This is a genomic window from Solidesulfovibrio alcoholivorans DSM 5433 (assembly GCF_000702665.1).
Lineage (GTDB): Bacteria > Desulfobacterota > Desulfovibrionia > Desulfovibrionales > Desulfovibrionaceae > Solidesulfovibrio > Solidesulfovibrio alcoholivorans.
The window spans coordinates 1-57,671 of the sequence record NZ_JNJA01000015.1; the positions used below are offsets into that span (position 1 = coordinate 1).

General features: G+C 65.0%; 46 protein-coding genes and 2 pseudogenes (1 of these 48 running past the window's edge). 31 read left to right on the plus strand and 17 right to left on the minus strand.

What is annotated here, in order from left to right; genetic code table 11:
• The first annotated feature begins 946 nt into the window (after window positions 1–946).
• From Q368_RS0118670 to Q368_RS27115, 3 genes and pseudogenes are all read left to right on the plus strand, one after another.
• A complete protein-coding gene (locus tag Q368_RS0118670; protein ID WP_052360291.1) occupies window positions 947–3,874 on the plus strand; it encodes a nuclease-related domain-containing protein in 2,928 nt (975 codons plus the stop codon).
• A gap of 7 nt (window positions 3,875–3,881) precedes the next feature.
• Window positions 3,882–5,906 (plus strand): DUF7017 domain-containing protein, encoded by a 2,025-nt coding sequence (locus Q368_RS25935; protein WP_156955790.1) that lies wholly within the window; start codon window positions 3,882–3,884, stop codon window positions 5,904–5,906.
• 606 nt (window positions 5,907–6,512) lie between these two features.
• A pseudogene (locus Q368_RS27115) lies at window positions 6,513–7,646 on the plus strand (recombinase family protein); the annotation flags it as partial.
• Between the two features lie 463 nt (window positions 7,647–8,109).
• On the opposite strand, the pseudogene Q368_RS27120 reads toward Q368_RS27115, so the two are convergent.
• Window positions 8,110–9,177 (minus strand): annotated as a pseudogene (locus Q368_RS27120) (YifB family Mg chelatase-like AAA ATPase); the annotation flags it as partial.
• A gap of 172 nt (window positions 9,178–9,349) precedes the next feature.
• Here Q368_RS27120 and Q368_RS0118685 point away from each other — a divergent pair.
• Complete coding sequence (locus tag Q368_RS0118685; protein WP_029460570.1) at window positions 9,350–11,290, plus strand: ATP-binding protein; 1,941 nt, start codon at window positions 9,350–9,352, stop codon at window positions 11,288–11,290.
• A 37-nt stretch (window positions 11,291–11,327) separates the two neighbouring features.
• Here Q368_RS0118685 and Q368_RS0118690 read toward each other — a convergent pair whose 3' ends face one another.
• Window positions 11,328–12,275, minus strand: coding sequence for a LysR family transcriptional regulator (locus Q368_RS0118690; protein WP_084158897.1), 948 nt, complete (start codon window positions 12,273–12,275; stop codon window positions 11,328–11,330).
• A 125-nt stretch (window positions 12,276–12,400) separates the two neighbouring features.
• Here Q368_RS0118690 and Q368_RS0118695 point away from each other — a divergent pair, with 125 nt between their 5' ends.
• From Q368_RS0118695 to Q368_RS0118705, 3 genes are all read left to right on the plus strand, one after another.
• The gene (locus tag Q368_RS0118695) at window positions 12,401–13,147 is read left to right on the plus strand and encodes a sulfite exporter TauE/SafE family protein (protein WP_029460572.1); all 747 of its coding nucleotides are present in this window, start codon (window positions 12,401–12,403) and stop codon (window positions 13,145–13,147) included.
• 104 nt (window positions 13,148–13,251) lie between these two features.
• Complete coding sequence (locus tag Q368_RS0118700; protein WP_029460573.1) at window positions 13,252–14,619, plus strand: aldehyde dehydrogenase family protein; 1,368 nt, start codon at window positions 13,252–13,254, stop codon at window positions 14,617–14,619.
• Window positions 14,616–14,861 carry a hypothetical protein gene (locus tag Q368_RS0118705; protein ID WP_029460574.1) on the plus strand — a complete coding sequence of 82 codons (246 nt, stop codon included), beginning with the start codon at window positions 14,616–14,618 and terminating at the stop codon, window positions 14,859–14,861. The genes Q368_RS0118700 and Q368_RS0118705 overlap by 4 nt, the downstream gene beginning before the upstream one ends.
• Window positions 14,862–15,895: 1,034 nt before the next feature.
• On the opposite strand, the gene Q368_RS0118715 is transcribed toward Q368_RS0118705, so the two are convergent.
• Window positions 15,896–16,210 (minus strand): hypothetical protein, encoded by a 315-nt coding sequence (locus Q368_RS0118715; protein ID WP_029460575.1) that lies wholly within the window; start codon window positions 16,208–16,210, stop codon window positions 15,896–15,898.
• A 95-nt stretch (window positions 16,211–16,305) separates the two neighbouring features.
• Window positions 16,306–17,484, minus strand: coding sequence for a tetratricopeptide repeat protein (locus Q368_RS0118720; protein ID WP_029460576.1), 1,179 nt, complete (start codon window positions 17,482–17,484; stop codon window positions 16,306–16,308).
• Between the two features lie 126 nt (window positions 17,485–17,610).
• Between Q368_RS0118720 and Q368_RS0118725 the strand changes: the two genes are divergently transcribed.
• The 5 genes from Q368_RS0118725 (at window position 17,611) to Q368_RS0118745 (ending at window position 22,906) form a co-directional block, all read left to right on the plus strand.
• On the plus strand, window positions 17,611–18,111 hold the full coding sequence (locus Q368_RS0118725) for an EF-hand domain-containing protein (protein ID WP_245611400.1): 501 nt from the start codon (window positions 17,611–17,613) through the stop codon (window positions 18,109–18,111).
• Window positions 18,112–18,175: 64 nt separating this feature from the next.
• Window positions 18,176–19,375 (plus strand): bifunctional glutamate N-acetyltransferase/amino-acid acetyltransferase ArgJ, encoded by a 1,200-nt coding sequence (argJ, locus tag Q368_RS0118730; RefSeq protein ID WP_029460578.1) that lies wholly within the window; start codon window positions 18,176–18,178, stop codon window positions 19,373–19,375.
• Between the two features lie 75 nt (window positions 19,376–19,450).
• Window positions 19,451–20,104: an HD domain-containing protein gene (locus tag Q368_RS0118735; protein ID WP_029460579.1), complete on the plus strand. Its 654-nt coding sequence runs from the start codon at window positions 19,451–19,453 to the stop codon at window positions 20,102–20,104.
• A 5-nt stretch (window positions 20,105–20,109) separates the two neighbouring features.
• A complete protein-coding gene (locus tag Q368_RS0118740; protein ID WP_029460580.1) occupies window positions 20,110–20,586 on the plus strand; it encodes a metallophosphoesterase family protein in 477 nt (158 codons plus the stop codon).
• Window positions 20,587–20,785: 199 nt separating this feature from the next.
• Window positions 20,786–22,906, plus strand: a complete 2,121-nt coding sequence (locus Q368_RS0118745; protein ID WP_029460581.1) for a methyl-accepting chemotaxis protein — start codon at window positions 20,786–20,788, stop codon at window positions 22,904–22,906.
• A 125-nt stretch (window positions 22,907–23,031) separates the two neighbouring features.
• Here Q368_RS0118745 and Q368_RS0118755 read toward each other — a convergent pair whose 3' ends face one another.
• From Q368_RS0118755 to Q368_RS0118765, 3 genes are all read right to left on the minus strand, one after another.
• A complete protein-coding gene (locus Q368_RS0118755) occupies window positions 23,032–25,083 on the minus strand; it encodes a cache domain-containing protein (protein ID WP_029460582.1) in 2,052 nt (683 codons plus the stop codon).
• Window positions 25,084–25,649: 566 nt separating this feature from the next.
• Window positions 25,650–27,596, minus strand: a complete 1,947-nt coding sequence (locus Q368_RS0118760; RefSeq protein ID WP_029460583.1) for a SurA N-terminal domain-containing protein — start codon at window positions 27,594–27,596, stop codon at window positions 25,650–25,652.
• Window positions 27,597–27,624: 28 nt separating this feature from the next.
• Window positions 27,625–29,547 (minus strand): aconitate hydratase, encoded by a 1,923-nt coding sequence (locus Q368_RS0118765; RefSeq protein WP_029460584.1) that lies wholly within the window; start codon window positions 29,545–29,547, stop codon window positions 27,625–27,627.
• Window positions 29,548–29,724: 177 nt separating this feature from the next.
• Here Q368_RS0118765 and Q368_RS0118770 point away from each other — a divergent pair, with 177 nt between their 5' ends.
• The 4 genes from Q368_RS0118770 (at window position 29,725) to Q368_RS0118785 (ending at window position 32,535) form a co-directional block, all read left to right on the plus strand.
• Window positions 29,725–30,360 (plus strand): nitroreductase family protein, encoded by a 636-nt coding sequence (locus Q368_RS0118770; protein WP_029460585.1) that lies wholly within the window; start codon window positions 29,725–29,727, stop codon window positions 30,358–30,360.
• 17 nt (window positions 30,361–30,377) lie between these two features.
• Window positions 30,378–31,046 (plus strand): YceI family protein, encoded by a 669-nt coding sequence (locus Q368_RS0118775; protein ID WP_029460586.1) that lies wholly within the window; start codon window positions 30,378–30,380, stop codon window positions 31,044–31,046.
• A gap of 669 nt (window positions 31,047–31,715) precedes the next feature.
• A complete protein-coding gene (locus Q368_RS0118780; RefSeq protein WP_156955792.1) occupies window positions 31,716–32,129 on the plus strand; it encodes a hypothetical protein in 414 nt (137 codons plus the stop codon).
• Between the two features lie 112 nt (window positions 32,130–32,241).
• Window positions 32,242–32,535, plus strand: coding sequence for a hypothetical protein (locus Q368_RS0118785; protein ID WP_029460588.1), 294 nt, complete (start codon window positions 32,242–32,244; stop codon window positions 32,533–32,535).
• 46 nt (window positions 32,536–32,581) lie between these two features.
• Here the strand turns inward: Q368_RS0118785 and Q368_RS0118790 are convergent, their stop codons facing one another.
• The 8 genes from Q368_RS0118790 to Q368_RS0118825 all read right to left on the minus strand — a co-directional run bounded on the left by Q368_RS0118790 (window position 32,582) and on the right by Q368_RS0118825 (window position 41,071).
• Entirely contained in the window at window positions 32,582–34,702 is a 2,121-nt protein-coding gene (locus Q368_RS0118790; RefSeq protein WP_052360297.1) for a molybdopterin-containing oxidoreductase family protein, read from the minus strand.
• A gap of 137 nt (window positions 34,703–34,839) precedes the next feature.
• Window positions 34,840–35,268: a DUF1772 domain-containing protein gene (locus Q368_RS0118795; RefSeq protein ID WP_029460590.1), complete on the minus strand. Its 429-nt coding sequence runs from the start codon at window positions 35,266–35,268 to the stop codon at window positions 34,840–34,842.
• Between the two features lie 14 nt (window positions 35,269–35,282).
• Entirely contained in the window at window positions 35,283–36,398 is a 1,116-nt protein-coding gene (locus Q368_RS0118800) for a DegT/DnrJ/EryC1/StrS family aminotransferase (RefSeq protein ID WP_029460591.1), read from the minus strand.
• A gap of 44 nt (window positions 36,399–36,442) precedes the next feature.
• A complete protein-coding gene (locus Q368_RS0118805) occupies window positions 36,443–37,477 on the minus strand; it encodes a Gfo/Idh/MocA family protein (RefSeq protein WP_052360293.1) in 1,035 nt (344 codons plus the stop codon).
• Window positions 37,474–38,895 (minus strand): NDP-hexose 2,3-dehydratase family protein, encoded by a 1,422-nt coding sequence (locus tag Q368_RS0118810; protein WP_029460593.1) that lies wholly within the window; start codon window positions 38,893–38,895, stop codon window positions 37,474–37,476. Before Q368_RS0118810 ends, Q368_RS0118805 begins: the two co-directional genes overlap by 4 nt.
• Window positions 38,892–39,305, minus strand: coding sequence for a sugar 3,4-ketoisomerase (locus Q368_RS0118815; protein ID WP_029460594.1), 414 nt, complete (start codon window positions 39,303–39,305; stop codon window positions 38,892–38,894). Before Q368_RS0118815 ends, Q368_RS0118810 begins: the two co-directional genes overlap by 4 nt.
• On the minus strand, window positions 39,299–40,273 hold the full coding sequence (locus Q368_RS0118820) for a glycosyltransferase family 2 protein (RefSeq protein ID WP_029460595.1): 975 nt from the start codon (window positions 40,271–40,273) through the stop codon (window positions 39,299–39,301). The genes Q368_RS0118815 and Q368_RS0118820 overlap by 7 nt, the downstream gene beginning before the upstream one ends.
• A gap of 6 nt (window positions 40,274–40,279) precedes the next feature.
• On the minus strand, window positions 40,280–41,071 hold the full coding sequence (locus Q368_RS0118825; protein WP_029460596.1) for a class I SAM-dependent methyltransferase: 792 nt from the start codon (window positions 41,069–41,071) through the stop codon (window positions 40,280–40,282).
• A gap of 145 nt (window positions 41,072–41,216) precedes the next feature.
• Here Q368_RS0118825 and Q368_RS0118830 point away from each other — a divergent pair, with 145 nt between their 5' ends.
• From Q368_RS0118830 to Q368_RS0118890, 12 genes are all read left to right on the plus strand, one after another.
• The gene (locus Q368_RS0118830) at window positions 41,217–41,960 is read left to right on the plus strand and encodes a TIGR04283 family arsenosugar biosynthesis glycosyltransferase (RefSeq protein WP_043786447.1); all 744 of its coding nucleotides are present in this window, start codon (window positions 41,217–41,219) and stop codon (window positions 41,958–41,960) included.
• Window positions 41,957–42,667 carry a TIGR04282 family arsenosugar biosynthesis glycosyltransferase gene (locus tag Q368_RS0118835; RefSeq protein WP_245611402.1) on the plus strand — a complete coding sequence of 237 codons (711 nt, stop codon included), beginning with the start codon at window positions 41,957–41,959 and terminating at the stop codon, window positions 42,665–42,667. The genes Q368_RS0118830 and Q368_RS0118835 overlap by 4 nt, the downstream gene beginning before the upstream one ends.
• An 81-nt stretch (window positions 42,668–42,748) precedes the next feature.
• Window positions 42,749–43,495, plus strand: a complete 747-nt coding sequence (locus Q368_RS0118845; RefSeq protein WP_029460599.1) for a PTS system mannose/fructose/sorbose family transporter subunit IID — start codon at window positions 42,749–42,751, stop codon at window positions 43,493–43,495.
• Window positions 43,496–43,549: 54 nt separating this feature from the next.
• Complete coding sequence (locus tag Q368_RS0118850) at window positions 43,550–43,873, plus strand: HPr family phosphocarrier protein (RefSeq protein ID WP_029460600.1); 324 nt, start codon at window positions 43,550–43,552, stop codon at window positions 43,871–43,873.
• A 109-nt stretch (window positions 43,874–43,982) separates the two neighbouring features.
• Window positions 43,983–45,764, plus strand: coding sequence for a phosphoenolpyruvate--protein phosphotransferase (gene ptsP / locus Q368_RS0118855; protein WP_029460601.1), 1,782 nt, complete (start codon window positions 43,983–43,985; stop codon window positions 45,762–45,764).
• A 79-nt stretch (window positions 45,765–45,843) separates the two neighbouring features.
• On the plus strand, window positions 45,844–46,308 hold the full coding sequence (gene smpB / locus Q368_RS0118860; RefSeq protein ID WP_029460602.1) for an SsrA-binding protein SmpB: 465 nt from the start codon (window positions 45,844–45,846) through the stop codon (window positions 46,306–46,308).
• Between the two features lie 25 nt (window positions 46,309–46,333).
• The gene (locus tag Q368_RS0118865; RefSeq protein WP_029460603.1) at window positions 46,334–46,852 is read left to right on the plus strand and encodes a hypothetical protein; all 519 of its coding nucleotides are present in this window, start codon (window positions 46,334–46,336) and stop codon (window positions 46,850–46,852) included.
• 6 nt (window positions 46,853–46,858) lie between these two features.
• Complete coding sequence (locus Q368_RS0118870) at window positions 46,859–48,247, plus strand: FAD-binding oxidoreductase (RefSeq protein ID WP_029460604.1); 1,389 nt, start codon at window positions 46,859–46,861, stop codon at window positions 48,245–48,247.
• Between the two features lie 2 nt (window positions 48,248–48,249).
• A complete protein-coding gene (locus Q368_RS0118875; RefSeq protein ID WP_029460605.1) occupies window positions 48,250–49,437 on the plus strand; it encodes a (Fe-S)-binding protein in 1,188 nt (395 codons plus the stop codon).
• A 92-nt stretch (window positions 49,438–49,529) separates the two neighbouring features.
• Complete coding sequence (secA, locus tag Q368_RS0118880; protein WP_029460606.1) at window positions 49,530–52,043, plus strand: preprotein translocase subunit SecA; 2,514 nt, start codon at window positions 49,530–49,532, stop codon at window positions 52,041–52,043.
• Between the two features lie 399 nt (window positions 52,044–52,442).
• Window positions 52,443–53,297 carry a flagellar motor stator protein MotA gene (gene motA, locus Q368_RS0118885; RefSeq protein WP_029460607.1) on the plus strand — a complete coding sequence of 285 codons (855 nt, stop codon included), beginning with the start codon at window positions 52,443–52,445 and terminating at the stop codon, window positions 53,295–53,297.
• Window positions 53,284–54,078, plus strand: a complete 795-nt coding sequence (locus tag Q368_RS0118890; RefSeq protein ID WP_029460608.1) for an OmpA/MotB family protein — start codon at window positions 53,284–53,286, stop codon at window positions 54,076–54,078. The genes motA and Q368_RS0118890 overlap by 14 nt, the downstream gene beginning before the upstream one ends.
• 48 nt (window positions 54,079–54,126) lie before the next feature.
• On the opposite strand, the gene Q368_RS0118895 is transcribed toward Q368_RS0118890, so the two are convergent.
• Entirely contained in the window at window positions 54,127–55,428 is a 1,302-nt protein-coding gene (locus tag Q368_RS0118895; RefSeq protein WP_029460609.1) for an O-acetylhomoserine aminocarboxypropyltransferase/cysteine synthase family protein, read from the minus strand.
• 192 nt (window positions 55,429–55,620) lie between these two features.
• On the opposite strand from Q368_RS0118895, the gene Q368_RS0118900 reads away from it, so the two are divergent.
• The 3 genes from Q368_RS0118900 (at window position 55,621) to Q368_RS0118910 (ending at window position 57,554) form a co-directional block, all read left to right on the plus strand.
• Entirely contained in the window at window positions 55,621–56,313 is a 693-nt protein-coding gene (locus Q368_RS0118900) for a type 1 glutamine amidotransferase (RefSeq protein ID WP_029460610.1), read from the plus strand.
• Window positions 56,314–56,418: 105 nt separating this feature from the next.
• A complete protein-coding gene (locus Q368_RS0118905; protein WP_029460611.1) occupies window positions 56,419–56,892 on the plus strand; it encodes a pyridoxamine 5'-phosphate oxidase family protein in 474 nt (157 codons plus the stop codon).
• Window positions 56,893–56,960: 68 nt separating this feature from the next.
• Entirely contained in the window at window positions 56,961–57,554 is a 594-nt protein-coding gene (locus Q368_RS0118910; protein WP_029460612.1) for a GDSL-type esterase/lipase family protein, read from the plus strand.
• Between the two features lie 54 nt (window positions 57,555–57,608).
• Here the strand turns inward: Q368_RS0118910 and rlmD are convergent, their stop codons facing one another.
• Window positions 57,609–57,671, minus strand: the final stretch of a protein-coding gene (gene rlmD, locus Q368_RS0118915) for a 23S rRNA (uracil(1939)-C(5))-methyltransferase RlmD (RefSeq protein WP_029460613.1). The gene runs 1,287 nt beyond the window's last position; 63 of the gene's 1,350 nt are visible here — the last part of the coding sequence; the start codon falls outside the window, past its right edge; its stop codon occupies window positions 57,609–57,611.

Genomic DNA, 57,671 nt, shown 5'->3' on the forward strand with positions numbered 1-57,671 from the left:
TTTACGACGTCCATCACCATCGCTGCAATCCTGATGGCCTCACCGAACTTGATGCCACGGATTTGGCCGCTGGCACTTGGGCAACCGTGGAACGCGAACAGTACTGTCATGTTTCCTCGCCCAAAAATGGTTGGGGCCAGGGAGATCCAAAGCCTCATGCCGATTTCATCGACCCGAAGGACTTTCCGGTGTGCTGGCTGGGGCGTGAGATGACCGTGGACGTTGAAGCCAAGGCCAAGGAGCTGGCGGTGGTCCAGTTAATGGGCGCACAGGGGCGGGGGCTTGGGCCGAGACAAGGGCGGAATGGATCTGAGACATGGGGCGGGCCAATCCCCACAAGGACGACTTTGATCACGCGACCAGCAACCTCCTTCTTTTCAAGATGTTGGGGCCTTATCAACTTGACATAACCAGCGCGGTAATCGATATCGTTAACATCGTTCAGTGCAAGCATTTCGCACCACTGGCTCTGGTGAAGCGAATAAAGAGAAACACCAACCGATACCGTCCTCGGTTTTTCCGGGTGGAGGGGCGTATATCGGCGACCTTGTCCGGTAGGAGTTCTACCATTATTCTCAACATAAAAAAGTCGAGTTGAGGTTTCCAAGAGAACATCTAGAACGGTTTACCAAGCATAGGATCGCCCTGAAATGTTCTTCAAAACCTGAACTTGGAAAATGACAGCTAAAAAAGGGTCGATTCTCGAGAGCAGGCGAGTTCCTTTTCATCGTTTGATTAGCCTTTTGCCCCTGAGGGGCTGTTTCAAGAAATGAAGATAGAAAGGATGTTCGTTAGTTATATAAGTTGGAGAAATACGAAAGTCACTCGCGCCGCGTAAAAAATGGCACCCCCAACGGGGGCATCTTTGAAGCTAACCCGCTGGCAATATTACGCGTCATTACCATCTCTAAACCCGGAAGGACCGTAAAGGTGAGGTCAAAGCTACATGTTGGAGCTGCGCAAAGGAAAATCATTCAGGTCATACGAGAATGACTTCTTCAGGATTCTCGCCGCTGGTCTTACCGCAGAATTTGATAAACGAGGATGGGACGGCCTGCTTATCGGCATGCCTGAGTCTCTGGAGTTGGAGAGCCTTCAAATAGACTGCTTGTTGGTGACGAATGACCGGATTGTGCTGATAGACTTTAAAGATTACAGTGGCGATTTAGAGTTGCCTGAGCAGGATATGTTCGATGTCGGCGCGTGGAAGATAGACGAAATACCAGTTAGGGGTGGTAGCTCTGTAAACCCATATCGCCAGTTGGGGAAGCAGCGAGCAAAATTAAATAAGCAACTAGGGTGGAAGATGCGTGGTTTCGATCGCAAGTCGGTTTATACCTTAGTTTGTTTTCATGGTCAGATCAATATTATAGGGAGAGTGCCGAGACGAATCATCGGATTCGATATCGTGGACTCGACAACCGTATTCAACAAGATTGTTGATATCGTCGATGTCCAATCAGATAATCAGAATTACCTGACACCCGCCAATAGAAGCCTGTTTACTGACAAGCTATTCTCGGCACCAGAGTATTTTGTTTCAATTACAACGGAAACCGCGTCTAAACCTGAAGAAAAGGATGAGGTCAAGCCGATTGGTCGTGGTGTCGCTGATGCAGTCATCACTGAGACTGCTTTGCCTAATCTGGAAGCTCTGTATATGATAAGTATTGCCGAATTCCTGTCATCCCAAGACAGAGTCCTCATTATCTCTGGCAACACAAAGAGCGGTAAAACAAGGTTTATTCCTAAAATCAGAGACATGGCATTTGACAACGCGTATATTGAAGTGCCTGTGTTTGCTTACTCAAACAGACTAAAGAAGAGGATGCATGATAGTCACCCTGAAATCCAAGAAGTCGAATCTTTGTATGGCGCAATTTACGACTTTTGGAATGAAGAAGTGGATGAGAACTATAAAAAAACCATCCCAGTAAAAACTATTACTGAAACGGTTGAAGAGGACCTTCAGGGCAAGGTTCTTTATATAATTGATGATAGTCAGCTGATATCAAATTCGAGCTTGGATTCAGAGATACTTCGGTTCGGAACAGGGTGCTTGCTAGATGATTTTTTTACGTACTTGCAGTTGGACAAGTACCCCAATAGAAAAATTATTTTCATCGGTGATACTAGCCGCATCAGCTATGGCTCTAAAGTTGAGAACCCTATGAACCCAGAATACCTTGGTGCGTTTTTGGAGAGCAAGGGAGTCAAGAGTGACATAAGAAGTCTCGTTTTGCCCCCAAACAACAGCGATTCGGAGATTGTCAAAGTCTGCAATAAACTGGCTAGCAATATCGATAACAAAATTTTCAATTCTTTGCTCATAACGAACACGGGCAATGTCTGTATCGTGAGCACAAAGAATCAGACTTCGATTCTGAAGGCAGCATACGAAAGCCCAATGCACAACAAGATACTGGTCTACACAAATGAACAGGCCAATCAAATCAATTTCTGGATAAAGAAAAAACTTGCTCACAATGGGGCGGAGATAGGTCCCGGCGATACAATCGTCTTTAATTCGACAACCAGTGCCTATGCTCCAGATCGCATCGTTAATGACGACGTCCCTTTCAGCACTGACGAGCAGCCATTCAATTTCGATGAACCAAAGAGAATCGACAACGGGAACTTAGCTACTGTGATTTCGGTCGACTGGGAAACTGCCTTCGATATTTCAAGAGATATCAAAGGAGAAACAGTAAGGCTCTTATTTATCCCATGTCAGGTGAAATTGCAAGATTCGAGCCTTCTTCAAATTTATGTGTTAGACAATTACTTGAAGGCAAATAAGGCAGAACTGGAGACTGGCGAGAATATTGCGTATCAAGCTATTCTGTGGAGTTGCTTAAATGAGTATTTCTCTAAAAACAAATTTGAAGACAGTAAAGAGTACAAAGAAATGGAGGCTCATGGGGACTCGTACTATGAGGAAACTGAGAAAGGATTGAGGCTTGCACGAGACTTAAGAAAACTGACTCCAGAAGAAAAGGGGTTTCGCAAACGGATGGAATCCCGCCTGCTGCACGACCAGACTTCAAAGTATTTCAAAGTTTACCATGCGGCACGAGTTAAATACGCTTGGGCGATGACTGTCAACAAAGCTATGGCGTTCACGTTCGACAGGGTGTTCTTTAACACAAGTCAAGGCGATAGTCACGGTAGAACAAACAAAGACTATTACAAGTGGCTTTACACGGGCTTCGCTATCGCAAGCAACAGCGTTGAACTTATTAATTGGAAGACAATCTCTCCATTTATGAAGACGGACTTCAATTCAATGCCGAGCAACACAGCGCCAAAGGTAAAGCAATTCATCTTTAGTTTCTCCAACGATAGCAAAACAAAGGGCGCTGAGTTTGAGGATTTTCTCGCAAGCAGTTTATTGCTTTCAGGGTGGCAAGTTTTAGATGTCTTGCACCGGCCATACTTGGAAATAGTAAAACTCCGAAAGGACGAGGCCGTGCTGGAACTGCTCTTTGACTATAACGGCAAGGGCGAAATGAAGCCTCCGCGTCTTAAGTCTGGTGACACTCAATACCGTGATGAAGTGCTTCGCCTTTTGATGAATAGCAATGTTTCTAAAACCACGCTTGCTTCTGGTCCTACTAATCAATGCGGAGACATGACAAGTTTCTTCGAAGAACTGATTGCACTAATTAGCAGTCGAGGTATTGCGTCACGAATAGTGAAGACGCAGGAATGGATGGCGATATTTGAGTTTGCAAAAGGAAATACCAACGCGAGTGTACAGTGCTGGTACGATTCTCATGGCATGATCTCGAAATTCAACCTCATAAATGGGAGTGAGAGCTTATATTCCGAGATTGTTGCGTTTATTAATGATACATACTCTCTTGAAGAATAGAGGCTGAATGTATACACAAAAACAATTCAATGACGACTTGTACCGACTCACGCAATCACCCTACTATGTCAAGTTTCAGCTACTAAAAAACTATGCTGAAGGGCGTATTAATCAGCAAGACTTCATCAATCAACTGGCAGAAAAGAAAGCCGAAGATGAGATAGGCAAAGTATTGAACGCCGTGAATATAGTGCTGCAAAAATTGCAGCAGAATTGCGGCAAGTTTGATGAAGACCCAATTGATGCTGCTAAAGGATTTAGGAAGGAGGGAAAACTAAAAGAGGCATTTCAACGGATAGTTCCCTATCTTCGGCAAAACCAGGAAAATGAAGACGCAAAACTTTCTTTCGGATGGATCATGTATGACTATCTAAAGCAATCAGAGGACAACTTCGATTTATACTGCAGAAGCTTAAGAACACTGAATGACCATGCTCGCTTCGACTTCAACGCAAGGAATAGTAAATATGTAAGGACTTTACTTGCCTCGGTCTTGTGGTCGATTAGGCGAGTGGCAAGTAAAGGTGAGATGCCAGCAAACAAAGTGTTTGTAGAGTTTATGAGATTTGTCGGACACTCTGCATCATTCATAGAACGGCGTGGCTTGAACTGTAGTCTTGGGGCCGACGATGTTTCTTCATCACGACCGCTATTAAAAGAACTACAAAGCAAACTTAATGAGAGAAACTACTTTGTCCTGATGGACATGATTGGTTTTGATTGGTTTGACTTCTCCGATTATGCAAAATCAAGTTTTACCGGGAGCGATGGCAGAACTGTTGAGATGCGACCGCTCGCTGAAACTGCTCTAAATTCTCATGCCAAGAAGCTAATTAAGTCTGATGAACATCTCGCCACTCGTGAAAGAATCAGTGCCTTCCTTCCAACGTTGACCCGTGCTATCGCTAGTCACCCAGATTACGAATGGCTCCCATATTATAAGATTAAACTCTTGATAAAACTCGGTGATTCTAAGCAAGCATTCTCCGAGGTAACAGAATTTGCTCGTAGTAAGAGCAGAGACTTTTGGGTGTGGGATTTTATCAGTGATTTGACGGATGGAGAGGAAAAATTCAACTGCTTATGTGCTGGTCTATTGTGCAATTCAAAGGCAGAAATGATAGTTGGACTTCAAGAGAAATCAATACCCCGCTTGGTCGATAAGGGACTGCACTCTGAGGCAAAACATGTGTTGGACAAGTTGGTTGATACGCGCATGCGAAACGGTTGGAAAATACCAAATCAACTATTAACAGAGAAAGAACGTGATTGGTATAAGAATTGCGAGCCTTCCTCTGATCTTGATGCTTTGCATATCTATGCTATTAAGGCGAAGCTGATACTGTATCGTGAACTTCAATTTTCTGATGTTTTCGTAACATATATTAATTCTGAGAAGGGTGCAGTCAGCTTCTTGTACATTGACAGCGGTACTACGAGAGAAGGTTTCTTCTACAAGGACTCAGTTGGAAAGCCATATGCCTGGAAGGCCAACACTGCGGTCCGATTGAAAATGATTGAGGATAAGAAGCGTGGCAACCTATTTAATGTTTTTGATGTCGAAGACGGGGACGAGAGCTTTGCCGCCAATTTTGTGAAGAGATTCTCCGGAACTTTCGAAAAAATAAAAGATTTTGGGTTCATTAGGGATGGAAGAGTTGAGATATTTATTAACCATGTTCTTGTGAATGATTACAAACTGCTTCCTTTTTCAACAGTATCAGGAACTATTTTCAAGAAGTTCGATAAAAAGAAGGGGCGATGGGGATGGCAAATCATTTCTATTGATAAGGTTGAAGAACCTGTTCTCTCAGACTTTGAGAAAGATGTTTCTGGGGTGATTGCAATCACAATGAAAGGCTTCGGTTTCCTTGATGAATGCTATGTCCCCGCAGAGTTAATTCAAAGCAGCAACGCTGGAGATGGTGACTATATTAAGGCTAAAGCGCAAAAATCCTGGGACAGAAGCAAGGATCACTGGTCTTGGAAGATAGTTGAAATCATTGCTGTCCGGCTAAGCCGCAAAGTCTAACAGGCTATGGCAAAAAGGATTTTAGTTTTTTGACGCTCGTTGATTCAGTAGCTCATCCTAGGGGCGGGTTCCAAGCAGGTTGATGGGCGCAGCAGACAGGCGCTAGGTACCTCGGCGGCATCGCCCATTGTCGGGGCGGCGCTATTTAACCGCCTCTGGCGGTACCCGCTCACACCCTCGAGACCGACCATTTATGACCTTGAAGGTCACAGGCTACTCACGTTTTAGTTGCCGTTATAAAAGCTGTAGATGATTGTCAGGGTAGGCCGCCGTTCTGTTCATAACTTCGTCCGGAGGAGGTAAACCTAGTCGGAATCCGTCGTATTTGCCTGGACCTGGCTGGACTTAACATGATGAAAACATAGGTGAAGTACGCATCATGAAAGTCCTTTCACAACCTGAAATGCATTAGTTGCCCGCATATTGCTTGAATGCTGCAACTCATCCCGTTGTAGGATTCGCTGTTTTTTGTATATCCCCACGTTCGACAATTCATATCAGCCCAAAATTTTTGATTATTTTTTTGTCTCCACATAATTTGCTGTTTTTGTTGACCTGCCAGTGTCAGCGATCTAGTTTTGCATAAAAGCCAACAAGGTGATTGCTATGACGCCCCTGAGCCATTCGCAAGCAGGAATATATGTTCGTGTATCGACTGCAAATCAAATTGATAGAGATTCATTAGCTACCCAAGAAGAACGACTTCGTGCCTACTGCGTTGCCAACCAAATTCATGTCTATAAACTTTACAAAGATGCAGGCTTTAGTGCCAAGGATACAAATCGACCGGCATTGAAGGAATTGCTTCATGATGTTGAGGCTGGTTTGGTGTCATCTGTTTTTGTTACAAAGCTTGACAGAATAACTAGATCTACAAAGGATTTATTGTACCTTACGGAATTTTTTGAGAGCACAAACATTAGATTTGCCAGTATTTCGGAAAATATAGATACAACTTCTGCCCACGGCAGATTGTTACGACAATTGATCGGCGTTTTGTCTCAATTTGAGCGAGAATTAGTCGCTGAACGTGTGTCTGTTGATATGTCTCATCGTGCTAAGCAAGGAAAATGGAATGGAGGAGTTGTGCCTTTTGGCTATACCACTCAAGAGCTATGTCATAAAAGATTAGTAAACACTGGACTTAATGACATTGAAGCGGCTTCACAAAGTACTTCTTTGTATCCAGAACAAAAAAAACTATATATTGAGCCTAAAGAGGCCACTATAGTTGATTGTATATTCAACACTTTCCTTAACCACAATAGCGTTCGTAAAACGGCACATGCACTTAACGAACAAGGATATCGAACGCGGAACGGGGGGCATTGGGGAACCGTTTCGATTCATCGGATACTCACTAGCCCAACGTACATTGGAAAGACTTGGTACGGGAAAAGAAAGAGTGACCCTGTAACTGGAAAACTTATTTCTCAGGATAAGCAAGATTGGATTGTATGCGAAGGGCAACATCCATCTATCGTGAAAGATGAAATATATGAAAGAGTTCAGCTTATGCTAAAATCAATTTCAACAAAACCAACAAATAGCAAAAGAAATTATCTTCTCTCTGGCATATTAAAATGTGGATTATGCGGTGGCGCTATGGCAGGCAATACAACTTTTAAAAAAAATTCTGATAAGACTTATGGGTACTACAAATGTGTAAATCGTATGCAAAAAGGTGTTGAAGCTTGTAGCGGGTTAAACATACCTTCTATCGAAATAGAGAAGTATGTAGTTGATAGTGTGCTGTCTCTTTCGGAGAATAAAGAATTCTTGTTAGATAAACAAAAAATTTTAGATTTATTTTTACAAAACAGCCAAGAGGAAAATCGTGCCCAAGATCTATTTCAACTAGAGGAAAACATACAAAATCTGCAAACACGACTTGATAACTTATTAAACGCACTTGAGTGTGGAAGAATTGATGGCAAAGATTTCGATAGAAGATATAGTGCTCTTAAAAATGAAATTGAAGAGGTAACGAGTGCGAGAGATCGGCTTTTTGATTTAATAAATGAAACGGACTCAACTAAATCTTTCTTACAAACATCTTTTGAAAATCTTTGTTCGTTCTCTACGAATTGGGAATTTTTAGACGATACAGGGAAGGCGTTACGACTCAAATCCATCGTTAAGGAAGTTCGCGTTTCAACTCAACTAGTTGAAATAGATATATTTATTGATGTTGGAGAAATGTTCCACACGGACAGGGATTCATCGCCGCGACCAGCATCACGTCCGCGGGATAGGAAAGCGACACCGCCGCCCGGGCGATGGTCACCCTGCCGTCCTCGAGGGGCTGGCGCAGCACCTCCAGGACGGACTTCTTGAATTCCGGCAGCTCGTCCAGGAAAAGCACCCCCCGGTGGGCCATGGACACCTCGCCCGGGCGCGGATAGGAGCCGCCGCCGATGAGTCCGGCGTCGGAAATGGTGTGGTGCGGGCTGCGGAAGGGGCGCTGCGTGAGCAGGCCCGCGCCGTCCAGGCGGCCGGACACCGAATAGACGGTCGTGACCTCGAGGGCCTCCTCGAAGGACAGCGGCGGCAGCACCGTGGGGATGCGCTTGGCGAGCATGGTCTTGCCGGAACCCGGCGGGCCGATGAAAAGCAGGTTGTGCGAGCCGGCCGCCGCGATCTCCACCGCGCGCTTGGCATGGGCCTGTCCCTTGACCTCGGCGAAGTCCTCGGCAAAGGCGGTCGCGTCGCCGGCGGCGGCGAACGGCGGGGCAGGGCACGGCGCAAGGCCTTCCTCGCCGGAAAAAAAGCGCAGCACCTGGCCCAGGTCGTCGGCGGCGTAGACCGCGAGCCCGGCCACGGCCGCGGCCTCGTCGGCGTTGGCGCGGGGGACGACAAGCCCTTTCGCCCCTTCGCGCCGGGCCCGCGCCGCCAGGGGCAGCACGCCCGGCACGGGCTTGAGCTCGCCGGAAAGGGAGAGTTCACCGCAGAGAAAGAATCCGTCCGCGGCCCCGGGGGGCACCGCCTCCACGGCCGCGAGCAGCGCGAGCGCCAGGGGCAGGTCGTAGCCCGAGCCCTCCTTGCGCATGTCGGCCGGCGCGAGGTTGACGGTGATGCGCGCCGGCGGCAGGCGCAGACCGGCGTTTCTCAGCGCCGCGAACACCCGCTCCTTGCTCTCGCGCACCGCGCCCTCGGCAAGGCCGACCATGGTGAACGACGGCATGCCCTGGCGGGACAGGTCGACTTCCAGGGTGACGGGATGGGCCTCGATGCCGAGCAGCGCGCCGGTGGTTATTCTGGAAAGACTCATGATCTTTCAAGGATCGATATCCCGGGGATGAAGCGGGCGCAAGGTTTTTGCCCGCCGCGGGCTTTCCATCCGCCCCCGCCGATGGTAGCGTCCGATTGTCGGAGACGTCCGGGATGCGGGATTTGCGGACGACCCGGCCTAGCGGCCCACCCTCCACCGGGAACCGGAAGGCATGCTCCTGCCCCGTTTTTCTCTGACGCGTTCCGTCGGCGGCGCTGTCGTCGTGACGCTCGTGTGCGTCAACACGCTGCTGTTGACCGCCTTCGGCGCGCTCGACTACGTCGGCGAGAAACGGCGGCTCGAAACCGAACTGCGGGTCGGGGCGAGCCTCGCCGCCTCCCAGCTCGCCGAAAATCTCGCCCAGCCGCTGTGGTTCCTGGAAAAGGACTATATCACCCAACTGCTCGACGGAATCATGCAAAACGAGCGCGTGGCCGCGGCCGTTGTCACGGAGCGCGATTCCGGCAAGCCCTTCGTGGGGCTGGTCCGGGACCGCGGCTGGCGGCCCGCGCCCCTTTCGAGCCAGCCGGCCCTTGACGGCGTCCTGTCCGAGACGCGGGAGATACGCTTTGAGGGCAGGCCCGTGGGCACGGTGGAGATCCAGCTGACCAGGCGTTACATGGACCGCGAGCTCGAGGCCTCCCTGACCGGTCTCGTCCTGCGCGTGCTGTGCCTCAACGCCGCACTCGGGCTGGTCGCGGCGCTGGTCGTGCGCTGGCGCATCATCCTGCCCCTGGCCCGGCTCGAACGCTACGCCGCGCGGGTCCGCCTGGGCGACGCCGCGCTGGGCCAGGAAGGCGTCGACATGCCCGGGGGGCTGCGCGGGGAACTGGCGAGCCTCGGCCGGACCATGCGCGAAGCCGTGCTGCGCCTCACCGCCACGGAGCGCAAATACCGCGACATCTTCGAGCACGCCACCGAAGGCATCTTCCAGACCACCCTCGACGGTCGCATGCTCTCGGCCAATGTCGCCCTGGCCCGCATGCTCGGCTACGATTCGGTCCCGGAGCTCATGGAGAGCGCCGTGGACGTGTCCATGAACCTCTACCACGACAAGGACGAACGCGGCCGCATCATGGAGCGCCTGCGCGACGTCGGCAGCGTCCCCGGCCTGCAGGTGCGCTTCAAGCGCCGCGACGGCCAGACCATGTGGGTGCTGCTCAACATCCGCCTGGTGCGCGACGCCGAGGGCAACGCGCTCTACACCGAGGGCACCCTGTCCGACGTCACGGCGCGGGTGCGGGCCGAGCACCGCCTGGAGGTCCTCAACCGCCACCTGCGCGACGCCGTGCGGGAGCGCACGCGCCGGCTGGCCGAAAAGGCCGAGGAGCTGGAGGCGGCCAATGCCCGGCTTCAGGAACTCGACCGGCTCAAGTCGGGTTTCCTGGCCACCGTGTCCCACGATCTGCGCACGCCGCTGACCTCGATCATGGGCTTCGCCAAGCTCATCAACCGGGATTTCGGCAAGTTTTTCGCCCCGTTCTCCGCAGGTCACGAACGCCTGACCGCCCAGGCCGCGCGCATCACCTCAAACCTCGCCATCATCGAGCACGAGGGCGAACGGCTCACGCGCCTGGTCAACGACTTCCTCGACCTGTCCAAGATCGAGTCCGGCCGGGCGCAATGGCGCGACGCCGTGGTGGACGCCTCCGAGGTCATCGCCGGGGCCGTGGACGCCGTCAACGCCGATTTCGCGGCCAAGCCCGACGTGCGTTTTTCCATGGAACTGGAGGAACACCTGCCGCCGCTTTTTATCGATCCCGACCGGCTGACCCAGGTGCTGGTCAACCTGCTCGGCAACGCGGCCAAGTTCACCGACGAGGGACATGTGCGTTTGCGGGCGTTCGTCGCCGGCGACGTGCTGCGGGTGGAGGTCGCGGACAGCGGTCAGGGCGTGCCGCACGAATCCCTGGAAAAGATCTTCGACAAGTTCCACCAGGCCCAGCTCGGCGACACCGTGAGCGAAGGCCAGCGCCGTAAGGGCACGGGGCTGGGGCTCGCCATCTGCCGCCAGATCGTCGGGCACTACGGCGGCCGCATCTGGGCCGAATCCGAACTGGGCCGGGGCAGCGACTTCATCATGGAACTGCCCTATCCGCGCACGCCCGCGTAGGGCCGCGGGGGCGCCCGCGCCCGGGCTGCCGGCCGGCCTATCCCGGCACGTCCGGGGTTCTGCCGCCCGGGGCAAGGGCGTCCGGCGGCGGGGGCAGGGCGGCCAGCACCCGGCGCACGGCGTCGCAAAAGGCGTCGCCGGCCGGGTTTTCCGGCGCGCCTTCGCGGCGAAGGAGCAGCACCGGCGCGGCAAGCGCCTCCCCCTCCCAGCGCAGCACCGCCAGGGTTCCGGCCGCGTGCTCCTCGCGCACGGCCAGCCACGGCGCAAGGGCCAAACCGCGCCCGGCGGCCACGCAGCGCTTGACCACGGCCAGGCTCGTGCATTCCGTCACCGCGCCAAGGCGCGTGCCCGCGCCCTCCAGGGCGGCGTCCACGCGGCGGCGCGCGCTCCAGATGTGGCGCGTGACGAAGAGTTCTCGACCGGCGAGCGCTCGTGGTCCGATCGCGCCGTTCGCCGCCTCGGGCGCGTCCGGCGCGGCGATGACGCAAAGCGGTTCGCGGTGGATTTCCTCCATCGCCACGCCCTCGGCCGCGAACGGTTCGCCAAGCAGCAAGCCCAGGTCCAGCGAGCCCTGGCGCAGTTCCCGGGCCAGCCCCAGCCGGGAATGCGTGGCCAAAAGCAGGCGGGTGTGGGGGTAGCGGCGGCGAAACGTCTCAAGGACCGCCGGGGCGATGCCGAGCGCCAGGGTCTCGGGCAGGCGGACGGCGAGTTCCGGGCAGGCCTCGCCGTCGCGGCCCATGTCGCGCCGGACTTCGGCCTCCAGGTCGAGCAGCCGCCGGGCCAGGCCCGTGAGCCTGCGGCCGTGTTCGGTCAGGGCCGTAGCGCCGGGCCGCCGCGCGAAAAGCCGGACGCCGAGCGCCTCTTCCAGGGCCTTGACCTGCGCCGTGACCGTGGAGGGCGCGAGATGGAGCGCCTTGGCCGCCTGGCGGAAGGACAGGCTGTCGGCCACGACGAGAAAGGTGCGCAGTTGCCAGGGATCGAGCATGTTCGATTTTCCCGAACGCCTTGTGCGGATGTCTTCGTTTGCCCGAAGACCTACGCGGGATTACAAGGCGTCGCAATGTTTGCGCGCATCGAACGCCGCCAGCGGCGCGGCAAGAGGATTCCGCCATGGCCCTTGGCCACATCGTGTTGCTGAGCCTGGCCGCCTTTTGCGGGGGCTTCACCCAGGGGCTGACCGGGTTCGGCTCCACCCTGGTCGCCCTGCCCATCCTGGCCATGGCCCTGGACCTCAAGCTGGCCACGCCCATCTGCTGCCTGCTGGCCGTGACCATCAACATCGTGCTCACGGGCCGGCTGCACGGCCACATCCGCTGGCCGGCCCTGCGTCTGCTCATCCTCGCCGCGCTGCCGGGCATGGCCCTGGGGGCCCGGGCGTTGCTCGTGGTGCCCGGGGACTGGCTCAAGCTGGCGCTCGCCGTGGCCGTGCTCGTGTTCGTGGCCGGCGCGTGGCGGCGCGGCGGCGGAGGGCGGCGGCCGGGGCGGCTGCTCGGGTTCGCGGCCGGGTTCGTCGCCGGGTGCATGGGCGCGGCCATCGGCGTCAACGGGCCGCCCATCGTGGCCTGGGTCTCGCGCCAGGGCTACGACCGCAACGCCGCAAGGGCGACGCTTACGACCTTTTTCCTTTTGGCCGGCATCGGCGTGGTGGCCTCCCAGACTGTCGCCGGGCTGGTCACGGCCGACGTGCTGGGCGCCTATGCCGCTGCCGTGCCGGCCTTGCTCCTGGGGCTCGGCGCGGGCATGGCAGGCTGCGGGCGCATCGGGGAGAAGGGATTCGCCAGGGCGGTGCTTGTCGTGCTGGCCCTTTCCGGGGCGAGTCTGCTGGTCCAGGGCGTGACGGGGCTGGCCGCATCGTGACCGGGCTTGGCTTGGCCGGACAAAAGGGGTAGTGGTCACTGCTCCGGTGCGCCGGCCGGCCTGATCCCCAGGCCTGCCTGTCGCGTGCCGCCCCATACATCTCCATGTTCGTCAGCATCAATCCGGCAACCGGCCAGACCCTGGCCCGCTATCCCTGTCACGACGCCCTGGCCGCGCGGCTGGTCGTCGAGGAATGCGCCGCCGCGCAGCGGCAATGGCGCGACGTGCCCCTTGCCGAGCGCCTGGCCGTGCTGTCGCGCCTGGCCGACCTGCTCGAAGAGCGGGTGGAACATCTCGCCGGGCTGGCCACGCGCGAGATGGGCAAGCTCCTGCCCGAATCCCGGGCCGAGGTGCGGCGCTGCGCCCGGGCCTGCCGGTTCTACGCCAGGATGACGCCGCGCTGGCTCGCGCCGGAGACGCTTGCCGCCGAAACCGGCCGGCGCATGGTCGTCTTCGAGCCGTTGGGCGTGGTCCTCGCCGTCATGCCCTGGAATTTTCCGTACTGGCAGACGCTGCGCGCCGCCATTCCCCTCCTGGCCGCGGGTAACGGCGTGCTCGTCAAGCACGCCGCCAACGTGACCGGCGCGACGCTCGCCCTCGAGGCACTGTTCGAGGAAGCCGGGCTGCCGGGCGGGATCTTTTCCCTGCTGCGCGTCGAGGAAGCGCTCGTGGCCGCGGTCATCGCCCATCCGGCCGTGCGCGGGGTGACGCTCACGGGCTCGGCCAGGGCCGGCGCGGCCGTGGGGGCGCTGGCCGGAGGGGCCGTCAAAAAGGCGGTCATGGAGCTTGGCGGCTCCGACCCCTTCATCGTCCTGGCCGACGCGGCCCTCGACGACTGCTGTGTCGCCGCGGAAACCGCGCGCATGCGCGTGTGCGGCCAGGCCTGCATCGCGGCCAAGCGCTGCATCGTCGAAGCGCCCCTTGTGGAGGCCTTTACCGCGCGCCTGGCGGAACGCCTGGCCGCGCACGTGCCGGGCGACCCGTGCGATCCGGCCGTCACCGTGGGGCCGCTGGCGCGCGAGGATCTGCTCGAAAATTTGGACCGCCAGGTGCGCGAATCCGTGGCCCTGGGCGCGCGCGTGGTGTGCGGCGGCAACCGGCTGCCGGGGGCGGGATTTTTCTACGCGCCGACGCTCCTTGCCGACGTGCGGCCGGGCATGCCGGCCTTCGACGAGGAACTGTTCGGCCCGGTTGCCGCCGTGGTCGCGGCAGCCGACGCAGGCGACGCCGTGACCCTGGCCAACGCTTCGGCCTATGGCCTTGGGGCCAGCGTGTGGACGGCGGACACGGCGCGCGGCCTGGAACTGGCCCGGCGCATCGAGGCCGGCATGGTCGCGGTCAACGCCGTGCCGCGCTCGGATTTCCGCCTGCCCTTCGGCGGCGTCAAACGCTCGGGCTACGGCCGGGAGCTGTCCCGCTGGGGCCTGCTGGAATTTTGCAACATCAAGTCCATCATCGTGGAGGACGCATGAGCGGCGGCAAGGAAACGGACATCGCGACCGAGGCCGAGGCCCTGGAACAGGAAATGGCTGCGGTCGAAGAGAGGAAGATCGCCGTGGAAAAGCGCGTGCGCGAACTCATGGCCTCCGAGGACCCCCGTGCCGGGGTTGCCTACGCCCAGGAGATTTTCGCGGCGAAGCAGGAAAAGCTGACGCTCGCGACCCAGCACGAGATCCTGCGCCGCCGCCGCAACCGCCTGCTCATGGAGCAGTAGCCGTCCCTGCCGGCCGGCCCGTACAGGCCGCGCTTTTTCGCGTCCGGCGTCCCCATTCCCTCTCCTGGCCGGCGTGCCCGGCCGCCGCGTCCCTGCCGGACATGGCCCGTGGCCAGGCGCAGCCCGTTGCGCAGGAGGATGCAGGCGTTGTCCGCCGCATCCTGGCGCACGTTCCGTTCGGCTTCCCCGAAAATGGGCGCGAGGCGGCGCTCCGGTTCCCGGGCGACGTGCCCGGCGCCGCCGGGCCAGGCCGGGACGGCGAAACGGAAAGCGGGCATGGCGGCGACCGCAACGTGAAATTCCATGGGACGCTCCTTGTCCGGAACACGCCTGTCCTTCTCTTTGTTGCCGCCTGCGGCAGGTCGGCTGCGCCGTAAACGCCCATCAGGCCGGTCGCGACAGGACAAGGATTTGTACCGCGCCTTTCGCCGCACCGACCCGTGTGCGCCATCCGCCCGAAAGGGTGCGTGTTCCTGTTGCGGGCAACTCCTCCCAACATGCTGCGATAGTTGGATTTCCAAGGCGTCGTCACGGGACCGTACAAAAACCTGTACGTTCCTTCGCGGCATTGGCGGGAAGTGTAAAAGCATTTGTACCGAAAAGCGGCCCGGCGAAGGTCTTTCGGCAGGTGCTGGCGGCGAGTTGGTTTCACAACATGCTTGTATATAAGTATAAAATGAGTTTGCGCGAAGGTTGGCACGCTCGTTGCTATACCCAGTTCATCCTTCCTCCGAAAAGGACATTTCCGAAAGCGGCCCCGGGATGGCGACCTGGGGCCGCTTTCTCGTTTGGCGACAGGGGACCGACAAGCGCGCGCAAGGACAAAGGCCGCCCGGCGATCACGCCGGGCGGCCTTTCACTTGTTTCGCCGCCTGCATCCACAGGCGGCCGGTTGGAAGCAGGGGCACAGGCCCCGCGTGTACACACCGCGGTGGCCTTCCCCCTCGAGGAAGTCCGGGAGGGGAGCCTTCCCTCCTGGCCGCCGGAGGCATTCTTCCTCTTTCTTCTCTTTCTTCTTCGCTCTTCCCCGCTCCCTAATTTTTGGGAAGCTTGGTACGGCAGGCCCGTTCCACACCCCAGGCCTGCTCGTCGCGCTCGGCGGCGACGAGGTTGCTGATCATGCAGTCCAGGGCGGCCTGGGAATAGGCGCGGCACTCCTCGGCCTTGGCGTCCTGGAAGCGGCATTTGCAGGCGCGGCGCATGAGCATGCCGCCGTCGCGCGAGACGGCGCGTTTGGCGTTGACCATGACGCATTCCGCATAGGTTTTCGGGCCGAAGTCCTGGGCCGCGGCCGGGGCCGCCAGGCCGAGGGCCAACAGCAGCGCCGGCGCGATGCGCGTGAGGTTCATGCCTCCTCCTGTGTCTGGCGTTGTCGGAACATCTGCCCCCAGGTTGGTCGAATCGGCCGTTGGCGTCAACCGGCGGCCGGTTCTGGGGGGGCCGCTTACGGGGCGCCTGCCGGTCCGGGCGATGCCGGGGGCGCGGCAGGCTCGGGTGAGGTCGCCTCCCGCGCCGGTAGGGTTGCGGGTGCGCGCGTAACGCGTCTCTTGACGGGCTTGCTTTCGGCCGGCGACGCCGTATCGGCCGTGGGATTGCCGGGGAGCTCCAGGGCATCGGCCGTGGCCTTGGCGGAGGGCGTCGCCGGCGCGGGGGCGGGTTTCGCCGGGGCGGCCGCCGGTTGCCGGGCGGCCGGTTTCGCCGGGTCCTCGCGGGGCCTTGCGCGTTTGCCCCCGGGGGCGTCGCCGCGCGGGGACGTCGGCGCGGCCTGGGGCGCGGCCATGGGGATGGGCACGCCCAGGGCCTTGGCCGCGGCCGCGTTGCCCGGGTCGATGGACAGCGCGCGCTCGTAGGCCCGCTTCGCCTCCTCGGGGCGGTCGGACAGGGAGGCGGCCAGAGCCTCGTCCTGGGACAGGCGGGACAGGAAAAACCGGGCGCGCGCGTCGCTTGCGTCCACGGTCAGGGCCTGTTCCCAGGCGCTTTTGGCCAGTCCCGTCTTGCCCAGGCGCTTGTAGACGAGGCCGAGCAGGTCCAGGGCGGCGGCGTTTCGCGGTTCGAGCTCCAGGGTGGCCTCGAGTTCCAGGCGGGCGTTGGCCGGGGCGTCGAGCATCCAGAAGGCGAGCCCCGACAGGAGCCGGGCCAGGGCGTCGCCGCTGTCGGCCTGCTGCGCCTTGGCGAGCAGCACCAGGCCGTCACGCGTCCTGCCGGCGGCCACGGCCGCGAGCCCCTGGCCGACGAGGCTGCGCACATTGCCCGGATCGACCTGTCCCATGGCCGTAAACCGTGCGCCGGCTGCCTCGGGATGGCCTTCGAGCAGTTCCAGGCAGCCGAGTGTCCACAGCGCGAACAGGTCGTCGCCGCGCGCGGCGAGCGACGCTTCCAGGAGTTTGCGCGCCTGGGCGACGCGGCCTGCGCCGAGTTTGGCCAGGGCCAGCCGGCCCGAGGCGTAGGGGTTTTGCGGGTCCTTGGCCAGGGCGGCGGCAAAGGCGTCGCCGGCCTGGTCGAAACGGCCGCGGGAAAGGGATTCCGTGCCGTAGAAAAGCAGGTCGTCGAGGCTCATGGCCTGCGCCCCGATCGGGACGGCGGCCAGGCACAGGACGAGCAGCATGCGGATGAGGGGATGCATGGGCTGGGGCTTGGCAAAGGGGCGGGGGCCTGTCAAGGCCGGGTATGGCCTGCCGGGGGGCTTTGGTGTATCAAAACCCTTTGCGCCCGCAGCCTGCGGCGGGACGCCCGGGAAAGGAGGGACACCATGAACACGCTTCGCGCCATGGGCTGCGCACTGGCGCTTGCCGCCGGCCTTTGCGCCGGCTGCGCCGGGGAAAACCGCGCTCCGTCCAAACCCGTGCAAACGTCCTATCCGTCGCCGGATTACCTGCCCCAGGAGAACGCGCCGCAGGCCCCGGCTCCGGCCGCGTCCGCGCCCCAGGGCCGGCCGCTCTACGGTCCCGTGGGCCAGTCCGCCCCGGCAACGACGGCTCCGGCCGCCGCCGCCCCGGCTCCGGTTGCGGCCCCGGCCGCGCCGGCAGGAGCGTCCGGCGTGGAGCGACGCCCGGTCGGCGCGCCCAACATGAACCGGCTGTTCGACGCCATGGACGCCGACCACAACGGCCGCGTGACCCTCGAGGAGTGGCGCAACTTCCACGAGCGGGAATTCCGCCGCCTGGACAAGAACGACGATGGCGTGCTCACGCGCGAGGAAATGGCCGCGCCGCCGCCCCAGCGCCCGGGCGGACCGCGCCCCGCGCCCTGACGCCCGGCCGTTCCCCTTTCCCGCGCACCATTGCATCTTCGAGACCAAGGACCAAGGAGAGCCCATGACCTCGCCCGTGATCCCGCTGCCCAAGGGATTTGCCTTCGCCACCGCCGCCGCCGGGTTCAAACGGCCCGACCGCGACGATCTGGCGCTCATCGTCAGCGAACCGCCGGCCGCCGCGGCGGGCGTTTTCACCAGGAACCTGTTCCAGGCCGCGCCCGTGCTCGTGGCCAAAAAGCAGCTTCAAACCTCGGGCGGCCATGCCCGGGCCATCCTCGTCAACTCCGGCCAGGCCAACGCCTGCACCGGCGAGGACGGCCTCGCCGACTGCCGCGCCACGCTGGCGCTGGTCGCCGGCGCGACCGACCTTTCGCCCGAGGAGATCCTGCCGGCGTCCACGGGCGTCATCGGCGCGCGCCTCAAGCTCGACAAATGGAAGGCCGCGGTGCCGTCCCTGGCCGCAAGCCTCGGCCAGACCTCGCCCGTGGCCGCGGCCAAGGCCATCCTGACCACGGACACCTTTCCCAAGCTCGCCTGGGGCACGCTCGCCACGGACGCCGGCGAGGTGCGGGTGCTCGGCATGTGCAAGGGCGCGGGCATGATCGCGCCCAACATGGCCACCATGATCGGCGTGCTTCTGTGCGACGCCAAGGTCGGGTCGCTGTGGTGGCAGGAAGCCGTGGCCGCCGCCGCGGACCGCAGCTTCAACAGCATCACCGTGGACGGCGACACCTCCACCAACGACTGCGTCCTGGCGCTGGCCAACGGCGCTTCCGAAGTGGTCATCGACTCGGCCGAGGGCAGGCAGGCGCTGCTCGCCGTCATGGTCGAGGTCTGCCAGGCGCTGGCGTTCATGCTCATCCAGGACGCCGAGGGCGGCACGAAGATCCTGCGCATCAAGGTGCAGGGCGCGGCCAGCCACGCCGAGGCCGAGCTCGCCGCCCGGGCCGTCGGCAACTCGCCCCTGGTCAAGACGGCCTTTTTCGGCCAGGACGCCAACTGGGGCCGCATCGTGGCCGCGCTCGGGCGCTCGGGCGCGACCTTCAATCCCGACGAAGTGAGCGTGCGCATCGGCGGCATTACGGTTTTCGAGCGCGGCATGCCCGTGGCCGACGACCTGGACGCGCTGCTCGCGCCGCACATGCGCCGGGGCGAGATCAGCCTGGACGTGGAGCTTGGCGGCGGCCCGGGCCGCTACCTGCTTCTGGCCTCGGACCTGACCTACGACTACATCAAGATCAACGCCGACTACCGCACCTAATAGGGCGTTTGGACGCGCCGGGCGCACCGTGAAGGCGTGCCCGGCGCCACGCCGCCCTGGCGGCGAGAGGCTTGCATGACTTGCGAAAATCCCGGGCTCGTGGACACGAGCGACCGCGACCGCCTGACGCGGCTTGCGGATTTCCTGTTCGAAGCCGGCATGCTGCGCAAGACCCCGCGCACCGGCTACCAGTTTCTGGGCTCGGGCGCGGAAAACGTGGCCGAGCACAGCTTCCGCACCGCCGTGATCGGTTTCGTCCTGGCCAGCCGGGCCGGGGCCGACCCGCAAAAGACCATGGCCATGTGCCTCTTTCACGACCTGCACGAGGCGCGCACCGGCGACTTCAACTACGTCAACAAGCTCTACAACACCTGCGACGCCCGCCGCGCCCTGGCCGACGCCCTGGCCGGCACCGGGCTTTCCGGCGCGGTGCTGCCCCTTTGCGACGAGCTGGAGGAGGCCGCCTCGCCCGAGGCCCTGCTCGCCCAGGACGCGGACCAGATCGATCTCATCGCCAATTTGAAAGAGGAACTCGACCGCGGCAACCGCTACGCCGCGGCCTGGATCGACGCGGCCATGGCCAGGCTTCGCACCGAAACCGGGCGCGAGCTCGCCAGGGCCGTGGTCGCCACCGACCACGCCGAGTGGTGGTTCACCGCCCCGGACCGGGAGTGGTGGAACCGCAAGAACGGCCACGATCCGGCAAGCGGTTCCAACCGGGGGAAATAGCCGCCATGCGCGTCGCCGTCATCTCCGACACCCACCTGCGCGCGCCCACGCCCTGGTTCGAGGACGTCTACGCGCGCCACCTCGCCCCGGCCGACCGCCTCTACCACTGCGGCGACCACGCCGGCTACGGGCTGTGGGCATACCTGCTCCAGCACCCCGGTTTCGAGGCCGTGGCCGGCAATTCCGACAGCTACGACCTGGCGGCCGAACTGCCGCCGTTGCTCGAACGCGAGCTGTGCGGGCTGCGCCTGGCCGTCACCCACGGCTGGGGCATGCGCCAGGGCCTGGCCGAACGCATCGCCAAGGCTTTCGGCAGCCGCTACGACCTGGTCTTTTTCGGCCATTCCCACGCCGCGGAGGATGTGACTCTCGGTGCGACGCGCTTGGTCAACCCCGGCTCGCTCTCGCCCGGCGGCTCCTTCGCCCTGCTCGAATGCGAGGAAGGGCAAGGCGTGCGCTCGGTCCGCTTCGTCTCGGTCTGATTTTTCTCCCCCCTTGGGCCGCACGGTTGGCGTTCACGCATTCCGGTTGTGTGCGTGACGCCTTGCGCATCTCTTCATTTTTGTGAATTGTCGCCGGATCGGTGCATTTTCCCGGTACGGTGCGCAAGGCCCGCCATGAAGATGCCCCGCCAGCGGGCAAGGCTCAATCGCCCGTTGCGGCAAGCGCAGGGAGGAAACCGTGAAATCCATTAAAATCAAAATCATGCTGGGACTTTTTCTGGCGGTCACCGTGCCCATGGCCCTGGTGTTCGGCTTGCTTTTCCGGGCGTTTTACACCCAGACCGTGGGGCAGCGCATCGACGCCATCACGCGCGAAATCAACCAGCTCGACAATGCCATGACCATCTTCATGGACCAGGGCAAGGAGAACGTGGTGCTGCTCGCGGACGCGCCCCTGCTGCGCCGGGTGGACGCCACGCTCAGCTCCTACGTCGGCACCAGGGAGAAGACCAAGGCCATCCCCCGCGACGACGACGCCACGGGCAAGGCGATCATGGCCGCGTACCAGGAAATGCAGAAGACCCACCCGGCGTATGTGGAAGTCTACTTCGGCTCCGAGGGCGGCGGCTTCGTCTCCAGTCTGCCGGACCCCATTCCCGCCGGCTACGACCCGCGCAAGCGCCCCTGGTATCTGGACGCCCTGGCCGCGCCGGACCGCCCCGTCATCTCCAAGGCCTACATGTCCACGACCGGCGAGGCCGTGGTCGGCATCGCCAAGGTGGCCTCCGAGGGCGGGAAGCGCATCGGCACGGTCGGCGTGGACATTTCACTCAAGGTCCTCACGGACATCGTCAAGGAGATCAAGATCGGCCGCTCCGGGTATGTGGTGTTTGTCCAAAACGACGGCGTGGTCATCTCCAACCCCCGCGACGCGAAACAAAACTTCAAGAAAATCGGAGAGCTCGGCATCCCGGGCCTCACGCAGGCCTTTGACCTCGGCTCGGGGCATGCGGTGGTGGAACTCGGCGGCGAGCGCTTCCTCGCCCTGGGCCACGACGCGCCCAAGCTCGGCTGGAAATTTCTCACCTTCGTCAGCGAAGACGAGGTGGTGGGGCCGGTGCGCGCGCTCATGTGGCAGGCCGGGGCCGCCATTATCGGCATCCTGCTGCTGATCGGCGTTTTCATCTCCGTCTTCCTGCAAAAGGAGATCTTCCGGCCCATGACCCGCATCATCGGCCAGCTGCGGGCCATCGGCGAAGGCCGCTACGACGCGCGGCTGCGCGTGCGCCGCAGCGACGAAGTGGGCCAGGTCTACGAGGCCCTCAACCAGACCGCAGAAACCCTGGCCGCCAATGTCGGCGAGATCGAGCAGCGCCGCGCCGAGGCCGAGCGCACGGCCCGCGAGGCCGAGGAGGCGCGCCGCCAGGCCGAGGAAGCCCGCGCCAAGGCCGAATCGGCCAAGGCCTCGGGCATGCTCCATGCGGCGGAACGGCTCAAGGGCGTGGTCGGCATCGTGTCCACGGCGTCGGGCGAACTGTCGGCCCAGATCGAAGAGGCGAGCCGGGGGGCCGGCCACCAGTCCGGCCGCATCAACGAGACGGCCACGGCCGTGGAGGAGATGTCCGCCTCGGTCCTGGAGATCGCGCGAAACGCCGGCGCGACCGCCTCCCTGGCCGACAGGACGCGCGAAGCCGCCGCCGGGGGCAGGACGCAGATGGAAAAGGTGCAAACCGACGCGCGCGGCATCCACGACGGCTTCCAGGAGGTTTACGCCTCGGTGTCGGCGCTCTCGGCCAAGGCCGACGGCATCGGTTCCATCGCCCGGACCATTGAGGACATCGCCGACCAGACCAATCTGCTGGCCCTCAATGCCGCCATCGAGGCGGCCCGCGCCGGCGAGGCCGGCCGCGGCTTCGCCGTGGTCGCGGACGAGGTCAGAAAGCTCGCCGAAAAGACCATGAGCGCCACCAAGGAGGTCGGCGAGGCCGTTTCCGGCATCCAGCAGGGCGTGGGCGGCACGCTCGGCGGCATGGACCGCACCAGGCAGGTCGTGGCCCAGTCCATGACACAAACCGAAGCGGCGGCCGCGGGGCTCGACGCCATCCTGGCGCTTGTCGGCGAATCCACGGACCAGGTGCGCTCCATCGCCACGGCGGCCGAACAGCAGTCCGCCGCAACCGAGGAGATCAACCGCCATATCGACGAGATCAACGGCATCTCCAGCGAAACGGCCGAGGCCATGCGCCACGCCGCCGGGGCCGTGGCCGAGCTCGCGCGCCAGACCGAGGCCCTGCGCGAACTCATCGCCTCCCTGGAGGAGGAAAGCGGCGGCGGCGGCGCGCGGGCCCTCGGCATGTAGATTCGAAAACCGATGCACGAGCCCGCGCTCTTCGCCCTGGCCGGGATCCTGACCCTGGGCACGCGAAACGGCCCCGTTCCCGAATCCCGGGCGCGGGGCCGTTTCGCGTGCGAGGGCGAGGCCGCCTAGATGCGCACCTTGATGACCGCAAGCAGGTCGTTGACGTAGCCGCCGTCGCGTTTGTACTCGCGATACCCGGCGCTGTGGGAGCAGCCCACGGCGTAGAGCTTGTCGCCGTCGGCAACGAGGTGGGACGTGGACTGGCCGCAGTGCAGCTGGCAGAAGACGCCGGCCAGGTCCACCATGTCGCCGGGCGCGTGCTCGGGGTTGGTCGAGGCGACGATGCGGCCGCCGGCTTCCACGAACATGCCTTCCGAGCCGTCCAGGATGCGCCCTGCCCCGTCGCGGGGCAGGGCGTCGTGCAGCATGGACAGGAACTGGGGCTCGGAGTCGAACACGATGCCGATGCCGCCGAGCACCGTGTCGGGCCGGTTGAGCGAGGTGATGGCCGCGTTGTAGATGTAGGTGTGGCGCTCGCGCCCCTGGTCCGCGTAGAGGTCCGTGGCCTCGAAGTCCGAGACGCGGTAGAGTTGGGAATCGGTGAGCGTCAGGGTTTCGGCGACGCAACGCATGTGGAGCGCGCGGCCTTCCTGCCGGTGCTCGTCGGGGTTGGAGCAGGCCAGGATGCGGCCTTCGCGGTCGTAGACGAAGAGGTTGGTGTACACCGTGTAGAGGCTGTTGATGTAGGCCAGGATCTCGCGCATGCGGGCGCGGTCGGATTCGGCCAGGGGCGGGGTTTCAAGCATGCGCCGGAAATCCGAGGTCAGCGCCCACCAGCGGCAGTCGTTGGCCCGCTCGTAGAGGTTGCGGTCCATGATGTCGATGGCCAGGGCGGCCAGGAACCGGACGTCGTGCAGGCGCGAGGACGTGACGAGCTTCAAAAGGCCCCCGGTCGAGGTCTGGAACACCTGCTGCACCTGGTCGCCGATCTTCTTGACCTCGTTTAAGACATGGGGCAGGGCCTGCGCCTCGACCCGTTCCGAGGCATCGGCCTGGACGGATTTCTTGGCGGCCATGATCTCGCCGTTTTGCACCACGAGCTGCAAATCCGACAGCACGTTCTCCGAGGCCTCCTCGACCTGGATGAGGCGCGCGGAAAAGATGGCGTTGCGCCGGATGGCGGCCTCGTCCAGGCCATGGCCGTTGGTGCCGTTTTGAAACGCCGTGGCCACGCGCTTGAGCACCTGGCCGTACCAGGGCAGGCCGAAAAAGCCCTGGTAGCCCTTGGTGGGCAGGGTCTTGGACAGGTAGGCCTCGCCGCCAAGCTGGGCCATGGCGAAATCGTCGCGCAGGGCCATGTTGTAGGTGCGCCCGCGCGGCGCGCGCGCCGGGTCGCTCGTGGCGATGGCCCGGCCGGTCTCATCGAGGATGAGGATGACGATGTCCTCGGACGAGCGCTTGAGGTTTTCGAAGATGCTCGCCATCTCGCCGTCGAAATCGAAGACCAGGCAGAGTACGCCGAGCGCCGCGCCGCTGGCGGGGTGCCTGATGGCCTGGGAGTAGACCAGGGCCTCGCCGCGCCTCGGGAGCAGGTCGGTCTCCCGGTAGGTCTCGACGTAGGACGGCGCGGCGAGCGTTTCGGCCAGCAGGGGATCGGCGCTGCGCACGACGGGATTGTCCTGGTCCAGGTGGGCGCGCACGACTCCGGCCGTGTCGCAGACGATGATCTCGCTGTAGACGGTGTACTTTTCCCGGTACTCGCGCAGCCGCTCCACGATGCGCGCCACGGCGCCCTGGTCGTCCTCGCCGCCCGCGAGGAACCGGACGAGGTCGTCGTCGGTGGCCAGGAAGCCGACGTCGGCCGTGCGCTCGAAAAGATTGCGCTTGAGGATGTCGATGGCGACCTGCGCCACGGCCGTGATTTCCAGGACCACCTTCTGGGTGTTTTCCAACACCAGCGTGTCCACGAGGTTTTTTTGCAGGGATGTGAAATTGTCCTGGGTGCTGATGATGAAATCGATCAGCGTCTGGGCGATGCGGCTGCAATTGATCTTGCCGGTCAGGGTCGCCCGGGTCCACTGGCGGTCCAGGCGGCTGAGCACGCCCTGGCAGTTCTCGACGCCGGTCATGGCGTGCAGCAGGGATTGTTCGTGTTTCTTGAGCAGTTCTTTGTTCATTGGGGCAGCCTCCGATAGGCACGTCTCCTTGTGGCGCCCGTCTGCGCCGACGCAGGGGCGGCATGCCGCGTCGCGGCAACGGGCCGGGTCTGGTCCTATGCTCCCCGGAAGCAGCGGCGGCGACGTGTAAACCGCTGGAACGGGGCGGACTGTTGCGGCGTTTTACATTTCGGGCATTCCTCCTTTGGGATGAGTGACCGATAGCGTTGCGCGCAAGGTGCGGCATCGCGATCGTTGTGCGTTTCCGTGACGATTTCTTTCGGTTCCGTTCGCCAGTTCTGCGTGGAAAGGAGAGTTGCTGCAGTCTGTTAGGATGTTGCCTCGTGTGCGCGCCGTGGTGTTGGGCATACGGCCGTCACGCAGGGAGCCCTGTGCGGCTGCCGCTCAGGGCGGCAGAGCCCCGTTGCGTCCCATTGCAGCATTGTAAGACATTTTTGTCAATGATTTAAGACGAGAATCACTCTTCTTCAAGAGATCGCGATGGCGCTTCGCATCCGCGCCTGTCGGCGGCCGGCATAAAAAAGGGCGCGGCCGAAGCCGCGCCCTGCATGGCTGGGAAAGGCAGGCTATTTCTCGGCGCTTGCCGGGCCGCCGGGCACGTTGCGCGGCCCGAGGATCTGGTCGTTGACGATCTCAATCTTGGCCGCGTCCTGCACGGTTTTGAGGTAGGCGTTGAAGAGCTCCGTGCGCTTGGTCTGGGTCAGGGTCTGGAGCCAGCGTTCCTTTTCCTTGTCCCACAGGGCGGCATCGGCCGGCACGCGCTTGTTGAGGCCCGCCAGCACGTAGCCGTCGGTCACGGCGTAGGCCGTGTGGAACCAGCCCGACTCCTTGGCCTCGAAGGCAGTCTGCGCGAGCACGGGCGCCATGCCGAGGCCGGGGATGAAGCCCTGGCGGGTGAACGGCTGGGACACGGCGATCTTGTCCTTGTACTCGGCCAGCACCTTCTGCCGGCCTTCGGGCGTCTCCATGGCCTTGGCCAGTTCTTCGGCCTTGGCCCGGGCCCGCTTCTGGCCCTCGTCGGCGGTCAGGCGGTCTTTTATGACGTCCGTGACCGCGTCCAGGGGTTCGAAGCCCGCGGGCTTCACGTCGGCCACGCGGGCCATGATGAAGCCGTCCTGGGTGGACAGCGGCGTGTCGGCCGCCTCGCCCTTCTTCATCTTGAACAGCGTGCCCACGGCCTGTTCGGAAAGGCCCAGGGCCGGGGGCGGGGTCTGCTGGTCGAAGAAGTCCGAGGTGGCGAGCTTGAGCTTCTCCTCGCCGGCGGCCTTGCCCAGGTCCTCGCCCGAGGCGACCTTTTCCTGGATGGAATCCAGAGCCTTGGTCAGCCTGTCGGAAGCCTTGCGCTCGGCCAGTTCGGCGCGGATGTCGTCCTTGACCTCGGCCAGGGCCTTTTCCCCGGCGGCCTGATGGTCCCCGGCCTGGATCAGGTGCAGGCCCAGGCTCGTGCGCACGGGCTCGCTGATTTCGTTCTTTTTGAGGGCGAAGGCCTTTTCCTCGAACGCCCCGAACTCCTTGGGCAGGCTTCCCTTGGGCAGCCAAGCCCAGTCCTCGCCGATGAGCCCTTCGGGATTGTTGGGGTTTTTCGGCAAAAGCGTGGCGAAGTCCGCGCCGGCCTTGAGCTTGGCGGCCAGGTCCTTGAGTTTGGCCTCGGCCGCGGCCACGGCTTCCTTGGACGCGTCCGGGGGCAGCATGATGAGGAAGTGGCGCACTTGCACCTGTTCCGGCTTGGCGTACTTCTTGCGGTTGGCCTCGTAGGCGGCCGCGATGTCGGCGTCCGTGACCTCGTCGGGCTTGGCCAGGGCCTTGGGCGTGAACTCCACGAAGTCGATCTTGACCTGGGCGGGCGTGGCGAACTGGTCCTTGCGCGCCTCGTAGTAGGCCTTGATCTGGTCGGCCGTGGGCGCGAAGCCCTTGGTGAAGTCCTCGGCCTTGAAGGGGATGTAGTCGATGACGGCCTGCTCGCGCATGAAGTCGAAAATGGAACGCGCCTCGGCGTCGGTCACCGTGGCCGGCATGCCCACGTAGGCGGCGAGCTTTTCCAGGAGCAGGTTCTGGCGGAAGTCGTCCTCGAACTCGCCCGGGGTCACGCCGTTGGCCTTGAGCAGGTTCTCGTAACGTTTGGCGTCGAACTGCTTGGATTCGTTCTGGAAGGCAGGAATCTTGGCGATCTCGGCGCGCAGCTCGTCGGCGCTGACCGCGATGCCGAGCTTTTTCGCCTGCCCTTCCAGCAGCCGGGTGGTCACGAGGTTGCTGAACACCTGCCAGCGAAAGCCCCCGTCCTGGAGCTGCTTGTCCGTGACATCGGGGTTTTTGCTTTTCACCAGGCGCAGGTTCTCCTGGTAGGCCTTTTCATAATCCTTGATCAGCAGGGGCTCGCCGTCGACGGTGGCCAGCACCGTCGCCTTGTCGCCCCGGAAACTGCCCACGCCCCAGAAGACGAAGACGATGATGATCAGTCCGAAGACGATCTTGATGCCCCAGGATTGGGCGTGTTTGCGCATCGGATCAAGCATGGTTTCTCCTCGGTGGGGAGCGGGGGCGTTAGCCGCGCGCGCTCCGGACCCGGTTAAGCAGGCCGCCGGCCCGGATGATCTCCAGTTCCTGGGCGGTCAGGTCGTTTTTCACGGCGACTTCGCCCACGCCTTCCACGGTCATCGTGGTCGTGCCGCCGGGCGTGATGGGCCCCGTGGCCAGGGTGATCGCCGCGCCCTGGGGGATGCGGCCGTAATCGGCGGGGTCGGCCAGAAGCAGCGGCAGGATGCCGAAATTGACCAGATTGGCCCGGTGGATGCGGGCCAGGGATTTGGCCACCACCGCGGCGACGCCGAGGTAGCGCGGCCCGAGCGCCGCGTGTTCGCGGCTCGAGCCCTGGCCGTAGTTCTCGCCGCCGAGGATGATGCCCTTGCCGAGCTTCTTGATGCGCGGCACGAACTCGGCGTCCACCCGGCTGAAGATGTATTCGCTGATGGCCGGGATGTTGGAGCGCAGCGCCGTGATCTGCGCGCCGGCCGGCAGGATGTGGTCCGTGGTGATGTCGTCGCCGACCTTGAGCGCCACCTTGGCTGCGACGACCTCGGGCAACGGCGTGAAAGGCGGCAGCGGGGCGATGTTCGGGCCGCGGCGGATCTCCACGTCGCCGCCGTCGGCCGGCGGATACAGGAACAGGCTGCGGATGTCCGGGGCGTCGGCCGGCAGTTCGGCCTTGGCCGGGGCCTCGCCCCAGGTGGCCGGGTCGGAGAACTCGCCGCGAAGCGCGGTCACGGCCGCCACCTGCGGGCTGACCAGGTACACTTTCGCATCCTGGGTGCCCGAGCGGCCCTCGAAATTGCGGTTGAAGGTGCGCGCGCTGACGCCCCCGGAGACCGGCGAGCCGCCCATGCCGATGCACGGCCCGCAGGCGCACTCCAGGATGCGCGCGCCGGCGTCGAGCAGGGCGTCGATGCGGCCCTTGGCCGCGAGCATCTTGAGCACCTGCTTGGAGCCCGGGGCGATCAGCAGGTCGGTCGTGGGATCGACGCGCTTGCCCTCCAGGATGTCGGCCACGGCCATGAGGTCGGCGTAGGAGGAGTTGGTGCACGAGCCGATGCAGGACTGGTCGACCTTCATGCCGGCAAGCGCGGCGATGGTCGTCGCCCGGTCGGGCATGTGCGGCGCGGCGGCCATGGGCACGAGCGCCGACAGGTCGATCTCCACCACCTCGTCGTAGGTCGCGTCCGGGTCGGCGGCAAGCGGCGTGAAGTCGCCGGGGCGGCCCATGGCGGTCAGGAACGCCCTGGTCGCGTCGTCGCTCGGGAAAATGGAGGTCGTTGCCCCGAGTTCCGCGCCCATGTTGGTGATGACCGCGCGCTCGGGCACCGACAGCGTGGCCACGCCCGGGCCGGCGTACTCGATGACCTTGCCGACGCCGCCCTTGACCGTGAGCATGCCAAGCAGCTTCAGGATCACGTCCTTGGCCGTGGCCCAACCCGTAAGCGCCCCCGTCAGGTTGACCTTGACCACCTTGGGCATGGCGATGACGTAGGCTTCGCCGGCCATGGCCAAAGCCACCGACAGGCCGCCCGCGCCCATGGCCATGGCGCCCACGCCGCCGGCCGTCGGCGTGTGGGAGTCGGAACCCACCAGCGTCTTGCCGGGCTTGGCGAAGTTCTCCAGGTGCAACTGGTGGCAGATGCCCGTGCCGGGGGGCGAGAAGATGATGCCGTACTTGGCGGCCACGGTGCGCAGGTAGGCGTGGTCATCGGGATTGCGGAAGCCCATCTGCAGGGTGTTATGGTCCACATAGCTCACGGAAAGCTCGGTGCGCACGCGGGGCAGGCCGATGGCTTCGAACTGGAGGTAGGCCATGGTGCCCGTGGCGTCCTGCGTGAGCGTCTGGTCGATGCGCAGGGCGATTTCGGATCCCGGCGTCATTTCGCCGGAAACAAGATGGTCCTTGATGATCTTTTGCGTCAGATTCAACGGCATGGGAGGTCCTTTTGGCTGTCGGGAAAGGGAGAAATGTCCGGCCTGCATGCCTTCCCCGGACGGCGAAGTCAAGGGGCGGCCCCGGTGCGCCGGGCCGGGAGCGGCTTGTTCCCGAAGCGTGTTGACGCGACCGGGAAACAGGCGCACAGGGGTAAGGTCAGAAAAAAGGAGCGCCTTATGGATTTCAAGGATGTCATGACGGCGCGCCGGGCCGTCAACTTCTTCGACCCCGAGCGCGACGTGCCCCAGGCCGACCTGGACGCGATGCTCGACACCGCCGTGCGCGCGCCCTCGGGCTTCAACCTCCAGCCCTGGAAAGTGGCGGTACTGCGCGACCCGGTCCGGAAAGCCAAACTGCGCGCCCTGGCCTGGGACCAGCCCAAAGTCACCGAAGCGCCCGTCGTGCTCATGTTCCTGGCCGATACCCAGGCCTGGAAGATGTACGAGCCCTCCTTCGAGCGCCAGTTCTCCTTCCTCATGCAATCCGGCCGCTACAAGCCGGAACAGCGCGACGCCTTCGCCGCGTCCGTGCACAGCCTCTACGGCGAAACCCCGGAGAAATCCCTGGCCTTCGGCGTCAAGAACACCGCCTTTCTCGCCATGACCTTCATGTACGTCGCCGCCGACGCAGGCTATGTCACCCACCCCATGGACGGGTTCGACCACGACGGCGTGCGTGCCGCCTTCGGCATCCCCGACCGTTTCTGGATTCCCCTGCTCATGGCCGTGGGGCACCTCAAGCCAGGCGTTGCGATCGCGCCGCCCAAATGGCGCTTCAGCCCGGACGATATCCTCTATACCCTGCCCGAATAGGGCGTCGGAGTTCCGCCATGCGCAAGACCCTTCTCGCCATCGTGTGCCTCGCCACATTCGGCCTCGTCCCGGCGGCCGGCTTCGCCCAGCCCGCCAATTCCCTGCTGCTGTCCCCGTCCGCCGAGCCGGCCGCGCCCGTGCTCGACGGCAAAACCCTCGATCCGCCCCATACTTCCACGACGTTCTGGATACGCCACATCGTCGCGCCCGTGGCCGGCCGCTTCGACGCGGCCGCCGGCACCATCGATATCCCCGCCAAGGATCCGGCCAAAGGCCACGTCGCCTTCACCGTGCAAACCAAAAGCGTGGACACCGGCGTCGCCGCCCGGGACAAGCACCTCAATACGCCGGAATTCCTGGACAGCGCCAACTACCCCGAAATGAAGTTCGCAAGCGAACGCATCGTCGCGGCCGGCAAGGGCATTTATACCGTCACCGGCAAACTCACCATCAAGGACGTGACCAAAACCGTCTCCATCCCCATCAAATATCTCGGCACCAAGCCCAACCCCATGATGCCCTGCGTGGACGCCTCTGGCTACGAGGCCCATCTGTCGCTCAACCGGCTGGAATACCACGTCGGCACGGGCAAATACTTCAAAATGGGCGCTGTCGGCGACATGGTCGATATCAGCCTCGCCGGCGAAACCCTGGCCAAACGGCCAGGGTGCGTGAAAGGAGAGTAGGAGGAGACGGGGAGAGGGGAAGAAGAGGAAGAGAGAAGATGCCTCCGGCGGCCAGGAGGGGATCATCCCCTCCTGGACCTCCCCGACGGGGGAGTGGCAAGCGGGAGGGAGGACGGTCGGCATGCGGTGCGACGGGGTTTGTGGTCGCGGAAATGGGCCGGCCCCGCAGGCCGCAAAGCCGGCCAGCACGGCCGGCCCATTTCCGCGACCACGGGCGCCAGCGGCGAAGCGCCGCATCTGAAGATTAGGTCAGTAGAATTCCTCCAAACTCGCCCTGAAAGGGCGACGGCCTGGGGCCGGAATTCCCCCTGCCGCGCCTGCCGCGAAAGCGGCGGCAGCGGCAGGGGAAATTCCGGCCCCATCTTCGTACCGTCAACGCCAGCCCTTCCGGTGACCGCAGTCCCTTCCGCGGCACGACGCCGGCCGGGGGGACCGGGGGGAGTGACTCCCCCCGGCGGGGTCTGGGCAGCGCCCTGGCAGGGGCCGGCGGCGCGCCCCGGTTGTTCGCTTTCGAGCATGGCGTTATAGGGGAGAAAAAGCCATTGACCGGGGGTGACGGTGAGACGGATCGGCGTTATGGCGCTTGTATTTTCCCTGGGGTGCGGGGCTGCGGCGCAGGCAGCGCCGATGCGTGTGACGGCTCGGGAGCAGCCTCATGCGCAGCCCCATGTGCAGCCACGGGAGCAGGGGCAGGACCAGGGTCGGGAGGTGATGCTCCAGACCATCGGCATGCTGGCCGGCCAGGGGCTGGTGCTGGGGCACGAGGCGCTGGCCGGGGTGTATGTCCGCTACGACAAACGGCTGCTTTCCCAGGAGGATGCCGCGCGCGCGGCGGCGGATCAGTTGCGTTACGCCGACTGGGTGCTGGGTGTCTTCAAGGGCCGGCTCATGCGTGAGCTCAAGGAGCAGGAGCGCAAGGATCTGACGCTGTTGATCGGGTTTTACGAGGTGGAGCGGCAGGCGGCCCAGGCGCTCGTGACATACGTCAAGGAAGGCGGCGCGAAGAACCGTGAGGCGTTCGAGGCGTTGCAGGAGCGGGTGGCGGCCGTGATTCGCCAGATCAGCCTTGGCGGCGCGTCGTGACCGGGCCGGGGCATTGCCGCCGCGTCACTTGCCTTTGCACGGCGAGTGTGCCAGAGAGGACATTGTGGGGGTTCACCGTGTGTTGCGCGTATATCCCCAACGAGGAGAGGCTATGAAGAAACTGCTTTGCCTGTTGCTGCTGGCCGGCTTCCTGGCTGCCACAATGGTGGTCGTGCGGGATGCCGAGGCCCGGCCGCCCTGTCCCCCCGGGTATTTCTGGGACGGCCCGCGCGGCTGCATGCCCATGCCGTACTATCCGCCGCCTCCGGCCTACTATCCGCCGCCGCCGGCGTATGTGCCGCCGGCCTGTCCGCCAGGGACATTTTGGCGGGCCGGGGCCTGCCGGCCGGTTCCTCCGGCTCCGGGCGTGCGGGTGTATCTGCCGCCCATTTACATAGGGCCTTAGCCAAGGTGCTTCTTCGCGGCCGCCTGGAGTTATCCGGGCGGCCGCGTTATTCCGGGGCCACGGCGCACAAGAGCCCCCGCAGTTGGTAGGAGCCGAAGGCGGGGTCGTAGGGGGGCGCGTCGCTTGTGAGCACGTTGGCGTTGGAAGCGAGCGCATCGAACCCGTCTTCTTCCCGTTCGGGGAACCACCAGCCGTGGTCCACGCTGACCACGCCTTCCATGATGTCCTCCGTCACCTTGGCCCGCATGCGGATTTCGCCGCGCGGGCTTTTCACGCGCATCCACGCGCCGTCCGTGATGCCGTAGCGCGCCGCGGTTCGCGGCCCGAGTTCGGCCAGGGGATCGGGCCGGCGGGCGCGCAGGCGTGCGATCTGCCGGCCGTCGCTGTGGAAAAATTCCGGCCGCCTGGCCCCGGTGGTGAGCACGAGCGGGTACTCACGCGCCGTTTGCGGCGCGGAGACCGGGCTTTCCGGCGGTTCGGCGAAGGAGGGCAGGGGATCGTAGCCCAGGCGCGCGAGCGCCTTGCAGGAAAGCTCCACCTTGCGGCTCGGCGTGCGGAAGCCTTTTTCCCGGTAGCGGTGGTAGGCGGGCGGGGCCATGACCATGAAGCGCTCGGCCAGCTCTTCGAAGGTGAGCCCGATGGGGGCCAGGCGCTGGTTCAGGATGTCCGTGAGGTTTTCGTCCGCGCCGGGCAGGTCGAGGCGTTGCGCCAGGTCGCTGAGGATCAGCTCGTTTTGGCGGCATTCGCCCACGGTTGCGAGCTTGCGGTGGGCGAAGACGGCCCGGGGCGCGACAAAGGGCAGTTCGATGATCTGGTCGATCTCGGGCCAGTAGGCCGACGGCAGCACGTAGTCGGCCATGGCGGCGGTCGGCGTCATGAAATGGTCGGCGACGACGAGCAGGTCGAGCGCCTTGAGCGCCTCGAGCACGCCCCGGGTGTTGGCGACCGTGGCCAGGGGGTTGTTGCCGAAAACGAGCAGCGCGCGCACGCGGTAGGGTTCGCCCGTGCGCATGGCCGCAAAAAGCCCCGGGATGTGCGCAGCGGGCATGAAGGCGCGAAAGCCGCCGAGGAGTTTGAAGCGGTTCGCGCCGATGCGCTTGGCGAGCGCCTCCGGGGGCAGGGCCTGTCGCAGCACGGGATAGGCCCCGACGAGGTCGCTGCCGAAGACGTCGCCGCCGGGCACGTCGAGGTTGCCGGTCAGGCCCCGCAGCAGGGCCACGGCGCGCACGGTTTGCAGGCTGTTGGGGTTTTGTTCCAGGGACACGCCCCAGTCGAGGATGGACGGGCGGTCCGTGGCGTAGCGGTGCGCCGCCTCCAGCATGGCCCCGGCCGGCACGCCGGTGACCGCCTCGGCCCAGGCGGGCGTGGCCGAGGCCACGCGCGTACGCAGGTCGGCAAACCCCGCGCCGTAGGCTTCCACGAACTCCTTGTCGTACCAGCCTTCCTCGATCACGGCACGCAGCATGGCCAGGGCGAGCGCCGCGTCCGTGCCCGGGCGGATGGGTAGCCACAGGCCGCAGCGCCTCGCCGTTTCGCTGCGCCGGGGGTCCACGGCGATGCCGAACGCCCCCCGCGCCAATGCGTCGCGCACGGGGAAGGCCAGCTTGCCGTCCGGGCCGGAAACCAGGGGGTTGTGGCCCCAGAAGAGGATGGTGCGCGGCGGCGTGTCGCCGTAGTAGTCGCCCGTGACGAAGCCGCCGTAGGTGAGGTTGGAGACGGTGATGCGCGGGATGTAGCAGTTGGCCAGTCCCGGCTCGTACCAGTTGGGCGTGCCGAAGGTGTTGGCGAAGCGGATGACGTGGAAGTAGTGGTGCCGCCCCGTGCCCTGCCCGAGCGCCACGGATTCGGGGCCGGACTCGCGCCGGAAGCGGTCCAGGCGCGCGGCGATGTCGGCAAGGGCCTCGTCCCAGGAGACGGGGGCGAATTTCCCCTCGCCGCGCGCGCCCGTGCGCTTGAGCGGCCGGGTGAGCCTGTCGGGGTGGTGCATGGCCTGGGGCGTGGAAAGGCCCTTGACGCACATGCGGCCGCGATTAAACGGCGAGCCCGGCCAGGGCCGCACGCGCACGACCCTGCCGTCCGCGACCGTCACCCGGGCGGCGCAACCGCCGTGGCACACGCGGCAGATGCTGCGAAATTCCCCGTCGCAAGGGGGCGTAGGACTGGGCAGGGGAAGCCTCCGGCGGCCAAAGGGTTTTCGCCCTTTGGAATCCCCATAAAAGGTCAAACCTGGCAAGGATTCCTTGCGTCTTGTTCCGGGCGATCCGGCCGTCGCACGCGGGGCGTATGTCCCACAGGGACACGACATTAACGGATCGCGGCGAAAAAGCACAGCACGGCGAGAAAGCCCAGGCAGGCGAGCAGGCCGTGGAGCAGGTTCCACTTTTCCAGAAGCGCCCGTGTGGCCGCGTCGGCCGTATCGGGATTCGCGGCCATGAGCGTTCTGTCCATGGGCCTGATCCATTTATACGTCACGACCCAGATGGCGATGGAAAAAAGCGCGCCCGTGAGATTGAGCGCGCCGCCGGACCAGAAAAGCGCCAGCACGCCAAAAAAGAAGCCGGCCCCGGCCAGGGGGGCCAGCACCCGGATCGCCCTGGGGCAACTGCGCTGCCACTGCGCCAGCATGTCGCCGTCCAGCATGTCGCGCCGGGCGGGATGCTCGACGAAATACAGGTAGAAGGCCGCGCCGGTGAAGGCGGCCATGACGGCCAGAGCCAGGGCGGTGAATTCCATGCGGGCTCCTTGGGCTACGCGTCGCCGAGGGCGGCCAGGGTTTCGCGCAGGGCGGCGATGGCCGTGTCCTGCTCGGCGTCGGCAAGCGACGGGTACATGGGCAGGGAGAAGATTTCCTTGGCCGCCTGCTCGGTGTGCGGCAGGTCGCCCTCCTTGTAGCCGAGGTGGGCGTAGCCCGTCATGGTGTGGATGGGCCAGGGATAGCTGATGTTGACGTTGACGCCCCGTTCCTTGAGCCCGGCCATGACGGCGTCGCGCCGGGGGTGGCGCACGACGTAGAGGTAGTAGGCGTGCGTGTTGCCGGCGGCGGTTCGGGGCAGGGTGAGCGCCGTGTCCGCCAGGGCGGCGTCGTAGCGCGCGGCGAGCGCCTGCCGGCGGGCGATGTAGTCCGGCAGGTGCTTGAGCTTGCCGCGCAGGATCGCGGCGTGGATTTCGTCCAGGCGCGAATTGTAGCCCTGCTCCAGGGCGTAGTAGGTCTTTTCCATGCCGTAGAAGCGCAGTTTTTTCAGCTTCGCCGCCACGTCCTCGCGGCCGGTCAGCACCATGCCGCCGTCGCCGTAGGTGCCGAGGATCTTCGTGGGGTAGAAGGAAAAGGCCGCGGCGTCGGACAGGGAGCCCGCGACCTTGCCGCGTTGCGTCGCGCCGTGGGACTGGGCGCAGTCCTCGATCACGGCGAGCCCGTGGCGGTCGGCCACGGCCCGCACGGCCTCCATGTCCACGCACTGGCCGAACAGGTGCACCGCGACCACGGCCCGGGTGCGCGGCGTGACCGCCGCCTCGAGCCTGTCCGTGTCCATGAGGTAGGTGGCCGGGTCGATGTCCACGAAGCGCGGCGCGCCGCCGGCGCTGGCGATGGCCGAGACCGTGGGCACGGCGGTGTTGGAGACGGTGACGACCTCGTCGCCGGGAGCCAGGCCGCAGGCGAGCAGCGCGAGCATCACGGCGTTCGTGCCGTTGTCGCAGCCCACACCGTACTTCGCGCCGCAATAGGCGGCGAATTCCTCTTCGAACGCGGCGACATGGGGCCCGAGGATGAGCTTGCCCGAGCCCAGCACGTCGCTGACGGCGGCCAGGATCTCCTCGCGTTCGGCCTCGTATTCCCGCAAATATCCCCATACATTGACCGGCATTGTCATTTCCCTTTTATTTTCAGGCGTAAGCGGCGTGATTTCGCTCAGGGCTTCGCCCCCATCGGGGAGGTCCAGGAGGGGATCATCCCCTCCTGGCCGCCGGAGGCACTCTTCCTCAACCCCTCCAAAACCAGCGCATCCTCCGCCAACGCCCGGGCCAGCGCGTCCCGGCCTTCCCCCGTGCGCGTGGCGGCAAAGGCGCGGGCGAAAAACGCGGCAAAGGCGTCGGCCGGGGGGATTTTTTCGCTGCGCGCGCCGGAGGGGGCGTTGAGCGACAGCGCAAGCGCCGCGTCCGGCGGCGGGGTGAAGGCCCGGTCCATGGAGGCGGCAAGCCCTGGCCCGAGCACTTCCAGGCGGTTGGCGTAGCCGGTGTCGAAGCCGAAGGTGCCGGCGACGCTCTTGCCGCCGGGGTAGGTGAGCAGGCAGGCGAAGGCCGTCTCCACCGCCGGGCCGCGCGCGAGCACGCGGCAGGTCACGGCCTCGGGGGCCTGGCCGAAGAGCACCCGGCCGGGGCTGACGGCATAGGGCCCGAGGTCGTAGAGCGCGCCGCCGCCCAGTTCGGGACGGTGGCGGAAATTGCCGGGCGGCAGCGGCGGAAAGGAAAAGACGGCGGCAATGCGCGTGGGCTCGCTGCCGGCGTTGGCGAAGGCCCGGCGCAGGGCGGCCAGGCGCGGATGGTCGGCCCAGACCGTGGCCTCGGCCAGGACGAGGTTTTTTTGCGCGGCCAACTCCACGGCGCGCAAGGCCGTGGCCGCGTCCGGAAAGGCCGGCTTGTCCACGATCACGTGGCGGCCGCTACCGAGCGCCGCCAGGGCCAGGGCGGCGTGGCGGCTGTTTTCCGTGGTGATGTAGACGGCGTCGGCGTCGCTGCGCTTTAGGGCCTCCAGGGCGTCCCCGACGTAGGTCACGGGCAGGGGCGCGTCGCCGGACATGTTGGCGGACGCGTCACCGGATGCGTCCGCGGGCGCGCGTCGGCCGCTTTTGGTGGCCACGGTCGCGGCCGTGACGCCAAGGCCGGGCAGGCCCGGCAGCACGCGCCGGAAAAAAATGTCCGAGCCGCCGCAGACAAGCAGTTTCATGGCGCGCCCTTTTCGGCTCCCAGGCAGGCCAGGAGGTTTCGGGCCTCGATGTTGACGTGGCCGTGGCGGGCCATGCGCCACAGCTGGCCGGGCGTCATCCAGAGGAAGTCGTCGGAGACGGGGAGTTCCTGTCCCGGCGGCAGTTCGACGATCATGTAGCGGTTGCAGAAATGGTGGAAGCGGCCGCCTTCCTCTGACTGGACCGCGTCGTAGCGCACCGTGCCCGTGGCGGGCTCGAGGAAGGCTTCGAGAAAGGGCGGGGCGCAGCGGCGCGTGGCCCGGGCGGCCACCTCGGAGCAGGCCACCGTGGGGCCGAGCTGCACGCCGTCGCGGTTGCCGGGCTCGAGGCTGCCCCGGACCAGGAAATGGAGCACGCCGCCCTGGCGCTGGCACAAAAAGCCGACCAGCCCTTCGCCTTCGTGGTGCAACAGCGGCTGGGACCAGCGCGTGGCCTCGCGGGTGCGGGCGGCCACGTCCACGCCGATGACGGAAAAATACAGGCCCGTGTCGTGGAAGATGGCCTCGTCGGTCACGTTCCAGCCGCGCAGGGCGTCGAGCGGCAGGGGGGTGACCCGCATGTCCTGGCGGGCCTTGGCTTCGGTCAGCCAGGTCATGATGGCGTCCATGGAATGGCGTTCGTGCGCCGCGCGGCAAAAGGACAGGCAGGCGTCGCGGAGAAAGCCGGTCACGCCTTCGAGGACGCCCGCGTCGGGCGCTTCGTTGGGGTCGGACATGGGGATGAGCGAGATCACGGTGCGCGCGTCCATGTTGACGATGTTGTCGCGTGCGAGCAGTGCCTTGATCTGCCCGAGGGTCAGCCAGCAGAAGTCCTCGTGGACCGGCACCTCGTGGTCGACCGCGACCACCATGTTGCGGTTGCGCTTGCGCAGAAAGCGCGCGCCCTGCTCGGGCTGGAGCTGGTCCAGGAGCACGCGGGCCCGGCCCGGCTCGGTGAAGTATTCGAGGTAGCGCGGGGCCTGCCCGCCGTGGACGCGCGAATAGTTGCTGCGCGTGGCCTGGACCGTGGGCGAGAGCTGGAGCACGTTGACGTTGCCGGGCTCCATCTTGGCCTGCATGAGGAAATGGAGCACGCCGTCGATTTCCCGGGTGAGCAGGCCCAGGATGCCGACTTCGGGCTGGTTGATGATGGGCTGGTCCCAGGAGGCGACGGGGCCGCAGGCGGTCTCCACCCGGATGCCCTCGATGGTGAAGAATTTTCCGGAGCGGTGCCCCAGGCGCAGGGGCTCTTCCAGATAGGCCCACTGGTCGAGGGCGGTCAGCGGCACGCGCCGGACCGTGAACCGGTCGCGGCGGTCCTTGGCCGCAAACCAGGCCAGCACGGCGTCCATGTCGGCGAAGACGCCGGAAAGCGCCCGGCAGGAGCGCGAAAAGGCCAGGCGGTCCCGGGACGAGCTCATGATGCCGCGGCCGCCTCCAGGTAGGCGGGCAGGGAGCGGATGACGCCGTCGGGGACGTAATGGGTGCTCGCCAGCACCAGGCAGACGGCGTCGGCGCTGATGTCCCGGATGTCGATATAGACCATGGGCGGCAGATAAAGGCCCTGCGTCGGGTCGTCAAGGCGGTACTCGGCGTGGCTTATGCCGTCGGTGAGCTGCAGGCGCAACGAACCGGCCACGGCCAGTACGCACTGCTCCGTGTCGGGATGGGCGTGGCCGCCGCGGTCGGCGGTCATGCCGTGCATGTAGAAGATGCGGGCCACGGCGAAGGGGATGTGGATGCCCGCTTCGATTGCGGACAGCGCGCCCCGGTCGTCGCGCACGGTGGGGACGCGTATGGGGCGCACGGCGTCGAGCCTTGGGATCAGCATGGGCGCGGCTCCCGGTCCGGGCGGCCGTCGCCGCCGTGGACCTCGCGCACCACGTACTGCGGCGCGCGGTTGCATTCGAGCAGGGTGCGGCCGACGTATTCGCCGACGAGCCCGAGCATGACGAGCTGGATGCCGGAAAAGATGATGATGCTGATGTAAAGCGTGGTCCAGCCCGTGGGCAGGTCCACGCCGAAGAGCTTCTCGAGCAGGCTCCACACGGCCATGAGCAGGCCGAAGCCCGCGATGCCAAGCCCGAGCACGGCGGAAAACCGCAACGGCGCGATGGAGAAGTTGACGAACATGGTCAGCCAGAGGCGGATGAGCTTGAACAGCGTGTAGCCGGACTGGCCCGCCTCGCGGTCGCGGTGCTCCACGAGCACCTGGCCGATGTTGTCCGTGGCGCGCAGGATCAGTCCGTCCACGTAGGGGGCCGGACCGGCGTAACGGATGATCTGGTCCACCAGGAAGCGGCTTAGGCACTTGAAGCTCGAAAGATACAGGTGCGGCGGCTTGCCGAGCAGGCAGGTGGCGACCCGGTCGTTGAAAAGGCTTCCCCAGTTGCGCAGCCGGCCGTGGCGCTTTTCGCGGAAGGCGGCGTAGACCACGTCGTGGCCGCCCGAAATTGCGGCGTCGAGGAGCCTTGTCACCTCTTCCGGGGGATTCTGGAAATCGTCGTCCATGACCACCACGAAGTCGCCCCGGGCGTGATTGAGACCGGCCATGACGGCGTTGTGCTCGCCGAAGTTGCGCGCCAGGCGCAGGTAGGTCACGCGCCCCGCGAAACGCCGGCACAGGTCCAGGCACGCGGCGTGGCTGCCGTCGCGGCTGCCGTCGTTGACGAGCACGATATCGGTCGCGGTCGCCGGCGGCGCGGCCAGCAGCGTCTCCACCAGCCGGCCGATGGAGGCTTCGGCGTTGTAGACGGGGATGACCACGGAAAGGGAGGGCGACGCGGAAAACTGCTGCATCGGGTGTCACGTCCGGGGTTGGCGGTTGGGCCGCGGCGGGGTGCGGCGGGGCGTCCGGGCCACGGCGAAGATGGAAAGGCCCACGGGCAGGGGCATGCCGAGGGTCACGGTCAGGATGTTTTCGAGCGTGCGCACCCCGGTCAGGGCGGCGTTGACCGCTGCCGGCGGCAGGGCGAGGTCCGAGCGCGGCGTGCGGCCGGGGCGCGGCCGCCTGCGCCACAGGCGCACCAGGGCGGCGGCGGGAAAGAGCACGGTGTTGGCGTAGGTCAGTCGCTCGGGCGCGAAGCCCGCGCCGTCGAGCAGGCGGGCGATCTGGCCGCGCGTGTAGCGCCGCACCACGCCCACGGCCCGGTCGTGTTCGCTGTAGAGCGCCTGGTAGGCCACGATATTGAGGATGAGCCGGCCGCCGGGTGCGAGCACCCTGCGGCAGTCCGCCAGGGCTGCCGGCAGGGCGGACGGCGGCAGGTTGGCCAGGACGTCCAGGGACAGCACCGCGTCGAAGGCGGCGTCGGCGAAGGGCAAGGCCACCGCCGAGGCCCGGGTCAGGGCGAAGGGGCCGCGCGTGCGGGCCAGGGACAGGGCCGTGGCCGAGAGGTCGAGGCCCGTGACCGCATCGCCGCGCGCCGACAGCAGGGACACGACCTTGCCCGTGCCGCAACCGGCGTCGAGGATGCGCAGGGGACGCCCGACATCCTCGCGGCAAAGGGCCACGGCGCGGCGCACCTGGTCGTGCAGGCCGCGGTACCACCAGTGGGTTTCCTCGGCCGCGCGCATGGTGGCATATTCGTTTTCGAGCATGGGATTCAGGTACGGCGGCGCGGACGGCAGACGACGCGCGCCGCAGGTTCGCGGTTACGAAATTCGATCGTTGAGGCTACTCTAGCGGTTTCGTCGAAAAAAATCTATTGCACTTTCGCGCGGCTTCGATCCGCGCGAGGCTGTCATGACTGCAATGCGGCGCACACGCCCCTCTTTCTCCGTCGTGATTCCCGTCCTGGGAGAAGCGGCGGGCATCGACGCCGTGGTCGATCACGTGCGCGTGGTCGGCTACGGCCAGGACGTCGAGGTCGTTGTCGTGGACGGGGACCCGGCCGGATCGACGCTTGCCGCATTGACGCGCAGCGGCGTTACGGCCCTGACGGCGCAGCCGGGCCGGGCGCGGCAGCAAAACGCCGGGGCCGCGGCGGCCGGCGGCGAGTTCCTCCTTTTCCTGCACGCCGACGTGCGCCTTCCCGCCGGGGCCTTCCAGGCGGCCGCGGCGGCCCTCGCCGCCGGCGCGGCCCTGGGCGCGTTTTCGCTGACCCTGCGCACGCGCCATCCCTGGCTGCGCCTGGCCGCCGCCGGGGCCACACTGCGCTCCAGGCTCTTTTCCCTGCCCTACGGCGACCAGGCCTTCTTCATGCGCCGCGAGGTCTTGTGCGCCCTGGGCGGCTTCCCCGACCTGCCCATTATGGAGGACGTGGCCCTGGTGCGGGCCGTGCGTCGGGCCGGCGGCATGGTGCGCATCCTGCCCGGCCGCGTCGTGGCCTCGGCCAGGCGCTACGAGGCGCAGGGGCCCGTGCGCACGACGCTGCGCAATCTCGCCCTGCTGACCCTTTTTTCCTGCGGCGTGCCGGCGGCGCGTCTGGCCCGGTTCTATCCGCCCCTGCCCGGGCCGGAATGCGGCGCGGGGGAGGGGGGCGCGTGAGCGCGGACGTGCGCCTGCTCGTCCTGCTCAAGGTGCCCCTTGCGGGGCTGGTCAAGACGCGGCTGGCCGCGAGCGTCGGCGCGCAGGCCGCCCTTGCCGCCTATGCGGCCATGGCCCGAAACGTCCTTGCCGCCGCGGCCGCTTCGGGGCTTCCGACCACGATTTATTACGCCCCGGCGGGGGAGCGGGCGCGCATGGAAGCCTTTTGCGGGCCCGGGGCGCAATTGTTTCCCCAGGCCGGGGGCGATCTTGGCGCGCGCATGGAGGACGCCTTTTCCCGCGCCTTCGCGGCCGGGGCCGGGAAGACGCTGCTCGTGGGCGGCGATGTGCCGCTTCTGGACGGGCCGCTGCTGCGGCAGGGCGCGGCGGCGCTTTCCGGCGCACAGACCGTGCTCGGGCCGGCGCTCGACGGCGGGTATTACGCCATCGGCTTCACGCGGCCGGGCTTTGCGCCGCAGGTCTTCGCGGACATGCCCTGGAGCACGTCCGCGGTGTGCGCCCGCACCCGCGAGCGACTGGCCCTTGCCGGGCGCACTGTTGCGCTGTTGCCGGAACTCCCCGACTGCGACACGGCGGACGACCTGGGCCGGCTGGCCCGGCCGCCCTGGCGGGAGCGGCTTGCCGGCACGCCTTTTGGCGCATTCCTGGCGGGAGCTTCCGGCGATCCGTTTGACCGCGACCCCGACAATCGTTTATTCGTACCGTGAACGCATGAGGGGGCGCGACCGGAGCGCCCGGAGCGGGCGTCGCCCGGCGTGCGTCGGGGAGGCGGAAGGCCTTTGGGGGAGATGCGCGGCGAGTTGCAAACCAGGACGCTCGTGTCCTGTTTTTTGCGTTGCTACCTGGTCGGGGCGGCCTACAACACCCGCGGTCTCCAGCACGTGGGCTTGGCCTTCGCCATGGAGCCGGGGCTGGTGGCGCTCTATCCCGACCCGGCCGAGCGCGACCGGGTGTTCGCGCGCTACCTGGACCTCTACAACACGCATTTTTTCTGGACGCCGCTGCTCGTCGGCCTGTTCCTCTCCCTGGAGGCCAAGATCGCCCGGGGGCTGATTCCGGCGGAAATGCTTGACAACGTCAAGACCACGACGGCATTCACCCTGTCCGCCATTGGCGATACGTTTTTTTCCGCGAGCATCATGGGCCTGTGGGGGCTTTGCGCCGCCTGCCTGCTGGCCCTCGGGCAGTACTCCGCCCTGGGCTGCCTGGCCGGGGGCCTTTTCCTGGCCGTGCAGGCGTTCAAGGCGGCGACGTTCCGGGCCGGCTACCGCGAGGGCTTCCACGTGCTGCGCCGGCTCAAGCACTGGGATCTGGTCAACCTCGGCCGCAAGGTCAAGGTGGCCAACGCGGTGCTCTTGACTCTTTTCTGGGTCGCGGCCAACCCCCGGGGGCACGGCCCGTCCCTGGCCGATGCGGTGCTGGTGGCGGTGCTGGCCGCCTGGGCCGCGACGCGGCCGTCGGTGTCCCGGGAGATCGCGCTGCTCGCCCTGGCCGCGGGCTGGGTCGTGGTGCGCTCCCTGTGGCCGGTCCTGTAGGGCCGGCGAAACGCCCGGGAAACCCCGGGCCAACTTCCGCCGACGCGGTGGACAATGAGCAACGACACGTACGATGCGGCCGAATCGGCCCAGGATGACGTCGCGGCAACCGGCGACGGCTACGCGCTCCGGGTGCGGGTGCTCAACGAGCAGGGCCTGCACGCCCGTCCCGCCGCCCGTCTGGCCCAGGAAGCGCAGAAGTTCTCCTGCGACATCTCCCTGGCCCTGGGCGAGGAGCGCGTGGACGCCAAGAGCATCCTCGACATCCTGACCCTGGCCGCGGGCCATGGCAGCGAACTGGAACTGCGCGCCGCCGGCCCCGACGCCCGGGACGCCCTGGCGCACCTGGGTTCCCTGATCCGCAACCGGTTCCGCTGAGGCGGCCGGCAACTGTATTAAGGACGCAACACGCGGCGGCGGCCGCCGCAACCGGCGTTTCGGCCGTGCTGCGCCGCAAGGCCGGCGGGCCGCGAGGATCGATCCCGATATGGACACCCTGAAAGGCATCCCGGTCTCGTCCGGCATCTCCATCGGGCGGGCGTTTTTCCTCAACCGTTCCGGGGCCGGCCCCCTGCCGCGCCAGACGCTGGCCGAGTCCCTGACCGGCGCGGAAGTCGCGCGCCTGGACAGCGCCTTCGAGCAGTTCCGGCGGGAAATCGAGCAGGCCAGGGACCGCATCCCGGCGGAACTCAAGGAACACGCCTTGATCCTCGATTCCCACCTGATGATCCTCAAGGACCCCAAGCTCGCCGGCGCGGCGAAGAAATACATCGAATCCCTGCGCATCAACGCCGAATGGGCCCTGGATAAGGCCGTGGGCGACCTGGAAAAGGCCTTCGCCGCCCTGGACGACCCCTATTTTCGCGACCGCATCCAGGACGTGCGCACCGTGGCCGGCCGCGTCCAGGCCCGCCTCGCCGGCCAGTCCGGCGAGTTGCGCGCCATCGAGAACCGCGTGGTGCTCATGGCCCACGACATCTCCCCGGCCGACACCGCAACGCTGCAAACCGACAAGATCATGGCCCTGGTCACGGTCCAGGGCGGCAAGACCTCGCACACCGGCATCCTGGCGCGCACCCTCGGCATCCCCGCCGTCATCGGCGTCACCGACCTCGAATCCCGTGTGCGCGACGGCGACCTCGTGGTCGTGGACGGGCTGCGCGGCGTGGTGGTGCTGTCCCCCGGCGACGAGGAACTCGAACGCCTCTCGGACCTCAAGTACCAGTTCGAGGCCTACCAGGCCGGCATCATGCGCGGCTGCCACCTGCCCGGCGAGACCATCGACGGCTACCGGGTCAAGGTCAAAGCCAACATCGAGATGCTCGAGGAAGTGCCCACCGTGGTCAACAACGGCGGCGAGGGCATCGGCCTCTACCGCACCGAGTATTCCTACATGAACCGGGCCAAGCTCCCCACGGAGGACGAGCTGTACGAGGAGTACCTCGATCTGGCCTCCATCATGTCGCCGCGGCGCGTGACCCTGCGCACCCTGGACGCCGGCGCGGACAAGTTCGTCTCCACCCTCGGCGCCTTCGACGAGCGCAACCCGGCGCTCGGGCTTCGCGCCATCCGCCTGTGCATGCGCCACCGCGACATCTTCAAGACACAGCTGCGCGCCATGCTGCGGGCGTCCGTGGCCGGCAACATCGCGGTGATGTTTCCCATGATCTCGGGCCTGCGCGAGATCCGCCAGGCCAAGGCCCTGCTCGCCGAGGCCCGGGCCGAACTGCGCCAGGAAGGAGCGCGCTTCGAGGCGGACATGCCCGTGGGCATCATGATGGAGCTGCCCTCGGCCGTGATGATCGCCGAGGTGCTGGCGCGGGAAGTGGATTTCTTCAGCATCGGCACCAACGACCTCATCCAGTATTCGCTCGGCATCGACCGCACCAACCGCTACGTCTCCCACATGTACCAGCCCCTGCACCCGGCCGTGGTCCGCAGCATCAAGCACGTGGTCGACGCCGCGCACCAGGCCGGCATCGAGGTGAGCCTGTGCGGCGAGATGGCTTCCGACCCCTTCTGCGTGCCCATCCTCATGGGCATGCAGATCGACTGCATCAGCCTGACCCCCCAGGCCATTCCGGGAATCAAGCGCATCATCCGCCAGGCGACCATGGACGATTGCAAAAAACTGCTTAAATTGGTCCTCGAAAGCCCGTCGGTCAGCCGTACCAACGCCCTGGTCCAGGAGACCATCTTCCGGCAGTTCCCCGACGAACTGATGTTTTACTCGTCCCTGCTCGACCGCGAGGAGATGCCGGCCCATTGACCGGCCGGGGCGCGGCCCTTACGAAGGGGCCGACGCGGAAACGCCCGGCGCGTCGCCGCAAGGGCGGCCAAAGGAAACCATGACAGCCAAGGAATCGGGCGAGAAGCTCGTCGCCCAGAACAAGAAAGCCCGGCACCTTTACGAATTTCTCGAGAAATACGAAGCCGGCATGGTGCTCGTCGGGTCCGAGGTCAAGTCGCTTCGGGCCGGGCGCATCAGTTTCAAGGACGGCTACGTCAGGATCACGGGCGACGAAGCCTTTTTGACCGGCGTGCACATCGCGCCGTATGAAAACGCCGGTGACGGCGGGCACGAGCCCGAACGGCCGCGCAAGCTCCTGCTCCACGCCGCCGAGATCCGGGCGCTTCGGGCCAAGGTGGAGCAAAAGGGCCTCACGGTCGTGCCCGTGCGGGTGTATTTCAAGAACGGCCGGGCCAAGGTGGAGATCGCCCTGGCGCGGGGCAAGAAGGTCTTCGATCGGCGCGACGACCTGAAAAACCGGGATCTCGCCCGTGACGCGGCCCGGGAACTGGCCGGCCAATGACGGATGCCCGGCGAGGAGTCGTTTGATGGCAGCAAAGCGAGTGCTTCCGGCGCTGCTGGTCCTGGTCGCGGTCCTGGCTCTGGCCGGGGCGGCCCTGGCCGGCCCCACCGAGGCCGACGAGCGCGTGGATGCCTTTCTCGACGAAACGGCGCGGCTCTTCGGCGCCAGCGAAGCCGATGTGGTGAAGCTCCTCGGCGAGCCGCGCGAACGCCAGGCCGTGCCCTTCTCCAGCCCCCACGACGACGCGCCTTACGAAATCGTCACGCTCCTTTACGACGGCGTCACCGTCTCGCTTTATAGCATGGACGGCGGCGCGCGGCAGTTTTTTCACCAGATCCGCGTCACCTCCGGCCCCGTCTGCTTCGCCCGCAAGGTCTGCCTGGGCCTGGCGCGCGAGCGCCTGGCCGCCGTCCTCGGCCAGCCCGAGGAGGTCGAGGACGAAATCTGGCGCTATTCCGACATGAGCGGCTACAACGAACTCGCCTTCACCTTCGACGCCAAGGGACAGGTCGATTCCATGACCTGGACCGCCGAAGCGGACTGATCCTCCATGCAAGTCAAAAACCCGTTGACCCCGTCCGCGCGCCGTTTCCTGGAGGGCCTTTTCCCGGGCGACGCCGCCGTGTTTACCTCCGAGGAGGCCTTCGTCTTCGGCACGGACGCCTCGCGCCGCTTCGCCGCGCCCTGGGCCGTGGTGCGGCCCGAGAACACGCAGCAGGTGCGCGAGTTGCTCGCCTTCGCCCAGGCGCAGACCATCCCGATCCTGCCGCGCGGGCGCGCCACCAACACCGTGGGCGACTGCGTGCCCGTGGCCGGCGGCATCGTCGTTTCCACGGCGCGCATGGCGCGCATCCTCGAAATCGACGGCGACGACTTCGTGGCCGTGGTCGAACCCGGGGTGGTCACCGGCGAGCTCCAGGCCGCGCTCGCCCCAAAGGGCCTCTTTTTCGCCCCGGACCCCGCCAGCGTGAAGTTTTCGACCGTGGGCGGCAACGCCTCCACCTGCGCCGGCGGCATGCGCGCCGTCAAATACGGCGTCACCCGCGACCACATCCTCGGCATCGAGGCCGTGCTGCCCGGCGGCACGGTCATCCAGGCCGGCGGACGCACCCACAAAAACGTGGTCGGGCTCGACCTCACGCGCCTGCTCGTCGGCTCCGAAGGGACGCTTGGCCTTTTCACCAAGCTGATCCTCAAGCTGTTGCCCAAGCCCGCCGCCACCGCCACCCTGGCCCTGGCCTATCCGAGCGTGGACGCGGCCCTGGCCGCCGCCGGGGACGTCTTCAAGGCCGGGCTCTTGCCCGTGGCCATGGAACTGCTCGCCAGGGAGGCCATGGACGCCGTGGCCGCCATCAGCGCCGTGCCCTGGCCCCGGGACGCCGGCGCGGCGCTTTTCCTGCGCGTGGATGGCTCGCCCGAGGCCGTGGCCGCGGATGTGCGCCTGCTCGCCGCCGCGACGGAGGCGGCCGGCCCGGTCTGGAGCGAGCGGGCGACCGAGCCCGAGGCCGAGGAGGCCTTGTGGGAGCTGCGCCGGCTGCTCAACCCGGCATCGTTCAAAGCCGCGCCGGACAAGATCAGCGACGACGTCACCGTGCCGCGCGGCGCGTTGCGCGAGGCCGCGGCCGGCGTCGCGGCCATCGGAGCGCAGGAGCGCGTGCGCATCCTGCTTTTCGGCCACATCGGCGACGGCAACCTCCACGTCAACATCATGCATGATGCCGCAAGCGGCGACGAGCGCCGCCGCGCCGAACGCGCCCGGGAGCGCATCCTGGACCTGTGCCTGAAGCTTCGCGGCACGCTTTCCGGCGAACATGGCGTGGGCCTGTCCAAACTGCCCTTCCTCGACCGCCAGCTTTCCCCCGAGGAGCGCGACCTCCTGCGCCGCCTCAAGGCCGTGTTCGACCCGGCCGGCATCATGAACCCGCAAAAGGCGTATTGACCGTGCCCACGGAACTTTCCCCCGTCCATTGCCTCCACGGCCAGGGCCGTCGCCCGGAATGCATCCTGTGCGGCCGCTGCCTGTCCGTGTGCCCGCTTTTTGCCGCCACCGGCCGCGAGGAGCTTTCCCCGCGCGCGAAATTCTTTCTGGCCCGGGCCGTGGCCGAGGGCAGGGCGGACCTTTCGCGCAAGGCCGCGGACCTCCTGGCCACGGTGTGCCTTTCCTGCGGCAAGTGCGAAAACGCCTGCCCGCTGGGGCTTTGCGGCCCTGATCTCGTGGCCGAGCTGCGCGCCTCCCACCCGGGTTTCGCCGGCTTTCTCTGGAAGCTGTGGGTCGAGCGGGCGGGGCTCATGTGGCCACTCGCCCGGTCGTTGACGAAACTGCTTCCCGGCAACATTCCGGTCGAGGCCATAAGCCGCGCCAAGGCCGCCATCGAGGCCATGGGCTCAGGCCACGCGCCCGAGCCGTGGCTTTTCCCGGAGACCTGGGACCGGCGGCACGAAGGCAAAAAGGCCGTTCTTTTCGCCGGCTGCGTGGCCGAACACGCCAATCCGCGCTGGAAGGAGGCGGCCAGGCGCGTGCTTGCCGGCCTCGGCGTCGAGGTCCTGCCCGATCCGGGCTTCACCTGCTGCGGCTGCACGCTGGGGCACGCCGGCGCGCCCGCGGCCCAGGCCGCCATGCAGCAGCACAACATCGAGGCCTGGCGCTCGGCCGGGCGGCCGCTCATGGTCGTCTTCTGCGCCACCTGCCGCTGCGGCCTGCGCGCCTACGCCCGCAAGGACCTGGGCCTTTCCATGGACGAACTGCCCCTTTGGCGCGAACACCTCGTCTCCCTGGCCGAGCTCATGGGCGAAACGACCTTCCGCTCGGGCGCCGCCGCGCCGCCGTCCGTGCGCTACCACCGCCCCTGCCACGGCGCGGGCGGCAACCAGGACCTCGACTTTCTGCGCCGGGCCATGGGGCCGCGCCTGCTTTTCAATGAAAACGAAACCCCTTGCTGCGGTTTCGGCGGACTGACCAAGCTCACCTCGCCGGAATTGTCCGAGGCCGTGGCCGGGCATGCCCTGGCCATCTACGCCCCGCGCCCGGGCGACCAGATCGTCACGGGCTGCTCGGGCTGCGTCACCCAGTTGCGCGCCGCCGCCCCGGACGACATCCGGGTCGGGCACTGGCTGGAACTTTTAGGCTGACGCCCCGCCGCACCCCGGGAGGGCGGACCGTTCCGGGAAACCCGGGACCCGACCGTCTCGCGCCGCCCTCCACCACATAAAGGAGTCCATTCATGCTCAAGGCCATCGCCCGAAAGATCGTCGGGTCGCGAAACGAACGCTATCTGAGGAGCCTGCGGCCCATCGTCGCGGCCATCAACGCCTTTGAACCGCAGGTGCAGGCCCTCTCCGACGAGGCCATGCGCGCCCGCGTGGCCGAATTGCGCGAAGAGGTGGCGGGCGGCCGCAGCCTCGACGACATCCTGCCCGAGGTCTTCGCGCTCGTGCGCGAAGGCTCCGTGCGCGCGCTTGGCATGCGCCACTTCGACGTGCAGCTCATCGGCGGCGTGACGCTCCACCGCGGCAAGATCGCCGAGATGAAGACCGGTGAAGGCAAGACGCTGGTCGCCACCCTGCCCGTGGTCTTAAACGCCATTTCCGGCAAGGGCGTGCACCTCATCACCGTCAACGACTACCTGGCCAAGCGCGACGCGGCCTGGATGGGCAAGCTCTACAATTTCCTGGGGCTTTCCGTCGGGGTCATCGTGCACGGCCTCGACGACGCCGAACGCCAGGCCGCCTACGCCTCGGACATCGTCTACGGCACCAACAACGAGTTCGGTTTCGACTACCTGCGCGACAACATGAAGTTCTACAAGGAGCAGCTGGTCCAGCGCGAGCTCAATTACGCCATCGTCGACGAAGTGGACTCCATCCTCATCGACGAGGCGCGCACGCCGCTCATCATCTCCGGCCAGGCCGAGGACTCCTCCTCGCTCTACGCCCGCATAGACGCGTTCATTCCCATGCTGCGCAAGGAAACGGACTTCACCGTGGACGAGAAGGCGCGCACGGTCCTGCTCACGGACGACGGCGTGGCCCGCATGGAGCAGGTGCTCAAGATCGACAACCTCTACGACGCGGCCAACATCACCTTCCAGCACCACGTGCTCCAGGCGCTCAAGGCCCACCACATCTTCCAGCGCGACGTGGACTACGTGGTCAAGGACGATCAGGTCCTCATCGTGGACGAGTTCACCGGCCGCCTCATGCCCGGTCGGCGCTACTCCGACGGTCTGCACCAGGCGCTCGAGGCCAAGGAGCACGTGCAGGTGGAGGCCGAGAACCAGACGCTCGCCACCATCACCTTCCAGAACTACTTCCGCATGTACAAAAAACTCGCGGGCATGACCGGCACCGCCGATACCGAGGCCGTGGAATTCCGCGAGATCTACGACCTGGAAGTCATCTCCATCCCCACGCACCGGCCCATGATCCGCAAGGACTTCCCGGATCTCGTCTACAAGACGCAGCGGGAGAAGTTCGAGGCCATCGCCAAGGACGTCAAGGAGCTGCACAAGCGCGGCCAGCCCGTGCTCGTCGGCACCGTGTCCATCGAAAAATCCGAGCTGCTCTCGGGCATGCTGCAAAAATCCGGCGTGCCCCATGACGTGCTCAATGCGAAAAACCACGAGAAGGAAGCCGAGATCGTGGCCCAGGCCGGCCACGCCGGTCGCGTGACCATCGCCACCAACATGGCCGGTCGCGGCACGGACATCGTGCTCGGCGAGGGCGTGACCGACCTCGGCGGCCTGCACATCCTCGGTACCGAGCGCCACGAGTCCCGGCGCATCGACAACCAGTTGCGCGGCCGTTCCGGCCGCCAGGGCGACCCGGGCTCCTCGCGCTTCTACCTGGCCCTCGACGACGACCTCATGCGCCTTTTCGGCTCCGACCGCCTCAAGGGGCTCATGGACAAGCTCGGCATGGAGGACGGCGAGCCCATCGAGAACCGCATGGTTTCCCGGGCCATCGAGAACGCCCAGAAGCGGGTCGAGGCCCACAACTTCGAGATCCGCAAGCAGCTGCTCGAATACGACAACGTCATGAACCAGCAGCGCGAGGTCATCTACTCGCGCCGCCGCGAGCTCATGGAGACGACCGAACCCGAGTCCTTCGTCACGGAGTACGTGGAGGAGATCGTCGACGAGATTTTCGCCCCCCTGGAAGCGGCCAAGGGCGAACCGGACGCCGAGAGCCTGGAGATCGCCGCCGCCCAGCTCGAAGACCTCTTCGATATCAAGATGGAACTCGCCGGGGCGGGCGTCGCCGTCAAGGAAACCGTGCGCGACGCCGTGCTCTCCCGCCAGCGGACCCTGTCCGAGGTGGCCGGCGACCATTACCGCGAGATCGCCCGCTATTTCCTGCTCGACACCCTGGACCGCCACTGGAAGGAGCACCTGCTCTCCATGGACCACCTGCGCGACGGCATCGGCCTGCGCGGCTACGGCCAGAAGGACCCCAAACAGGAATACAAGCGCGAGGGCTTCGAACTCTTCCAGCAGCTCATCTACAGCATGCGCGACGCCGCCATCCGCGCCCTGTCCCGCGTGCAGATAAGAAGCGAGGTCCGCGAGCAGGAGTTCCAGCACAAGGACGAGACGGCCAACATGCAGTACTCCGGCGGTTCCGCCGAGGAAGAGCACAAGAAAGAGCCCAAGCGCCGCGCCGAGCCCAAGGTGGGCCGCAACGATCCCTGCCCCTGCGGCAGCGGCAAGAAATACAAGAAGTGCTGCGGCGCGAAGTAGGGTAAGGATGTTGCAAAGCAAGGTCGGAGGGATGCCTCCGGCGGCCGGGAGGGGATGATCCCCTCCCGGACCCTCCTCGACGAGGGAAGAATTTCCTGCGTCATAGGCATGGTTGCAATGATGTGCGGCACCTATGGCATGGCGACGCGTCTTCGAGGAGAGATCCCTTTGCGCAAGGATTGCCGGCACAGGATTACGGGGATGGTCCGCTTGTGGCGCAAGTCGGCATGCCCGGGCAGTCCCAGGAAAGTCGGCCGCGCCTCTTGCCCGGGGGGCCGGTTTTTTTTACAGGGAGCCGTGCGCGTCGGCGGCGCGTTTTCCTGACATCGCCCGGAACGGGGGCTTGCGCCTCCTTCCGGTTATCCGGGGCGGCCTGCGCGTGCGCCCGCATGGTGGGTCATGTTCGTCATCATCGGCATCGTGGTGGTCCTTGGCTGCGTCATCGGCGGCTTTCTGCTGGAAGGCGGCCACATGGGCGTGCTCATCCAGCCCATCGAGCTGCTCATCATCGGCGGCGCGGCCCTGGGCTCGTTTATCATCTCCGCGCCCAAGTCCGTGGTCATCGGCACCTTCAAGCACATCATGCACGTGTTCACGGGCAAAGAGGCCTCGGCTTCCGACTACCAGGACCTGCTGACGCTGCTTTTCGAGCTGCTCAACATCGCCCGCCGCGACGGCATCGTGGCGCTTGAGCCCCATGTGGCCAAGCCCGAGCAGTCCTCGACCATCAATCGCTACCCCAACATCGCCAAGAACAAGCAGCTCGCCTATTTCATCTGCGACAACATCAAGTGCCTGCTCTCGGAAGGCATCGACGCCCACCGCTACGACGACCTCATGCGCACGGACATCGCCACCATGCACCACCACGCCATGATCGCGCCCACGGCCGTGACCAAGGTGGCGGATTCGCTGCCGGGGCTCGGCATCGTGGCCGCGGTGCTCGGCATCGTCCTCACCATGGGCAAGATCAACGAGCCGCCCGAGGTGCTCGGCCACAGCATCGGCGCGGCCCTGGTCGGCACGTTCCTCGGCATCCTCATGTGCTACGGCTTCGTCGGCCCCATGGCCACCAATCTGGAGTACCAGGCCAAGGCCCAGCAGCACATGCTGCACGTGGCCAAGGAGGTGCTCGGCGCGTTCAATTCCGGGTTCTCCCCGATGCTGTCCGTGGAAATGGGCCGCCGGGCCATTCCCGACGACGTGCGGCCGACCATGGAGGACATGGAAGGGGCGCTGCGTGGCAAAAAATAGCGACCACGGCAAGACCGTCGTCATCTACCGCGAGTCCGACGAGGGGCACGGCGGGCACCATGGCGGTTCGTGGAAGGTGGCCTACGCCGACTTCGTCACGGCGCTCATGGCCTTTTTCCTGCTTCTGTGGCTGGTCGTGTCGCTCAAGCCGCAAAAGAAGCAGGAACTCTCCCTGGTCTTCCAGGACAAGAACGTGCCAAGCAAGGAGAAGGTGCAAAACCTCGAAAAGGTGCCCACCTTCATCAGCCCGGATGCGATCAAGGGCAGCCCGGAATTCAAGCTGTCCCAGGAAAACAAGCTCAAGTACGAGATCGCGCTTCTGGTCAAGGAGCTCATCACCTCGGACCTGTCGGTCAAGAGCAATTCGGGCGTGAGCAACGACTCCTCGGGCGTGATGATGCAGATCAACAACTCGGTGATGTTCAAGCCGGGCTCGGCGGAACTGACGCCCTCGGCGCTCAAGATGCTCGACGGTGTGGCCAAGATCCTGCGCGATTTCAAGATCAACCTGACCGTGCGCGGCCATGCCGACGACGAGGAGAAGGGCGGGCCGTACCCGTCGAAGTGGGAGCTTTCCGCGGCCCGCGCCGCCGCGGCCACGCGCTACCTCGCCGAGAAGGCGGACATCCCGACCACGCGCCTGCGCGCCGTGGGCCTGGCCGACAGCCAGCCGCTCGTGCCCCCGACCTCGGCCGAGAACAAGGCGCGCAACCGCCGCATCGAATTCTTCTACACGAGCCCCGACATGCGCCCCTCCGAGCGCTCCCAGGACGGGCCGTAGCGGGGAAGGGGCCTTTCGGCCGCTCCCCCGCAGTCTCGCGCCGCGCGCCTACGCCTGCTTAAGCGCCTGCCGCAAATCCGCGAGGATGTCTTCCACGTCCTCGATACCGACCGAAATGCGCACCATGTCCGGCGGCACGCCGGCCTGCGCCAGCTCCTCGGGGGTCAGCTGCGAATGCGTCGTGGACGCCGGGTGGATCACCAGCGTCTTGGCGTCCAGGATGTTGGCCAGGTGCGAACACAGCTTGACCGACTTGATGAACGCCTTTCCCGCCTCGATGCCGCCCGTGAGCCCGAAGCCGAACACTGCGCCGGGGCCGATGGGGAAGAACTTTTTCGCCCGGGCATGGTCCTTGTGGCTCGGCAGGCCCGCGTAGTTGACCCAGGCCACCTTGGGGTGCGTTTCCAGGAATTCCGCCACTTTCTGCGCGTTTTCGCAGTGCGCCTTGGCCCGAAGCGGCAGCGTCTCCATGCCCTGGATGACGAGGAAGCTGTTGATGGGCGCGGGCGTGGCCCCGATGTCGCGCATGAGCCCGGTGCGGATCTTCGTGCAAAACGCCGAGCAGGGCGTGCCCTCGAGCGTGCACAGCATCTCCCAGAAATTCGCGCCGTGGTAGGTCGGGTCCGGGGCCGTGATTTCCGGGTATCTGCCGCCGGCCGACCAGTCGAAGCCCCCGGCCTCGACGATGGCCCCGCCGATGCAGGTGCCGTGGCCGCCGATGATCTTCGTCAGCGAATACACGGCGATGTCCGCGCCCACGGCAAAGGGGTTGAGGATCGGCGGCGCGGCCACGGTGTTGTCGAGAACGAAGGGCACGCCCGCGTCGTGGGCCACCTTGGCGATGGCCGGCAGGTCGTCCACGTTGCAGCGCGGATTGCCGATGGATTCGGAGTAGACGAGGCGCGTGTCCTTGTCGATGGCCCGGGCGAAGTTGGCCGGGTCGGACGAGTCCACGAAGCGCACCTCGATGCCGAAGCGCTTGAGCGTGTGCTCGAAAAGCGTGTGGGTGCCGCCGTAGAGGTTGCTGCCCGAGACGATGTTCTGCCCGGCCTTGGTGATGGCGGCCACGGCGTAGAAGATGGCGGCCATGCCCGAGGCCGTGGCCACGCAGGCCGAGGCCCCGTGCAGGGCGGCCAGGCGCTTTTCCAGGACGTCGGTGGTCGGGTTGCCGAGACGCGTATAGATGTAGCCGGCTTCCTTGAGGGCGAAGAGATTGGCCGCGTGCTCGGGGTCGCGGAACAGAAAGCTCGTGGTCTGGTGGATGGGCACGGCCCGGGACAGGGTGTCGGCGTCCGGCGCATGGCCGGCGTGCAGGGCGAGCGTTTGCGCATGCCACGGGGAAGTGGGCATGGTATTTCCTCCTCTTTCAGGTGGAATTCCCGGCGCGAGCGCAGGGAACATGCTGTCCCTATATGCCAATCCCGTGCGCCGCGAAAGGGCGTCGGCAGGGGTTTCGGCCTTGACATACGCTGGCGCGGAACCGACAACCTTGGCGACGCCCGTATCGGGTCATCTTTCACCGCAAGCACCGGAGGATTCCCCATGCGCCTGCACGCTTTCTACCACGTCCCCTTCGAGGACGTGGGCTCCATAAAAACCTGGGCCGCGGCCAAGGGCCACGAGCTCACAAGCACGAGCTTTTTCGCCGACGAGACGCCGCCGCAGGTCGCGGATTACGACATGCTCGTGGTCATGGGCGGCCCCATGGGTGTCTACGACGAAAAGGACCACCCGTGGCTGGCCGGGGAGAAGAAAGCCATCGGGGCGGCCGTGGCCGCGGAAAAGCCCGTGCTCGGCATCTGCCTCGGCGCGCAGCTCGTGTCCGTGGTCCTCGGCGGTTCGGTCACCAAAAATCCGGTGCCGGAAATCGGCTGGTTCAAGGTGGAGATGACGCCGCAGGGCCTGGACGAATCGGTCTTCGCCGGCTTTCCCCAGTCCTACTACGCCTTCCACTGGCACGGCGACACCTTCTCCATCCCGCCGGACGCGGTCCACGCCGCCAGTTCCGCCGCCTGCGCCAACCAGGCCTTCGTCTACAACCACCGCGTCGTGGGCCTGCAGTTCCACCTGGAAACCCAGCCCTTCGGCATGCAGAACCTCATCAAGCACTGCGCCGCGGACGTGGCCCTGCCCGGCCCCACCGTGCAGCACCCCAAGCAGATGCACGCCGGCCGCGAAGCCTTCAAGGACATCCAGGCGCTCATGCACCGCCTGTGCGACGCGCTGACGGCGTAGCTTAGGGGAAGAGAAGCGAATGCCTCCGGCGGCCAGGAGGGGCAAGGGCCCCTCCTGGACCTCCCCGATAGGAAGACGTACGAACGGGAAGGAGTGGGAAAGGGGATGCGCAAGAAAGAGCGGGAAATCAAGGACAAGTCCATACTGGAAGAACTGCTCATGCGGTCGCGCATATGCCGGCTGGGGCTTTTCGACGGGCAGTGGCCCTACGTGGTGCCGGTCAACATGGGCTACGCCGCCGGCCGCATCTATTTCCATTCCTCGCGCAAGGGCATGAAGATGGAGATCCTGCGCGACCATCCGCGCGTATGCTTCGAGCTCGACAGCGACGTGGAGATCGTCACAGGCGAGCGCCCCTGCGACTACACCACCTACTACAAGTCGGTCATCGGCTTCGGCACGGCCGTGCTCGTCGAGGACGAGGCCGAGAAGATCGAAGGGCTGCGCATCATCATGCGTCGCCACGGCGGCCCGGTGGAGGGATTCCGGCCCGAAGTCGTGCCGGTGACGGCCGTTGTGCGCATCGACATCGAACGCATGACCGGCAAGTCCAATCCGCCGTACGGCGAATGGAACTAGCCGGTTCGGGTCTGCGAGGCTGTTCTGAAAACGTCTTGTCCCCGGAAGCGCAAAGCGAGGAGGGCGTCATGCGTGTGGTCTTTGTCGGCGATTCGTTGACCGTAGGCGTGGGCGATCCCGCGTATCTCGGCTGGGTGGGGCGACTGTGCGCCGCCGCGCCGCTGGCCGGCCTGGAACTGACGGCCTACAACCTGGGCGTGCGCTCGGAGACGAGTCGCCACATCAAGGCGCGCCTTGCCCGCGAGCTGCCGCCGCGCCTGCTGCCGCGCGAGGAGGCCCGGGCGGTGCTTTCGTTCGGGGTCAACGACGCCAAGGTGGAAAACGGCCGGCGCAAGGTGGAACTTTCCGAATCCGTGGACAACCTCTTCGCCATCGTGACGCAGGTGTCCAAGCTGTGCCCGCTGCTCATGGTCGGCCCGCCGCCCGTGCTCGACGACGCGCACCGCGCGCGCGTGGAAGAGCTTTCCGACGTGTTCGCGCGCACCTGCGACGACATGGGCGTGCCGTACCTGGAACTGTGCCGGACGCTTTCCCGCGAGGCGACCTACCTCGACAGCCTCGTCGCGGCTGGCGACGGCTACCACCCCGAAGCCGCCGGCTACGCGGCCATGGCCAAATGTATCGGCGAATGGGAGGCCTGGCTCGCCTGGTTTCGCTGCTAGCGCCGTTCCCCTTGAAAACGCGGAAGGCTTCTCAGGGGGAACAGGCGACGCACGCTAGCGCAAAACGAGTTCCGCCACGGCCTCGATGTGCGCCGTGTGCGGGAAGAGATCCACGGG

Bases quoted from the DNA above. Each gene is read 5' to 3' on its own strand.
- Q368_RS0118670 (WP_052360291.1), top strand. From the start codon at position 947: ATGTTGGAGCTGCGCAAAGGAAAATCATTCAGGTCATACGAGAATGAC.
- Q368_RS25935 (WP_156955790.1), top strand. From the start codon at position 3,882: ATGTATACACAAAAACAATTCAATGACGACTTGTACCGACTCACGCAA.
- Q368_RS0118685 (WP_029460570.1), top strand. From the start codon at position 9,350: ATGCTCCTGCCCCGTTTTTCTCTGACGCGTTCCGTCGGCGGCGCTGTC.
- Q368_RS0118690 (WP_084158897.1), bottom strand. From the start codon at position 12,275: ATGCTCGATCCCTGGCAACTGCGCACCTTTCTCGTCGTGGCCGACAGC.
- Q368_RS0118695 (WP_029460572.1), top strand. From the start codon at position 12,401: ATGGCCCTTGGCCACATCGTGTTGCTGAGCCTGGCCGCCTTTTGCGGG.
- Q368_RS0118700 (WP_029460573.1), top strand. From the start codon at position 13,252: ATGTTCGTCAGCATCAATCCGGCAACCGGCCAGACCCTGGCCCGCTAT.
- Q368_RS0118705 (WP_029460574.1), top strand. From the start codon at position 14,616: ATGAGCGGCGGCAAGGAAACGGACATCGCGACCGAGGCCGAGGCCCTG.
- Q368_RS0118715 (WP_029460575.1), bottom strand. From the start codon at position 16,210: ATGAACCTCACGCGCATCGCGCCGGCGCTGCTGTTGGCCCTCGGCCTG.
- Q368_RS0118720 (WP_029460576.1), bottom strand. From the start codon at position 17,484: ATGCATCCCCTCATCCGCATGCTGCTCGTCCTGTGCCTGGCCGCCGTC.
- Q368_RS0118725 (WP_245611400.1), top strand. From the start codon at position 17,611: ATGAACACGCTTCGCGCCATGGGCTGCGCACTGGCGCTTGCCGCCGGC.
- argJ (WP_029460578.1), top strand. From the start codon at position 18,176: ATGACCTCGCCCGTGATCCCGCTGCCCAAGGGATTTGCCTTCGCCACC.
- Q368_RS0118735 (WP_029460579.1), top strand. From the start codon at position 19,451: ATGACTTGCGAAAATCCCGGGCTCGTGGACACGAGCGACCGCGACCGC.
- Q368_RS0118740 (WP_029460580.1), top strand. From the start codon at position 20,110: ATGCGCGTCGCCGTCATCTCCGACACCCACCTGCGCGCGCCCACGCCC.
- Q368_RS0118755 (WP_029460582.1), bottom strand. From the start codon at position 25,083: ATGAACAAAGAACTGCTCAAGAAACACGAACAATCCCTGCTGCACGCC.
- Q368_RS0118760 (WP_029460583.1), bottom strand. From the start codon at position 27,596: ATGCTTGATCCGATGCGCAAACACGCCCAATCCTGGGGCATCAAGATC.
- Q368_RS0118765 (WP_029460584.1), bottom strand. From the start codon at position 29,547: ATGCCGTTGAATCTGACGCAAAAGATCATCAAGGACCATCTTGTTTCC.
- Q368_RS0118770 (WP_029460585.1), top strand. From the start codon at position 29,725: ATGGATTTCAAGGATGTCATGACGGCGCGCCGGGCCGTCAACTTCTTC.
- Q368_RS0118775 (WP_029460586.1), top strand. From the start codon at position 30,378: ATGCGCAAGACCCTTCTCGCCATCGTGTGCCTCGCCACATTCGGCCTC.
- Q368_RS0118785 (WP_029460588.1), top strand. From the start codon at position 32,242: ATGAAGAAACTGCTTTGCCTGTTGCTGCTGGCCGGCTTCCTGGCTGCC.
- Q368_RS0118795 (WP_029460590.1), bottom strand. From the start codon at position 35,268: ATGGAATTCACCGCCCTGGCTCTGGCCGTCATGGCCGCCTTCACCGGC.
- Q368_RS0118800 (WP_029460591.1), bottom strand. From the start codon at position 36,398: ATGCCGGTCAATGTATGGGGATATTTGCGGGAATACGAGGCCGAACGC.
- Q368_RS0118805 (WP_052360293.1), bottom strand. From the start codon at position 37,477: ATGAAACTGCTTGTCTGCGGCGGCTCGGACATTTTTTTCCGGCGCGTG.
- Q368_RS0118810 (WP_029460593.1), bottom strand. From the start codon at position 38,895: ATGAGCTCGTCCCGGGACCGCCTGGCCTTTTCGCGCTCCTGCCGGGCG.
- Q368_RS0118815 (WP_029460594.1), bottom strand. From the start codon at position 39,305: ATGCTGATCCCAAGGCTCGACGCCGTGCGCCCCATACGCGTCCCCACC.
- Q368_RS0118820 (WP_029460595.1), bottom strand. From the start codon at position 40,273: ATGCAGCAGTTTTCCGCGTCGCCCTCCCTTTCCGTGGTCATCCCCGTC.
- Q368_RS0118825 (WP_029460596.1), bottom strand. From the start codon at position 41,071: ATGCTCGAAAACGAATATGCCACCATGCGCGCGGCCGAGGAAACCCAC.
- Q368_RS0118830 (WP_043786447.1), top strand. From the start codon at position 41,217: ATGACTGCAATGCGGCGCACACGCCCCTCTTTCTCCGTCGTGATTCCC.
- Q368_RS0118845 (WP_029460599.1), top strand. From the start codon at position 42,749: ATGCGCGGCGAGTTGCAAACCAGGACGCTCGTGTCCTGTTTTTTGCGT.
- Q368_RS0118850 (WP_029460600.1), top strand. From the start codon at position 43,550: ATGAGCAACGACACGTACGATGCGGCCGAATCGGCCCAGGATGACGTC.
- ptsP (WP_029460601.1), top strand. From the start codon at position 43,983: ATGGACACCCTGAAAGGCATCCCGGTCTCGTCCGGCATCTCCATCGGG.
- smpB (WP_029460602.1), top strand. From the start codon at position 45,844: ATGACAGCCAAGGAATCGGGCGAGAAGCTCGTCGCCCAGAACAAGAAA.
- Q368_RS0118865 (WP_029460603.1), top strand. From the start codon at position 46,334: ATGGCAGCAAAGCGAGTGCTTCCGGCGCTGCTGGTCCTGGTCGCGGTC.
- Q368_RS0118870 (WP_029460604.1), top strand. From the start codon at position 46,859: ATGCAAGTCAAAAACCCGTTGACCCCGTCCGCGCGCCGTTTCCTGGAG.
- secA (WP_029460606.1), top strand. From the start codon at position 49,530: ATGCTCAAGGCCATCGCCCGAAAGATCGTCGGGTCGCGAAACGAACGC.
- motA (WP_029460607.1), top strand. From the start codon at position 52,443: ATGTTCGTCATCATCGGCATCGTGGTGGTCCTTGGCTGCGTCATCGGC.
- Q368_RS0118895 (WP_029460609.1), bottom strand. From the start codon at position 55,428: ATGCCCACTTCCCCGTGGCATGCGCAAACGCTCGCCCTGCACGCCGGC.
- Q368_RS0118900 (WP_029460610.1), top strand. From the start codon at position 55,621: ATGCGCCTGCACGCTTTCTACCACGTCCCCTTCGAGGACGTGGGCTCC.
- Q368_RS0118905 (WP_029460611.1), top strand. From the start codon at position 56,419: ATGCGCAAGAAAGAGCGGGAAATCAAGGACAAGTCCATACTGGAAGAA.
- Q368_RS0118910 (WP_029460612.1), top strand. From the start codon at position 56,961: ATGCGTGTGGTCTTTGTCGGCGATTCGTTGACCGTAGGCGTGGGCGAT.